Annotated in this window: 32 protein-coding genes; 14 read left to right on the forward strand and 18 right to left on the reverse strand. The window is 60.2% G+C overall.

Annotated features, from left to right (window positions below):
* Positions 1-275 precede the first annotated feature (275 nt).
* The 3 genes from rimO to Q0106_RS00425 form a co-directional block, all read right to left on the reverse strand.
* Positions 276-1,625, reverse strand: a complete 1,350-nt coding sequence (gene rimO / locus Q0106_RS00415; RefSeq protein ID WP_152159113.1) for a 30S ribosomal protein S12 methylthiotransferase RimO — start codon at positions 1,623-1,625, stop codon at positions 276-278.
* Positions 1,626-1,742: 117 nt separating this feature from the next.
* Positions 1,743-2,546, reverse strand: coding sequence for a peptidoglycan editing factor PgeF (pgeF, locus tag Q0106_RS00420; RefSeq protein ID WP_297607494.1), 804 nt, complete (start codon positions 2,544-2,546; stop codon positions 1,743-1,745).
* A gap of 1 nt (position 2,547) precedes the next feature.
* Complete coding sequence (locus Q0106_RS00425) at positions 2,548-3,642, reverse strand: RluA family pseudouridine synthase (RefSeq protein ID WP_297607496.1); 1,095 nt, start codon at positions 3,640-3,642, stop codon at positions 2,548-2,550.
* On the opposite strand from Q0106_RS00425, the gene Q0106_RS00430 reads away from it, so the two are divergent.
* Positions 3,641-4,429, forward strand: coding sequence for an outer membrane protein assembly factor BamD (locus Q0106_RS00430; RefSeq protein WP_152159116.1), 789 nt, complete (start codon positions 3,641-3,643; stop codon positions 4,427-4,429). The genes Q0106_RS00425 and Q0106_RS00430 overlap by 2 nt on opposite strands.
* A gap of 398 nt (positions 4,430-4,827) precedes the next feature.
* Here Q0106_RS00430 and Q0106_RS00435 read toward each other — a convergent pair whose 3' ends face one another.
* The 6 genes from Q0106_RS00435 to Q0106_RS00460 form a co-directional block, all read right to left on the reverse strand.
* Positions 4,828-6,177: a gluconate:H+ symporter gene (locus Q0106_RS00435; RefSeq protein ID WP_297607498.1), complete on the reverse strand. Its 1,350-nt coding sequence runs from the start codon at positions 6,175-6,177 to the stop codon at positions 4,828-4,830.
* Positions 6,178-6,297: 120 nt separating this feature from the next.
* Complete coding sequence (locus Q0106_RS00440; protein WP_297607500.1) at positions 6,298-8,253, reverse strand: YjhG/YagF family D-xylonate dehydratase; 1,956 nt, start codon at positions 8,251-8,253, stop codon at positions 6,298-6,300.
* A 71-nt stretch (positions 8,254-8,324) separates the two neighbouring features.
* Entirely contained in the window at positions 8,325-9,227 is a 903-nt protein-coding gene (locus Q0106_RS00445; protein WP_297607502.1) for a dihydrodipicolinate synthase family protein, read from the reverse strand.
* Positions 9,228-9,277: 50 nt separating this feature from the next.
* Positions 9,278-10,069: an IclR family transcriptional regulator gene (locus tag Q0106_RS00450; protein ID WP_297607504.1), complete on the reverse strand. Its 792-nt coding sequence runs from the start codon at positions 10,067-10,069 to the stop codon at positions 9,278-9,280.
* A gap of 169 nt (positions 10,070-10,238) precedes the next feature.
* Positions 10,239-11,531, reverse strand: a complete 1,293-nt coding sequence (locus Q0106_RS00455) for an MFS transporter (protein WP_366139453.1) — start codon at positions 11,529-11,531, stop codon at positions 10,239-10,241.
* A gap of 20 nt (positions 11,532-11,551) precedes the next feature.
* Complete coding sequence (locus Q0106_RS00460; RefSeq protein ID WP_297607506.1) at positions 11,552-12,514, reverse strand: histone deacetylase family protein; 963 nt, start codon at positions 12,512-12,514, stop codon at positions 11,552-11,554.
* Between the two features lie 193 nt (positions 12,515-12,707).
* On the opposite strand from Q0106_RS00460, the gene Q0106_RS00465 reads away from it, so the two are divergent.
* Both Q0106_RS00465 and Q0106_RS00470 read left to right on the forward strand, forming a co-directional pair.
* The gene (locus tag Q0106_RS00465) at positions 12,708-13,976 is read left to right on the forward strand and encodes a lytic murein transglycosylase (protein ID WP_297607508.1); all 1,269 of its coding nucleotides are present in this window, start codon (positions 12,708-12,710) and stop codon (positions 13,974-13,976) included.
* A gap of 539 nt (positions 13,977-14,515) precedes the next feature.
* Positions 14,516-15,565, forward strand: a complete 1,050-nt coding sequence (locus tag Q0106_RS00470; protein WP_297607510.1) for a DMT family transporter — start codon at positions 14,516-14,518, stop codon at positions 15,563-15,565.
* 108 nt (positions 15,566-15,673) lie between these two features.
* Here Q0106_RS00470 and Q0106_RS00475 read toward each other — a convergent pair whose 3' ends face one another.
* Positions 15,674-16,378 (reverse strand): fumarylacetoacetate hydrolase family protein, encoded by a 705-nt coding sequence (locus Q0106_RS00475; protein WP_297607512.1) that lies wholly within the window; start codon positions 16,376-16,378, stop codon positions 15,674-15,676.
* A gap of 334 nt (positions 16,379-16,712) precedes the next feature.
* On the opposite strand from Q0106_RS00475, the gene pssA reads away from it, so the two are divergent.
* Positions 16,713-17,570 carry a CDP-diacylglycerol--serine O-phosphatidyltransferase gene (gene pssA, locus Q0106_RS00480; protein ID WP_297607514.1) on the forward strand — a complete coding sequence of 286 codons (858 nt, stop codon included), beginning with the start codon at positions 16,713-16,715 and terminating at the stop codon, positions 17,568-17,570.
* 158 nt (positions 17,571-17,728) lie between these two features.
* A complete protein-coding gene (locus Q0106_RS00485) occupies positions 17,729-18,835 on the forward strand; it encodes a WYL domain-containing protein (protein ID WP_297607516.1) in 1,107 nt (368 codons plus the stop codon).
* A 105-nt stretch (positions 18,836-18,940) separates the two neighbouring features.
* Here the strand turns inward: Q0106_RS00485 and Q0106_RS00490 are convergent, their stop codons facing one another.
* Complete coding sequence (locus Q0106_RS00490) at positions 18,941-19,588, reverse strand: phosphatidylserine decarboxylase (RefSeq protein ID WP_297607518.1); 648 nt, start codon at positions 19,586-19,588, stop codon at positions 18,941-18,943.
* A 407-nt stretch (positions 19,589-19,995) separates the two neighbouring features.
* Here Q0106_RS00490 and Q0106_RS00495 point away from each other — a divergent pair, with 407 nt between their 5' ends.
* From Q0106_RS00495 to Q0106_RS00505, 3 genes are all read left to right on the forward strand, one after another.
* Positions 19,996-22,251 carry a TonB-dependent siderophore receptor gene (locus Q0106_RS00495; protein ID WP_297607520.1) on the forward strand — a complete coding sequence of 752 codons (2,256 nt, stop codon included), beginning with the start codon at positions 19,996-19,998 and terminating at the stop codon, positions 22,249-22,251.
* A gap of 95 nt (positions 22,252-22,346) precedes the next feature.
* Positions 22,347-24,020, forward strand: a complete 1,674-nt coding sequence (locus tag Q0106_RS00500; RefSeq protein WP_297607522.1) for an ABC transporter ATP-binding protein/permease — start codon at positions 22,347-22,349, stop codon at positions 24,018-24,020.
* Positions 24,021-24,215: 195 nt separating this feature from the next.
* Positions 24,216-25,070: a hypothetical protein gene (locus Q0106_RS00505; protein ID WP_297607524.1), complete on the forward strand. Its 855-nt coding sequence runs from the start codon at positions 24,216-24,218 to the stop codon at positions 25,068-25,070.
* A gap of 99 nt (positions 25,071-25,169) precedes the next feature.
* On the opposite strand, the gene Q0106_RS00510 is transcribed toward Q0106_RS00505, so the two are convergent.
* The 3 genes from Q0106_RS00510 to Q0106_RS00520 form a co-directional block, all read right to left on the reverse strand.
* Positions 25,170-26,111 carry a sugar phosphate isomerase/epimerase gene (locus Q0106_RS00510; RefSeq protein ID WP_297607526.1) on the reverse strand — a complete coding sequence of 314 codons (942 nt, stop codon included), beginning with the start codon at positions 26,109-26,111 and terminating at the stop codon, positions 25,170-25,172.
* 172 nt (positions 26,112-26,283) lie between these two features.
* Complete coding sequence (locus Q0106_RS00515; protein WP_297607528.1) at positions 26,284-27,003, reverse strand: TIGR00266 family protein; 720 nt, start codon at positions 27,001-27,003, stop codon at positions 26,284-26,286.
* Between the two features lie 16 nt (positions 27,004-27,019).
* On the reverse strand, positions 27,020-27,778 hold the full coding sequence (locus Q0106_RS00520) for an SIMPL domain-containing protein (RefSeq protein WP_297607529.1): 759 nt from the start codon (positions 27,776-27,778) through the stop codon (positions 27,020-27,022).
* A gap of 371 nt (positions 27,779-28,149) precedes the next feature.
* Between Q0106_RS00520 and Q0106_RS00525 the strand changes: the two genes are divergently transcribed.
* From Q0106_RS00525 to rlmD, 6 genes are all read left to right on the forward strand, one after another.
* Positions 28,150-29,499 carry a sodium-dependent transporter gene (locus tag Q0106_RS00525; RefSeq protein WP_297607531.1) on the forward strand — a complete coding sequence of 450 codons (1,350 nt, stop codon included), beginning with the start codon at positions 28,150-28,152 and terminating at the stop codon, positions 29,497-29,499.
* Between the two features lie 185 nt (positions 29,500-29,684).
* Entirely contained in the window at positions 29,685-31,019 is a 1,335-nt protein-coding gene (locus Q0106_RS00530) for a sodium-dependent transporter (protein WP_297607533.1), read from the forward strand.
* A 155-nt stretch (positions 31,020-31,174) separates the two neighbouring features.
* On the forward strand, positions 31,175-32,521 hold the full coding sequence (locus Q0106_RS00535) for a sodium-dependent transporter (protein ID WP_297607535.1): 1,347 nt from the start codon (positions 31,175-31,177) through the stop codon (positions 32,519-32,521).
* A 144-nt stretch (positions 32,522-32,665) separates the two neighbouring features.
* The gene (locus Q0106_RS00540) at positions 32,666-34,003 is read left to right on the forward strand and encodes a sodium-dependent transporter (RefSeq protein WP_297607537.1); all 1,338 of its coding nucleotides are present in this window, start codon (positions 32,666-32,668) and stop codon (positions 34,001-34,003) included.
* Between the two features lie 99 nt (positions 34,004-34,102).
* Positions 34,103-34,534 carry a hypothetical protein gene (locus Q0106_RS00545; protein WP_297607539.1) on the forward strand — a complete coding sequence of 144 codons (432 nt, stop codon included), beginning with the start codon at positions 34,103-34,105 and terminating at the stop codon, positions 34,532-34,534.
* Positions 34,531-35,973 carry a 23S rRNA (uracil(1939)-C(5))-methyltransferase RlmD gene (gene rlmD, locus Q0106_RS00550; protein ID WP_297607541.1) on the forward strand — a complete coding sequence of 481 codons (1,443 nt, stop codon included), beginning with the start codon at positions 34,531-34,533 and terminating at the stop codon, positions 35,971-35,973. The genes Q0106_RS00545 and rlmD overlap by 4 nt, the downstream gene beginning before the upstream one ends.
* A 4-nt stretch (positions 35,974-35,977) precedes the next feature.
* On the opposite strand, the gene Q0106_RS00555 is transcribed toward rlmD, so the two are convergent.
* From Q0106_RS00555 to Q0106_RS00570, 4 genes are all read right to left on the reverse strand, one after another.
* On the reverse strand, positions 35,978-38,113 hold the full coding sequence (locus Q0106_RS00555; protein ID WP_297607543.1) for an ATP-dependent DNA helicase: 2,136 nt from the start codon (positions 38,111-38,113) through the stop codon (positions 35,978-35,980).
* Positions 38,114-38,126: 13 nt separating this feature from the next.
* Positions 38,127-39,059 (reverse strand): hypothetical protein, encoded by a 933-nt coding sequence (locus Q0106_RS00560; RefSeq protein ID WP_297607544.1) that lies wholly within the window; start codon positions 39,057-39,059, stop codon positions 38,127-38,129.
* Between the two features lie 91 nt (positions 39,060-39,150).
* Complete coding sequence (locus Q0106_RS00565) at positions 39,151-39,807, reverse strand: nitroreductase family protein (protein ID WP_297607546.1); 657 nt, start codon at positions 39,805-39,807, stop codon at positions 39,151-39,153.
* Between the two features lie 20 nt (positions 39,808-39,827).
* Positions 39,828-40,412, reverse strand: coding sequence for a nitroreductase family protein (locus tag Q0106_RS00570; protein WP_297607550.1), 585 nt, complete (start codon positions 40,410-40,412; stop codon positions 39,828-39,830).
* Between the last annotated feature and the right edge of the window lie 47 nt (positions 40,413-40,459).

A 40,459-nucleotide genomic window follows, 5' to 3' on the forward strand; every position in this document is an offset into this window, starting at 1 on the left:
GACGTTTCTGCAGGCATCTTAGGAGCGAGTGTAACTTTTGATGGGAAGTTCAGGTTTTCTGACATGCGGCAAGACCGCCCGCGAGAAGTGCAATGCTCGCCGTGAAAATCAAAATCTTCTTCATTTTTCCTCTCCTTCTATGGGCGTCGTCCCGGGCTTTCTGATCACCCGATCGAATTGTCCTGATGCAGTCTAGAAAAATGGCGAGAAAAAGGCTGTTGCCGGAATTTAGACCTGCAACAGCCTGCAAAAAAGGTTTCATTCTCTGGTGAGCATTACGGCTCGTCCGTCACCTCGCGTCCGATCAGATCATGCTCCTCGTTCGCGGTGATCTTCACGCGCACGATGTCGCCGGGCTTGAGGCTCCGCTCAGTCGTCACGTAGCAGACGCCGTCGATGTCGGGGGCGTCCGACTTCGTGCGGCCGACGGCGACGCCGTCCTCATCGGGCTCTTCGTCGATGATGACGTCCTCGACCTTCCCGATGCGGCGGGCAAGCTTCTTTAAGGAAATCTCGGCCTGAAGCTCCATCAGACGACGGCGGCGCTCCTCGCGGACTTCGTCGGGGAGCGCCCCGGGAAGGTCATTGGCCTTCGCGCCCTCAACCGGCGAATACGCAAAGCACCCGACGCGGTCGAGCTCCGCTTCCTTAAGAAAATCGAGAAGATACTGGAACTCTTCCTCCGTCTCGCCGGGGAAGCCCGCAATGAAGGTCGAGCGGATCGTGATGTCCGGGCAGGCCTTTCGCCAGGCGGCGATGCGCTCGAGATTCTTTTCGCCGCAGGCGGGACGCTTCATGAGCTTCAGAATCCGCGGATGCGCGTGCTGGAAGGGCACGTCGAGATACGGCAGAACGAGGCCCTCGGCCATGAGCGGCACCACGTCGTCGACGCTCGGATACGGATAAACGTAATGGAGGCGCGTCCAGAGATTCAGGCGCCCGAGTTCGCGGCAGAGGTCGAGAAGGCGCGTGTGAACGGGCCTTCCGCCCGCAAAGTCGAGCTTGTAGCGCTTGTCGACGCCGTAGGCTGCCGTGTCCTGGCTGATGACGAGAAGCTCCTTCACGCCCGCAGCCTTGAGGTTTTCCGCCTCGCGCACGATGTCGCCGATCGGGCGCGAAAGGAGCGTGCCGCGCAGATTCGGGATGATGCAGAAGGTGCAGTGATGGTTGCAGCCCTCGGAAATCTTGAGGTAGGCATAGTGCTTGGGCGTGAGCCTTACGCCCGCCGCCGGAACCAGATCGTCCCAGGGGTCGTGCGGGCGCGGCAGCACCCCTTCGACCATGCGGAGCACTTCGTCGACGCTGTCGGGGCCGGTGACGCCGATCACCTTCGGCATCCGGGCGAGGACGTAGTTGGAGCCGTCGGCTTCCTTGCGGCCGCCGAGGCACCCGCAGACGATCACGTGCCCGTTTTCCTTCAGCGCCTCGGAAATCGCGCCGAGGCTCTCTTCCACGGCTTCATTCACAAAGCCGCAGGTATTGACGATGACGAGATCGGCGTCCTTGTAGGTCGAACCGATGCGATAGCCGCGGGCGCGCAGCTCCGTCACGATGCGCTCCGTGTCGACGAGCGCCTTGGGGCAGCCGAGGGAAACGAAGCCGACAACGGGAATATGCCGAGTCATGGTCTATGGGGCCTTTCATTATTTTTGGAAGTTTGGGAGTCTCTTGTCCCGGGAGCGCGCGATATTACCCGCATCGGACCTCTCTTTGCAGAAAGGTCCGGAGAGGAATTTGTGTCTTTATTTCTGATTCTGCGGCTCAATCCAGATGAGTGCGGCGTGGCGGCCGGACTTTTCGCCGTCGCGGCGGAAGCTGTAGAAGCGATCCTTGTCGCCGAAGGTGGAAAGGCCGCAGTCGGCAATGCTTTCCGCGGGAATTCCGGAAGCTTCGAGCGCCTGGCACGCAAGGAGAGCGAGGTCCGCGAAATACTTGCCCGGCTCACCCGCCGCCCGGAAGGCCTTTTCCGCCTGCGGGAGATGGGCCTTCATGGCGTCAAGCACATCCCCGCCCACTTCGAATTCGTCCTTTCCGATCCGGGGCCCGAGCCAGACGGCGAAGTCGCCTTCGCCCTTGAGTTCCTCGCGAAGCTTTGCGACCGTCTTCTGGATGATGCCGTCGGCGAGGCTCCGCCAGCCGGCATGCACGGCCGCGACGATCCGGCCCTCGCGGTCCGCGATCAGCACCGGAAGGCAGTCGGCCGTCATCACGACGGCAACGACGCCCGGCGTCTTCGTCCACGAGGCATCCGCCTGAGGAGCGTCGGCAACGTCGTCGGCATGAAGAATTTCCGTGCCGTGCACCTGCGCGAGCCACTTCGGTTCCGAAGGGAGGCACTCCGTGAGAATCCGTCGGTTCATCTCGACGCAGGACTTGAAGTCGCCCGTATGAAAGGCAAGGTTGAGGCCCATGATCCCTTCCGGACCGCCCCAGGGACCGCTTGACACGCCCCCCGTGCGGCAGGTAAAGAAGGCCTTCACGTGCTTCGGAGCACGGCCCTTCCATTCGGGCTTCACGCTTTCGAGTTCAGATTTGAATTGAGACATTTCAGACGCGCTCAAAAACAGTCACCGGGCGGTCCCAGGGGCCGAAGCCCAGATCGTCCATCAGTTGAATCATGTCCTCGGGAGGTTCACGGAACCACTGCATTTCTTCTCCCGTTACCGGATGCACCAGCCCGAGTCGGGAGGCATGAAGGGCCTGGCGGTGGAAGTCGAGGAGGTTTTCCATCTTGACGGCAATGCCGGGGGCGCGGCCGCGATAGAGCTGGTCGCCGATCAGGGGAAGGTCCTCGCCCGTCAGATGGACGCGGATCTGATGCGTGCGGCCCGTGTCGAGGCGGCAGGCCACCCAGGAAACCGGGATCCCGTCGGCGCTCGACCAGTCGACCGTGCGCACGCGCGTGCGGGCGGGCTTCGCCCTCACGCCCGTAGAGCCCGGGAAGCCCTTGAAGCGGATGCGGCTTCTCGGATCGCGCCCGATCGGCACGTCGACCACGAAGTCGGGCGCGGCCGATCCCATGGTGATCGCCCAGTATTCGCGCTTCACGCTTCTTTCCTGAAGCTGGCGCACCAGATTCGTCTGCGCTGCGAGCGTTCTCGCCACCACCATGAGGCCCGTCGTATCGCGGTCAAGACGGTGAACGATGCCGGCGCGCGGGACTTCCTTCAGTTCCGGATAGCGCCAGAGAAGTCCGTTCATGAGCGTGCCGTCGGGGTTTCCGGCACCCGGGTGCACGACGAGGCCGGCGGGCTTATTGACGATGATGATGGCATCATCCTCATAGACCACCTCGAATTCGACGTCTTCCTGGGGCTCGAAGGCGAGCGCCTCCTCCATGCGGGGCGCCTCGAGGAGCTCGATTTCGTCGCCTTCGGTCGTCTTCGCGCGGATCTTCTCCACCACGACGCCGTTCACCTTTACGGAGCCCGACTCAATCATCTTCTGCAGACGCGCGCGGGAGACGTCCGGCATGAGCGAAGCGAGAACCTTGTCGAGACGCTCGCCCCAGAATCCCTCCACGACGAATTTAGGCAGCGCATTCTCGTCGGCAGAAGCATTTTCAAACGCTTCCATCTCGTCGTCTTCAAAATCCTCGCCGCTATAATCTTCGCTGTCCAAATTGACCTTTTCCTGTGTCATGAAATCTGCTACTTCCTTCAAAAGGCTTCTGATGCGCGGCGCCGCGCTTGTTGCGGTTACGTTTGCCACCGCCTCCTGCTCCTGGCTGCAAAGTCTTGACAAAGACCAGACGCTCGACTGGAGCGCCGACAAGCTTTACTCCGAAGCCAGATTAGCCTTGGATGATAGCAACTGGACGCAGGCTAAGGATTATTACCAGAAGCTCGAAGCGCGTTATCCGTTCGGTCAGTACGCCCAGCAGGCCCAGATCGAGCTCATTTACGCGACCTGGAAGGACGGCGATGCGCCGGGCGCCGTGCAGGCTGCCGACCGGTTCCTGCGCACCTACCCCAATCACGCCAACAGCGACTACGTGATGTATCTGAAGGCGCTCGCCACGCTCAACGAAACCGACAGCTGGTTCAATAAGCTCGCCGCTGAAGACCTCGCCGAACGCGACGCCAACGCCTCGCGCGAAGCCTTCGACACCTTCAAGGAACTCGCGCTTCGCTATCCCGACAGCCGCTTCGCTCCCGAAGCCCGCCGCCGCATGCACGGCCTCGTTCTTGCTCAGGCCGAGCATGAGCTGAAGACCGCGCAGTACTACTTCGTGCGCCACGCCTACGTCGCCGCCATCGACCGCGCGCAGCGCGTCGTTCGCGAATTCCAGAACACCCCGATGCGCGACGATGCGTTGGAGCTCATTGCGAAGAGCTACGACGCCCTCAAGATTACGGATCTTGCCGCCGACACGCGCCGCATCATCGAACTCAACAAGAACGGCGAGCGCTCCCAACCCTCGCGTTGATAAGAAAATGGAAAGACCGGAACTTCTTTTCCGAAATTCCTGATTCCGTCCTTCTCTCAGAAGCCTTCCGCGATGCAGGTCCGGAAGGCTTTTTTGTTGCGCCTGCTCGTTCCTGCGACGCCAGTGAACGCAGAATGCCTCTGACTGCTGCTTTCTATTAAATGGAAAGTCCGCTTTCTATTTAATAGAAAGTACTCGTCTTAAACTGTGCCGCAGAGATTTCCAGCCGGAAGCAGTTCTCGTGAAAGCGCCGCCGAACGCGGCAAACGGGCAAAAAAAGAGCCTCCAGAAGGCTTGCTGCCGGATCTGAAGGCTGCGGGCGGAATATGGATTCCGCCATGGCGTTCTGAGATTCAGGAAGTGCCGCCTGGAGTTGGAGCGGCACTTCCGATGCTGAATCAGAGCACCATATCGACGAGAAGGAGGAAGACGAGGCCGAGGATCGAGACGACGGTCGACATCAGCGTCCACGTGCAGAGCGTTTCCTTTGTCGTAAGGCCGAAGAACTCCTTGATCATCCAGAAGGACGCGTCGTTCACGTGCGAGCAGATGGAGCTGCCGGCGCCCGTGGCGAGCGTGATGAGCGCGAGGTTCACTTCCGGGTTTCCGGAAATCATCGGGATCACGAGACCCGCGGTCGAGATCGCGGCAACCGTCGCGGAACCGAGGCAGATGCGCAGGAGCGAGGCAATCGCCCAGGCGAGGATGATCGGATTGATGCGTTCGCCCGAAACCAGGTCGGCAATGTAGGCGCCGGCGCCCGAGTCAATCAGCACCTGCTTGAAGGCGCCGCCGCCACCGATGATGAGCAGGAGGCCGGCAATGCCCGCGATGCCTGCGCCGCAGGTCTTCATGAGCTCATCCATCTTCTTGCCGCGGGCATAGCCCATCGTGTAGAGCGCAAAGAGCATGGAGACGAGCATGGCGGTGGTCGAATTCCCGAGGAAGAAGACGGTCTCGAGGAACATCGACTGATCGCGCATTTCAGGCGTGATGAAGAATTCGAGGATCGTGACGAGCGCCATCAGGATGACGGGGAGCATCGCCGTGATGAAGGAGATCCCGAAGGACGGCATTTCGGCGTCCGTGAAGGTCTTGGTCGACCCGAGCGCGCTGATGTCGCCCGCCTTCTGGAAGGCGGCAGGAACAAGCTTGCGGCAGAAGCGGTTGAGGACCGGGCCCGAAAGGAGGAAGGTCGGGATGCCGACGATCATGCCGTAGAGGAGCACCATGCCGACGTCGGCGCCGTATTCCTTGGCGATCACCGTGGGACCGGGATGCGGCGGGAGGAAGCAGTGCGCGACGAGAAGGCCCGAGAGCATCGGCACGCAGAGCATCATCGGGCTCACCTTGGCTTCGCGGGCGATGGCGAAGATGATCGGGATGAGGAGAATGAGGCCGACTTCAAAGAAGAGCGCGATGCCGACGATGAAGGCCGAGCAGACGACCGCCCATTCCATGTGCTTCTTGCCGAAGACGTGAAGCATCGTGAGGGCGATTCTCTGCGCGCCGCCCGCTTCCGCGAGGAGGCGCCCGAGCATCACGCCGAAGCCGAAGATGAGGCCGATGTGGCCGAGCGTGCCGCCGAAGCCCCCTTCAATCGCGCCGATGATCTTGTGAAGCGGCATGCCGCTCGCAATGGCGACGCCGATCGAAACGATGATGAGGGAGACGAAGGTGTTGAGCTTGAATCGGATCGTGAGGAGCAGAAGCGCCGCAACGCCGATGGCAATGATGAGCAGTGGCATGTTGACTCCTTATGGATTGGCCGGAGAGCGGATTCCGAGGGTGAGCCGCCCCCGGCGCGGCCCTCTCTGGAGAAGAGAAGGCTGCGCTGTGAGGAGAGATCTGAGGGTGGTTGGAAGCGGTTATTCCTTCGGGATCCGGCGGATCTGTTCGAGAATCCGCGGGACGTCGTAGACGCAGCCGCGCCAGGTGCCGCCCGAAAGGGACTGGAGCGCCGCCCAGAGCTTCGTGTCGTCGGGGAGATCCGGATCAGGCGCGAGGTCGGGGTGGCTCGTGCGCGTGGCGAGGAGCTTCGTTGCTTCGCCGAGCGGGAGTTCGCCCGTTTCAGCAGTGCCGAGGAAGTTGACGGTGCCGTGGAGGTTTCTGCAGTCGATGCGGATTTCCACGATGTCGCCCGTGCGGAGCTTCCCGATCGGGCCGCCCGCGAGCGCTTCGGGACCGACGTGGCCCACGCAGGCGCCCGTCGAAACGCCCGAGAAGCGAGCGTCGGTAATGAGGGAAACGTATTTGCCGTAGGAGAGGTGTTTGAGCGAGCTCGTCACCTGATAGGTTTCCTCCATGCCCGTGCCCGAGGGGCCCGTGCCGATGATGACGAGAATGTCGCCCTTCTTCACCTTCTCATGCTTGATGTCGTAGACCGCGGACTTCTCGGAGAGATAGACCTTGCAGGGCCCCTTGTGGTAGTAGATGCCGTTTTCGTCGATCACCTTCGGATCGATGGCGGTCGACTTGATGACGGAGCCTTCGGGGGCAATGTTGCCGACGGGGAAGGTAATGGTCGAGGTGAGGCCGCGCTCCTTTGCAACCTCGGGCGACATGATGACGTCGTCGGGACGGACGCCTTCCTGCTTCTCGAGGATTTCCTTGAAGCGCTCGCGGCGCTCGGACTTTGCCCACCATTCGAGGTTTTCGCCCACCGTGCGGCCGGTGACCGTCATCGCATCGAGGTGGAGGATGCCGAGTTCGCGGAGATACAGCATCACTTCCGGAACGCCGCCCGCCATGAAGGCGCGCACCGTGGGATGGTACTTCGGCCCGTTGGGGAGCACGTCGACGAGACGCGGCACCGCCTGATTGATGCGGATCCAGTCTTCAACCGTCGGGAGCCTCAGGCCCGCCTGATGGGCGATCGCCGGAATGTGAAGAAGGAGGTTGGTCGAACCGCCGAAGGCCGCATGAACCATCATGGCGTTCTCGATCGCCTTGTCGGTCAGGATGTCCTTCGCGTGGATGCCGGCCTTCATGAGTTTGAGCGCTGCGCGGGCGGAGGCGCGGGCAATGTCGACCCAGACGGGTTCGCCCGAGGGAGCAAGCGCCGAGTGCGGAAGCGAAAGGCCGAGGCCTTCGGCCACCACCTGCGAGGTGCCCGCGGTGCCGAGGAACTGGCAGCCGCCGCCCGCGGAGGCGCAGGCCGAGCAGCCGAAGCGCCGGGCGTCATGGAGCGAAAGTTCGCCGTTCGCAAAGCGCGCGCCGATCGTCTGCACGCGGCCGTTGTCTTCGCCCCCCACCGCGGGGAGGGTCGAGCCGCCCGGAACAAGCACCACCGCACGGTCGTGCTGGCTCGCGAGCGCCATCATCGTTGCCGGAAGCCCCTTGTCGCAGGTGGCGACGCCGATCACGGCCTTCGTGTTCGGGAGCGACCGGATCAGGCGGCGCATCACCATGCTCGCGTCGTTGCGGTACGGCAAAGAATCGAACATGCCGAGCGTGCCCTGGGTGCGGCCGTCGCAGGGATCGGAGACGTAGACCGCGTAGGGCAAAGCTTTGCCGGCATGGATTTCCTCAGCCGCAGCACGCAGCTGCACGTCGAGCTCATAGTGGCCCTGGTGAAGGGCGAGCGCGATGGGCTTCCCGTCAGCGCCGCGGATGCCGCCCAGCGTGCTCACGAGGAGCACTTCGTCGCGGTCGAGTTCGTCCGGGTTCCAGCCGATGCCCGCATTCATCGTCATGCCGAAAAGGTCGCCGCTCGGGCGGTTGATGAGCATGGCGGGCGTGAGCGGGAGCTCCCCACGGGGGCCGGCTGCATGCGTGCGGATGTGATAGATGTCCTGATTCTCTTCGTCGTAGAAGTCAGACATTGCGGATCTCCTTTGATTCTTTGGCGTACGGGTCTTTTGGTCTTAAGGCGTAGCGCTGGGTCTCAACAGCGTCAGATGACGCCCTTCGCGGCGAGGAAGGCCTTCACGGCTTCCTTTGTTTCTTCCGTGAGCGGACGCACGGGCGGGAGCGAATAGGTATTCATTTCAACGCCCGTTGCGAGAACCGTCGCGTACTTGATGACCGACATGAAGGGCACCTCGAGGCCGTAGAGGGCCGGGAGCTGCACGAGCTTCTTATCGAGCTCAACGGCCTTCTGGTAGTCGCCCTTCTTAAAGGCCTCGTAGATTCCGACGGAGAGTTCGGGCGCAAAATTCATGCTCGCCGTGATGGAGCCGTCGCCGCCGAGTTCGAGCGTATTGAGGAGATGGTCGTCGTAGCCCGCGAGGACCGAAAATTCCGGGCGTATAGGCTTGATCGTGTTGATCATCGAGCGGATGTGGCCCACGTTGTCGATCGTTTCCTTGATGCCGACGATGTTGGGATTGGCGAGCACGAGGCGCTTCACAACCTCGGCATTCATGTCCTGGCCCGTGAGATCGGGGAAGTTGTAGATGAGGACCGGAAGCTTCACGGCTGAGCAGATGGCGTGGTAGTAGGCGTCGAGGTTTACGGCCGAGACCTTCCAGTAATAGGGATTGATGACGACGATGCCGTCGGCGCCGATTTTTTCTGCATGCTTCGCGAGCTCAACGGCTTCGCGCGTATTGGGGGAACCCACGCCGATCAGAACCGGAACGCGGCCCGCGGCGGCGGCAACGCCGGCTTCAGCCATTTCCATGCGCTCCTCCTTCGACATCTGGGAGAATTCGCCGCCCGTGCCGAGATAGAAGAGCCCGTGCACGCCGTGCTCGATCAGATAGTCGGCGAGGCGCTTCGCAGCCTCGCGGTCGACCTTGCCGTCCTGAGTAAAGGTGCTCGAAACCGGCGGAATGCAGCCGCAGAATTTCTTCATGATGTGTTTCTCCTGAGGGTTTGCGTTTCTGGTGTATCGGGAGGGAGCGGTCAGGATTCCGAGGTAAGGAGAACCGGAGCCGGTCCCCCGTATCCGAGGCCGCGGGAAATCTGGAACGAACAGTCCGAGAGCATTCTGAGATAGCCCTCAATGCGTTCGGACGTGAAGGTTGTCGGGTCCGCCGAAAGCGACACCGCATAGTTGACGCGGCCTGCGAGATCGAAGACCGGCGAGCTGATGCATACCGCAAGAGGAGCGGATTCCTCCGCGTCGAGGCCCCATCCGCGACGACGCGTGAGCTTGAGCTCCTCGATGAACTTGCTGCGGTCGGTAATCGTTTTCGGCGTGTACTGTGCAAGCTCGAGCTGATCAAGGTAGAGCCGCAGCTCCCCGTCTGTCTTCCAGGCGAGAAGGGCTTTGCCGAGCGCCGTCGAATGGAAGTCGAGCTTTTTGCCGACCCAGCTTCTTTCGGTCGGCTTTGAAAGCGGGCTCTCCACCTTGTCGAGGTAGAGCGCATGAAAGTCTTCAATGGTTCCCAGGTGGCAGATAAGCCCCGACTTCATCGCAAGCTCCTGCATGGGGCGCTTCGTGATTTCAAAGAGGCTCCGCCTGTGGAGCGACTGGCAGCCGAGCTCGTAGACCTTGATGCCGAGCTGGTACTGGCGGGCATCGTTCTTGATGAGAAGCCCGCACCCGACCATGGTGTCGAGAATGTTGAGAAGGCTGCTTTTCGGGAGGTCGAAATCCTTCTGAAGCTGAGTAAAGCTCGCCGCGCCCACATGCGCGATGTGGGTGAGGATCTTGTCAGCTCGCAGTAGAGAGATGCAGCCTTTGCCGGCCATGACCTGCTCCTATCGGAAAACCAGTAAAACCTATTCTGAAGGAGTAGTCATTCAGAGAGAAGAAGTGGTTCAACATGCTGAACCAAATTTATACTCTCCGGGAAGCAGTAAATTTTTTCTTGTTTACAGTTGATTTGGTAATGCGGAAATTTTGCTCCTGCAAGCCGCATCACCTTCCTGCCGCACGCCTGCCGCGCTCAAGGTTGATGGGCATGAGGGCTGCAATCGATAGAAGGAAGAAGACGCCCGTCACGAGGATCGCGAGTCGATGGTCGTTCCCGGTGATCCAGGTAACGCTTCCGTAGGCAAGCGGGCCCACGATGGCGGCCACCCAGAGCGACATGTTCCAGAAGCTGAAGAATTCTGCCGACCGGCTTTCGGGCGAAAGAAGCGCCACCATGGCGCGGCCCGCGGACTGCGACGACCCCATGGCCAGACCCGCGAGGTTCGCGGCAAGCCAGAAGAGCGGACGGGTCGTTGCAAAGGCCGCGCAGGCAATCATCAGCACCCAGACGACGAGGGTCGTTCCGAGCGCGCGCTTGTGGCCGATCCGGTCCTGCAGATACCCGAAGCCGAAGGCGCCGAGGGCTGCGGTGATGTTGACGAGAAAGACGAGAAGGAGCGTATCGGTCGTCGTGAATCCCATGACTTCCGCGGCATAGACGGCCGAAAGCGTGATCACGACGGAGATGCCCGACTGGTAGAGGAAACCGCAGAGCGCAAGCCACCCGAAGTCCCGGTACCGGCTGAGGCACTTCGCCGTCCGGACGACCTCGCGAAAGCTTTCAAGGCAGAGGCTCCCCAAAGAACTCGCTCCCTTCTGCCGCGGCACGGCGCGTTCCTTCAGCACGGCAAAAATCGGAACGGCGGCGAGCGCGAAGACCGTGGCGGTAATCACCATCGTGCCCGCGATGGCCGAGTCGGTCGAGAGCCCGAGACGGTCTGCCTGCGTCACAAGAAGGAGCGAGGCGCCCAGAGTCACGAGGCCGCCGCAGTAGCCGAAGGACCAGCCCCAGCCCGACACCTTGCCCACGGCCTCAGGGCGTGCGATTTCGGGCAGAAATGCGGAATTGAGCGTTTCGCCCACGTTGTAGCCGATGTTGGAAAGAATCACCATGACCGCGGCGAGGAGAATCGTTCCCCGTCCGCAGAAGGCAAGTCCGAAGGTGCCGGCGACGGCGCAGAGCGTTGCCGCAAAGAGCCAGACCTTTTTCCGGGCGGTCGCGTCGGCAATGGCGCCGATGACGGGCATGAGAACGAGGCTCGCCGCATTGCTCGCGGCAATGATGAGGGTCCACGCAAAGGTCGCCCAGGGCGCATTCCCGGCAACGACCGCAACGAAATAAGCGTTGAAGACCGCGGTGAGCACCACCGTGGTGTACCCGGAATTCGCGAAGTCAAAGGCCGACCAGGCCCAGACTTCCTTCGGGCGAACGCCCGGCATCAGCGTTTTGGAGTCCATGATTCTTTTCTTTTGTTCCGTCAGAGGGGCGTGCGGAGAAGTCCCTGAAGGTGCGTGAAGACGCTCCGTCCGAGGCTTCTCAGTTCATAGCCGCCTTCGAGAATGCTTACGAGCCTCCCTTCGCAATATTTCCAGGACGCTTCCACGAGGAGCCTCGTTATGCAGGCATAGTCGATCTCCGCGGCCTTCAGCTGTGCAATCCGCTCTTCTGCGTGCGCGTCGAACCCGGCCGAGAGAATCATGAGCTGAGGACGGAAGCGTTCGATTTCAGAGAGCCACACCTTCTCAACCACCTCGCGCAGCTCCGCGCCGCCCGCGCCCGCCGGCAGAGGCGACAAAATTGCATTAGGGGGCTGCGGATCCATGCGTCGGTGCGGGAAAAGCGGCCACTGAAAAACCGAGAGGAAGCGCATGTTCGGGTGGCCGGCGAGTATTTCCTCCGTCCCGTCGCCGTGGTGGGCGTCGAAGTCGAGCACCATGACGCGCTCGAGCTTGTAGCGCTTCGCGGCCCAAAGGGCGCCGATCGCGGCATTGTTGAGGTAGCAGAAGCCGCTCGCGCGGTTTCGTGAGGCATGGTGTCCGGGAGGCCTCACCGCGCAGAAGGCGTTCTTCACCGTTCGCGCAAAAACGGCATCCACAGCTCTCACCACCGCTCCGGCGCTTGCCATGGCGCAGTCGAAGGTGTCGCTCCCCACCTGCGTATCGGGTTCCTGAAAGCGCCTGAGGGCCGCTTCATCCCCGAGAGAGGCCTTCTCCAGAGCATCCACATAGTCTGCATCGTGCGCGAGGAGCACGGCTTCCATCGGCGCCGGCCCGCATTCGACGCGCCGCAGCCTGTCGCCGAAACCGCCGAGCATCAGGCGGTTTTCAATGGCCTCGATGCGCTCGGGCGACTCCGGCGCCTCCTCGAGCATGTTGGGAAGGCTGACGAGCTGATGCGTGAAGTATCCGGTAGGAAGGCTTTTCCAGTCTGAAGACGGCATGTTGAGAAAGCGTTCGGGGAGGCGCTCTGGGATGAATATCCCGAAAAGCCTAGCACAGAAGAAAAGAGGCGCTCGCGTCTCTCTAAGCCCGGGCTTAGGTTCTGAAACAATTGGGCGCAGAGTTGCCCACGGGCACTCCGGAGCTCCCCGTTAGAATCAAGCGGACAATAGGCTTTCACGACCAATACACTTCATGGCACAGTCGATCCGCTTTTCCCTCGCTCCGCTCGCGCTCGCCCTTTGCGCGCTCTCCGCCTGCGCCGCGCCTGATCGGGATGCCCGGGGACTCGAAACCCCGGCGCTCGCGGAATCGGCTGCTCCCTCCGAAACGCCGAAGTCTCAGGCGGCTCCCGAAGCGAAGACGGATAAGCCTTCTGAAACGGCTCAGCCGAAATCCTCACTCCCCGAAGCAGAGAAGATTCAGGAACCCCGGGCCATCAGTCCCGTGAGCGGAAGTCCGGCAGCCTCGGACTATGCCGAGCGCCCGGACGTGCAGGCCTTCATTAAGAAGCTTTCCGCCGAGCGCGGGATCCCCCTCGACTGGCTCGAGGCGGGGGTCGCCGTCGCGCGCTATTCGCCGCTCTCAGAGAAGTACACCACGCCGCGGCCCAACGCCAACAAAAAGACGACGGCAGAAAAGAACTTTCTCCTTTACGAAAGGAACCTCGTCAACAGCGAACGCATTCGCCGCGGAACGGAGTTCCTCGAAGACAACCGGGCCGTCTTCGACCGGGTGGAAGCCGAAACCGGCGTCTCGCGCTATGCCGTTGCGGCAATCATCGGCGTCGAATCAATCTTCGGGCGCAACATGGGGCGCTTTCGCGTGCTCGACGCCCTGATGACGCTTTCCTTCGACTACACGCGGCGCTCGAAGTACTACCTCGCTGAACTCTCGGACTTTCTCGAATTCTGCTGGCAGCAGCAGATCGAACCTGTTGCCGTCTCGGGCTCCTTTGCGGGCGCGATGGGGCTCGGCCAGTTCATGCCCTCGTCGCTCAAGGCTTACGGCAAGGACGGCGACGGGGACGGCCATATCGATATTGTCGGAAACGAAGCCGACGGCATCGCTTCGGTTGCGAACTTCCTTCTCGTTCACGGCTGGGCGCGGGGCGAGCGTCCCCTCTACCGCGTTTCCGCAACGCCTGAAATCTTCAGAGCCACCGGTTCCGGCGGCATCAAAACGCACACCACTGCCGGAGCGCTCATGAAGGCCGGCGTGAAGCCCCTCGAGGCGCTTCCGCTCGCCGAAAATGAACCCGCACTCCTCGTTGACCTCCCCTGGATCAAGGCCTCGAACGAAAAGGGCGTCGACTACTACATCGGCACATCGTCCTTCGCCGCCATTCTCCGCTACAACCGAAGCTACTTCTATGCGGCCGCCGTGTCGCTTCTTGCCGATGAGCTCGAACGCGAATACGGAAAGAATGCGCCCGAACCGCAGGCGAAGCCTCAGAACCCGTGAGGCGCTCCTCCATCTGCATCCCTGTAGACAGCACTTCTTTCTGAAGCCGCTGCAGCTGCATTGATTCCGTTGACTTTGATGTATACGCATTTATACGTATAAAACGACGTGCTGCAGACTGGTTTTGAAGCCTTTCCACTGTTCAATCTCCTCACATCTCTCGTTCCTCTTCGATTCTATCGATAACCCCTAGAGGGCTTTGCTTAAGTTCGATGCAGTGTTAGGATTGAAATATCTGAAAGATCAGAGCACTGCGGAGCATCTTCTGAGGAGTTGAAGATGCTTCCGGGAAGCATGAAATTCCCTTTTTTCACTCCCCGCCCGTAGCTGCTTCCGATCCGACGGATCGCTTTTCCACGGATTGGAAAGCGGCTGACGCGAGCGCTTCACGACCAGCCTCTCCGAGGCGAAGCTCCGGGTCAGCTTGACCTTCGGCGGAATCTATCGAAACTCCCTCTTTCAAAGAGCTTCCGGCCGACCAAGAAATCCAGATCATTCGGGTGAAAGACGAATGGTCGCGAATTAGGGAAAGACCGCCCATGCTGATCGGCGTCCTCCTCGGCATTGCCGCCGGGGCCCTCTGGGGTCTCATTTACATTGCCCCGCTCGTTGTTCCTGAATACAACCCCGTGCTCGTCGCGCTCTCGCGCTTTATTGCGTTCGGCGTGATTTCGCTTCCCTTCCTCTACGTCTTCCGCAAGGAACTCAAGGCTTTTTCGCGTGCCGACATCTGGCAGGCCTTCAAGCTTCCGCTCTTCGGAAACGTCCTTTTCTACTGTCTCCTCACGATCTGCATCCGTTTGGCGGGCGCACCGCTCGCGGGCATGTTCATGGCCGTGATTCCGGTCCTCGTCGCGATTGCCTCCAACATCCGCTACGCCGGTTCCGATTCGGCCGTGCCCTGGAGCAAAATTCTCCCGCCCCTTGCCGTCATCTTCCTCGGCCTCATCGTCGCCAACCTGACGGAATTTGAAAATGCCGCGAAGGCTTCCGCCACGGGCGGCGAGGAATACTGGATCGGCGTCGGCTTCGGCCTCGCAGCCGTCGTCTCGTGGACCTGGTTCTCGATCATGAATGCCGAGTGGCTCCTCAAGCACCCGCAGCACAGCACCGGCGCCTGGACGGCGCTTCAGGGCGTGACGGTGCTTCCCCTCGCGCTCGGGCTCTTTGCCGTTCTCGCCTGGCCTGCAGGCTTCATGGATACGAACGTCACGCTCATGGGCGCCGCTCCCTGGAAGTTCCTCGGCGTCGCCCTCACGATCGGCCTTCTCTGCTCGTGGGTGGCCATGGTCTGCTGGAACCGCATGAGTCAGCTCCTTCCGGCCGCGCTCGGCGGACAGCTCATCGTCTTTGAATCCGTCTTTGCGGTCGTCTACGCGCTCATCTGGCGCGGCGAAATGCCGACCCTCTCGATGACGATCGGCTTCCTCGTCCTCATGGGCGGCGTTCTGGGGTCGCTGCGCGTCTTCCAGGCTCAGAGCCACTCCGCTGTGGCCGATCAGGCCCGCGAAGCGGTGGCCGGACTCGAAACCGGGAAGGCTGCCGCCAACCGCGAGGTTATCGAATCCGAAGGCACGAGCGGCGAATAAGCCTCTCCATTGCTCCGAATGTGCGAAAGGGCCGGTCTGAATGGATCGGCCCTTTCGCTTTTTCCCATTGGATCCCGCGCCTCACGCGGTGCGGAAAGCTTTCAGAGCTTATTCGCCCGCAGCGATCTTCACGCGGAGCTTTCCGACGCCGTTGACGCCGCCCTCGAAGACGTCGCCGACATGCGCTTCAGGCACGTTCACGGGAGCCCCCGTGAAGATGAGGTCGCCCGGACGCACTTCCCAGTAGCGGGAAATGAGGGCGATCAGCTCCGCGGGCGACGCGATCATGAAGCTCGTGCTGGCCGACTGGACCTTTTTGTTGTTCTGGTAGAGATAGATTTCAGAGGGCGCAGGGAGCGGCGTGCGGTAGGCGGGACGCACGGCTGAAACGGGAGCGCCGCCGTCGAGCGTCTTCATGAGATCCCAGGGACCTCCCGCAGGGAGATCCTCGGGCGAAAGACGACGCGTGAAGTCGAATCCGACGCACCAGCCCCAGATGCACTTTTCGGCTTCCTCGACCGAAAGGTTGCGACCGCCCTTGCTGAGGCAGGCAACCAGCTCAAGCTCCGGCACCATTTTGGCAGTGCGGGGAGGCATCACCCATTCATAGGTCTCTCCATCCCGCACAGGCGTCACCGTATCGGCAGCCTTCAGGAAGAGCGGCGGAACGGAACCCGCTTTTTCAGCCCGGGCCGCTTCCGAAGCCGCATAGTTTCTCGCGGCGCCGTAAACACGGTTGACGGGGAAGAATTCATAGCGTTCATCCTGAACCGGAATCACCGCCTGAGCGGGCGGAGCAAAAAGAAAGGACATGAGTCACCTCGGGAGCATAAATTCCTGACGGCGCAGATTTTAGAAGAAAACTTTTCGTGCGGCCGCAGCCATAATCAAAATGCCATAGATTCCATTGAGTTGAATTGACATTGCTTTTGGGAATGCATGGTTACTCCGCAACCCGAAAGGAGACTCTGTTTACTCACGATACGAGTAACGGTCTGAAACCAGATGTCAGGCTTGCCGACATGCAAGATTGAAGCGCCGAGCCGCTAAAATGTGCCCCGTACCGCGACCGCCCGGCATGCGTCCGGACGGTGCCATTACTTTATTTTCCTGCCGCATCCTTTTTCGGAGCCGGCAGCAGAGATTTATGACAGAACCCAATACGCCTCGCCGCGAGAGTCTTGCTTCCATCGGTCAGCGCCGCTTTCAGGCGGTGAAGTCGAAGAGCATCTACGTGCTCCCGAACGCCTTTACTGCGGCTGCGCTCTTTGCAGCCTTCTACGGCATCATCCAGGCGATGAACGGCAACTTCTCCGTTGCCGCCATTGCGGTTTTCTTCTCCATGCTCTTTGACGGCATGGACGGGCGCGTCGCGCGCCTCACGCACACGCAGTCGGAATTCGGCGTCCAGATGGACAGCCTTGCCGATGCGGTGAGCTTCGGCATTGCGCCGGCGCTCATCGTCTACGAATTCTCGCTCGTTGAGCTCGGCAAGCTCGGCTGGGCCACGGCCTTCATCTACGCGCTCTGCGCGCTCCTGAGACTTGCGCGCTTCAACTGCAACGTCGGCGTTGTGAGCAAGAACTACTTCCAGGGGCTTCCCTCGCCTGCCGCCGCCGCGCTTGTCTGCGGCTTCGTCTGGCTCGCGGTCGAAAACCGGCTGCCCGACTGGCTCCTGCCGCACCAGAGCACCATTGCGCTCGTGGTGACGCTCTACGCCGGCCTCACGATGGTGAGCAACGCTCCCTTCTTCTCGGGAAAGAGCTACGCCGTCGTTCGCACGATTCCCTTCTGGGTGATCGTCGTCGCCTCGCTCGCCTTCATCGTCATTTCGAGCAACGTTTCGCTTTCGATCTTCGTCCTCTTCTGCATCTACGCGCTCTCGGGCTACATCTACGAGTTCTGGTGCTGGTGGAGAGGCCGCCCGAATCCGATTCAGGCCGACCTTGCCGCCCAGCAGGCACAGCTCGAAAAAGAGGAAGCCGCCAAAAAGACTGCTGCGTGATCCGCAATCTGTCGATTCCGGAGATGATTCTTCAAAACTCCCGCCCTTCACGACCGAAGGCCGGGAGTTTTTTGTTTTCGTGATCCAACAGGAAGGCGAAGCGCTGAGCTATCCTCCGCTAAGTAAAAACAATTTATTGATACCCGACTCCCGTAACCATGTCCGCAGAAGTAAACGCCAGAAGCTCGCTCAATGAAGCCTTCGTGATGATCCGCATCCTTGAGCTCATCCCGCAGCACCGCTGGATCACGATGACGCAGATCCGCAATCAGCTCGCCGCCAACGGCATTCCGCTCCAGCGCCGCACGCTCGAGCGCTACATGAAGACGATCCGCGAGAATCCGCAGCTCTTTCCTATCAAGGCCAACATGGATTCGCGTCCCTACGGCTTCCAGTGGGATACGGCCGGCCGGGGGCTTCATTTTCCGGTGCTCGGTCCCCAGGAAACACTCCTTCTGCGGCTTGCCGATGAGTACCTGCACTATCTCCTTCCCTCAAGCGTTCTTTCCGGACTGAGGCCCCTCTTTCGCGATGCGCGAAAGAGCACCGAAGCACAGGCCTCGAGCCGTGCATCCTCGTGGCTGAGGAAAGTGAAGGTGGTGAGTCCGGCGCTTTCCTTCCTTCCGCCGCAGATTTCCCGGCAGGTTTTCGATGCCGTGACGGAAGCGCTCCTCGAGGACCGGATGATCTCCATCCGCTACCGCAACGCCCGCGACCGGGTGCTCGAAGCGAACGTCAAGCCCCTCGGACTCGTGCAGCAGGATGTCAGAACGTACCTCGTCTGCCAGTTTGAGAAGTTCAGCGACTACCGTCACCTCGCCATGCACCGCATCGAAGCGGCGACCGTGAGCTGCGTCGAATTCGAGCGCCCCGAGAATTTCGATCTTGAGGACTACACGGCCAATGCCCCCTTCAATTACTCGCAGGGACGCACGGTGAAGCTCGAGCTCCTCACGGACGATCCGACCCTCATCAAGAATCTTTCCGAAACGCCCTTCAATACCACGCAGACCATTGCGGAGAAGCCGCTTGAGGACGGCACGCTCGCCTGGACCGTCACCGTCATGCTTGAGGACTCGATCCTCCTTGACGGCTGGCTTGCCATGCGGCGCAATTCCATTCTTTCGACCACGAAGACGCTCGTGCGCGACAACCGGGAGAAGGCAAAGGCTGCCGATGGCGAATCCGACGCACCCGCGCGGGAATATGCGGGCGTTCCGCACACGGAACTCCTCGTGGAAAACCACCGCATCGTCGAGAAGTAATCCAAACACGCAGACATTAAAAAAGCCGCATTCCGGATTCCTCCGATGCGGCTTTTTTCGGCCTCTGCTCCCTCAGATGGAGAGAGCACATGCAGCCGTTGATTCTTAAATGCGGGCGATGGTCGACATCACGCCCGTCACCTTGTCGCCGATGCCGACCGTGATCTCGGCATCCGTCGGGAGATACACGTCGACGCGGGAGCCGAAGCGGATGAAGCCGTAGCGCTCGCCGCGGGCAAGTTCCTGACCGACCGTGGCGTAGCAGATGATGCGGCGGGCAACGAGGCCGGCAACCTGAATAAAGGTAATGCGGCGGCCGTCAGCCATGCGGACCGTCACGGCATTGCGCTCGTTTTCGGTCGATGCCTTGTCGAGATCGGCATTGACGAAGAGGCCCGGCGTGTAGGTGACCTTCTCAACCACGCCGGCAACCGGCGCTTTCTGGCTGTGCACGTTGAAGACGTTCATGAAGATCGAAACCTTCACGCACGCTTCGCCCGTCTCGGGGTTTTCAGTCTTTTCAACCTTGCAGACCTGACCGTCCACCGGACTCACGACGGCGCGGGGGTCTTCAGGCGCTTCGCGCGCGGGATCGCGGAAGAACTGCAGCGCAAAAAGGAAGAAGACGAAGATCAGGAAGGTGATGATGCCGAGATCCAGCCACCAGCTCACGAGAAAGAGAATAAAGGCGCCGCCCAGGATGGGCCAGCCTTCGCGGGCAATGATCGGATGCGGATAGACGCGGGCGTTCAAGTTCGTTCACCTCGGGAGAATTTAGGGGATTCGTTATTTTAGCGGCGACGGAATCGAAGTCCTCAATTTCTTCTTCGAAAAACTGCTGGATTCGGGGATTTTCGGCATGCATGCGGAGAGAGGCACGCTCCTGCGTGGCGCTGGTTCTGTGCTTGTCTTCCCTTGCCGTCGAAGGAAGCTGCCTTCGTTTCCAGGAGTGGTCTCCGCTCATATTCAGAAGCGCCTCAGATCGAAACCGCTGTGAATCGAAGCATTTGCAATGCTTTTTCAAGAACAACCCGATGCGTAAATCTATGGAAAATAAGTAAGGGTTTACGCTTGAGCAATTTGTAAAAATTAGTACAATAGCGCCCCCGATAACGGGAATGATTCTCATGTGCTTCTCAATCATTTTGATCCAAACTATCATGGCTACCCTCCCCGCCCTCTCTTTTTCCCTCCGTCCACAGTCTGTTTTCCGACTTTCTCTTCTCTCCACTGCCATTCTGATTTCCCATAGCGCCCTCAGTGCGGAAAACGTCGACTTTGATGCCGTAACCGTCACGGCAACGAGCATCAGCACCACGACGGAAAACAGCAATACCTACAAGTCTTCGGCCATGAGCACGACGACCGGTCTGGAACTCACGCCGCGCGAAACGCCGCAGTCGGTAAGCAACGTTACGATGCAGCAGATCCAGGATCAGGGACTCACGACTCTTGACGAAACCATGAGACGCACCACGGGCATCACCGTGATTGAGAATGCCGGCTCCGTGCGTTATCTCTCCCGAGGGTTCTTCGTCGACAAGATCCAGGAGGACGGCATCTCCTCAACGATTCCCGGCGCTACCGGAAACGCCTTCCGTGAATCGTCCGCCATGAGCGACATGGCGATTTATGACCATATTGAAGTCGTCCGCGGACCGACCGGCTTGACGCAGTCGAACGGCGAACCCGGCGGCACCATCAATGCCGTTAGAAAGAGACCGACCGCTGAATTTCAGGCCAATGTATCTGCCGAAGCCGGCAGCTGGGACCATTACCGCTCCACGGCTGACATTTCGTCTGGTCTGAACGAGGCAAAGACCCTGCGCGGACGTCTGGTTGGTCTCGTGAGCCGCAGCAACTCCTTCAAGGATTCCGTCGGCGACGACGTGAATATGCTTTACGGCATTCTCGAAGCGGACCTTACGCCGGACACGACGTTCACCTTCGGCGGGCTCTATCAGGACAGTGAGGCAACACCCGATTTCTACGGTCTTCCTGCCGGTCCCAACGGCGAAGATCTCGACTTTGACCGGGATACCACCTTCATCGCCGACTGGCAGAAACGCATCGTCCGCAAACGGAATCTTTTTGCCGAGCTTGAGCACTACTTCAATGAAGACTGGCGCATCACCAGCAAAATCTCCTATACGCGCATTGGCATGGACACGAAGATCGGCCAGCTGGTCGGGATTAAGAACCAGCAAATCGAAAATCCGATCGTACAAGGAAACAACTTCCAGTTTTACGACAATTCTCAGGAACAGCTCTCCGCTTCCGTGACGCTGAATGGTGTCTATCGCCTGTTCGGTCAGGAACATGATTTCTTCGGCACGCTGGATTATTCCCGGGAAGAATCGGACAGCAACTGGAAACGCTCGCCCTTTAGCTCCCAAATAAGTGCGCACGACTTTTCCGGCAGCTCACTGATTGAACCGGACTGGAATGACTACGACCAGCTCAATATTGACTACATATACCGTACGACTTACCGGGATATGGGCATTCGCCTGGGCACGCGCTACAACTTTACGAACAAATGGCACCTGATTGCTGGTGCGCGATGGGCAAACTTCAAGCAGGAATCTAATAACGAAGGCATTGACTACACCTTCCATGAGAATGTTGGTCAGTCTTTCTGGAATCCTCGTGACTATTGGGGGTCTGAACTGACTACGACAAAGCTCATTCCGTACTTCGGCCTTACCTGGGACGTCACGCCAAACAGCAGCATCTACCTCAGCTACACCTCTATTTTCAAGCCGCAGAGCGGAAAGTACACGTCTGGGGAAGTTGTTGATCCGGTAGAAGGCAAAAACTATGAATTCGGCATTAAGTCGGACTTCTTCAACAATAAGCTGAATACATCTGCCGCGCTCTTTTACATTGAGCAGGAAAACCGGCCTGTCTGGGACGCTAAAGGCAATTGGGTGCTGTCAACCGGTACGGTCGTCAGCCAGGGTCTGGAACTCGAGGTTTCGGGCGAAGTTGTTGACGGCTGGAATCTCTTCGCCGGTTATACCTACAACGAATCCGAGTTCCGGAACAATGAAAGCACGCTGTTCAAGAAGGGGATGACCTACAGCGCTTTGACGCCGAAGCATTTGCTGCGTTTCTACACCAGCTACCGCCTGCCCGGCGCAGCGCATCGCTGGACAGTTGGCGCCGGTGCACAGATTCAAAGCAAGTCCGATCTTGGTCAGCAGAGTCAGTCCTATCACATGCTCCAGGGCGGCTATGCAGTCTGGAACGCCAACGTGCAGTACCGCTTCAACGATCATCTGGACGTGAACTTCATCGTCAACAATCTCTTCGACAAGACCTACTGGCGAGAAGTCAACAACCGTACGTACACCATGAACGGGTATTACGGCGATCCGCGCAGCTTCCTCCTGCGCGCCAACTACCGCTTCTGATATAGCACGCCCACTAACCGCTCTCGTTCGCAACCTGCCGGGAACGAACGTGGGCGGCTTATTGCTTAATTTTCCCCGAAGACCATAAGAAACAAATGCGTACGATCAGGCATTTTTTAAGCTTGGCCGCTCCATACTGGTACTCACGGCAAAGATGGTATGCCTGGGTCATGCTTGCCGTTGTCATCGGCTGCGCCATGGGCATCATCGAAGTAGGCGTCTACCTGAGTCACTGGAACAAACGCTTTTACGATGCGCTCGCCCGCTATGAGAGCGCCGTCATGCCGGAGCTCATCCTCGAATGGATGGGATACATAGCCGTAACGGTCGTCCTCATCATTATCGGAAGCTGGGTCCAGAAACGTCTTTTTCTCGATTGGCGGGAACACCTCACCAAAATGATGCAGGAACGGTGGCTTGCCAATCATGCCCTCTACCGCATCAAGCTTGTGCACGAACCGGATAATCCCGACCAGCGAATTCAGGAAGACTGCGCCCTGCTGTCGGAAAAGACAATCGTGCTGGTGAAGTACTTCATCATGAATTTGTTCAAGCTGATCGCCTTCGTTGCCATCCTCTGGGGACTTTCGGGCGTTCAGAATCTTGAGATTTTCGGCATCCGTATCGAAATGCACGGTTATCTCGTGTGGGTAGCCTTAATCTGGTCGATCGTCTGCACGCTCATAACCCACCTGATCGGACGAAAACTGAGGCCGCTGAATATCGAAAGGCAGCATCGCGAGGCGGACTTCCGCGCGACCTTGCTGCGCGTCAGGGATTCCGCAGAACAAGTGGCATCCCTTCGCGGTGAAACGACCGAGATGAAAAGGTTTTCTGAGCGGTTTTCGCGAATCAAGGAAAACTGGCTCTCCCTCATCAAAAGGGAATTTCAGCTTGAAGCATTCACAGCAAGCTACATGCGCGTCAACAACGTTATTGCCATCATGTCGGCCCTACCGCTTTTTCTGACCAAAGCCATGACATTCGGCGACCTGATGCAGGCGCGAAGCGCATTCTCGAGCGTTCAGGACGGCTTCGGCTGGTTCCTCGACTACTACAAGCGGATCATGGAGTGGGCAGCCGTCGTTGATCGTCTTCACCGCTTCGACGAGAGCCTCAACGCAGTACAGAACAATCCTTCGCGCATTGCGGCTTCCGAAGGGGCGCTGGAAGTCAGTTCAATGTCGCTCTTCACGCCTTCCGGCCGTTGTCTTGCCAGGGATCTGAAGCTCGACCCGCAAGCTCACCGCTGGATTCTGATTGACGGACGAAGCGGCGCCGGGAAGTCCACGTTCCTGCGCGCGCTCGCGGGTCTCTGGCCGTTTTCAGAAGGGAAACTCACCATCCCGCATCAGGATGTTCTCTTCGTGCCCCAGAAGAGCTATCTGCCTTTCGACACGCTGAAAAACATTCTGACCTATCCCCGCAGAGGCGGCTATTCCGATGAAGCGGTTGAGGATGCACTCAGAACCGTAGGCCTCGAACGCCTTGCCGGACATCTGGACGAGAAGAAAGACTGGGCGCAGGAGCTTTCCGGCGGAGAGCAGCAGCGCCTCGGATTCGCCCGCGTACTTCTCAATCGCCCGAAACTCCTCTTTCTCGACGAATCGACCAACCAGCTTGACGATGCTTCAGCCATGAAGCTGATCAGCATCCTGAAGGCCAAGCTTCCTCAAACCGTCGTTCTGATGGTTTCGCATCAGCCGGCAGTGAAGAATCTCGCCGAAGCCAGAATAGAGATCGGCGGCCCGGCGCCGGCTGCCTCTTAGCGCGTTTAAACCCTATGCCTCCGCGCTTTCTGTGAAGACGCGGAGGCAGGCACCAGAGGCTCGATGCGCAGCGTTCTTCATCTTGGATGAAAATTAGTTGCACATCGAACCTCTTTGCCTTATGGTTCGATATCAAATTAATTTACTTAATTAGTTCGTTATCGAACTTATGACATCCAAATGAAAAAAGCTGCTTTGACTCTCGCTCTTCTCTCTGCTCTCGCTTCCTCCGGCTCGGTCTTCGGCACGGAAGTCTCAACCACGCCTCTCGGGGCGGGCGAAGTTTCCGTCTTCACCTTTGACGACGGCGTCAAAATCCACAACTTCAATACGAAGGACGTCATGGAGGACAACGCCTTCGTCGTTGAATCGAAGACCGGTCTTGTCGCAGTGGAGTCTCTCGCCTTCAAGAAGGACTTTCCCTTCTGGGGCGACTATCTGAAGAAGCTCGGAAAACCGCTTCAGGCAGTTCTCATCTCCAACCATCCTAACAATGCAGCCGCCTGGGCTGGCGACGCCCCGGTCTACGTGTCCGAGGAAGCCTGGAAGGCCATGCATTCCGGTTCAACCAAAGGCATCATGACCGGCCTTTCGAAAGCCTACGGCCCCGACTTCGACACGGCGCTCCCCGCGGCGCCCAAAATGCTGAGTCTGGGCGAACATGTCTTTGAAGGCGTCAGAATCGATGTCCGCGCAGACGGGGACGGAAACGAATTCCTTTTCCCCGACCTCAGGGCGGCCTACATCCACATGATGGGCTCTGAATGCCATTCGATCGTGGGCGGCGCGGCGCATGCCGACGCGCTCATCGGTCAGCTCGAAGCCCTTAAGAAGGAAGGCGTCACGCTTCTCTTCACGAGCCACTGGCAGCCAGAAGGCGTAAAGGCCATGGATGAAAAGATCGCCTACCTCAGGGCGCTGAAGGACACTGCGGCAAACGCTAAATCAAAGGATGAATTCATTGCCGCCATGAAGAAGGCGTACCCCAAGTATCAGGGCGAACACTATCTCGACATGACCGCCGGCTTCTTCTTCCCGATGAAGAAGTAAGCGCAATGTCCCCGGGAAGGCTATGGAGCCTCACCGGGGACATTCATTTTGAGGAGAACAAAATCTCTCAGGGAATCAGAGCAGACGCTCTTCGATCCATCAATATTCGCCCGCCTTGTTGAGCACGGCGACCATATCCTCGAGGTACATGCGGGCGCGGTCGAGCGGCGACATCGTGAGCGCGAGGTCGGCATTGCAGGCTTCGATCGAAATGGGAAGGCCCTTGAGATGTCCGAGGAGCTGCGGGAGATCCGCCGCGCCGGTGCCGGGCGAGAGACGGTAGTTCCTGGCCTGATAGAGGATGCCCGCCATATCCTTGGGCGTCGCGGCCGTCAGATCGCACATCTGGCAGTACTTGAGGCTTCCCTTCGGGAGGTTGTCGATGTCGGCGTAGTCGTTCTTAGCGCGATAGAAGTGGATCGGATCGACCAGAACGCCCGCGTTGGGGCGATTGATTTTGGAAAGAAGCCCGCCCGCCTGGCTGACGGTCGAGACGTCGCACCACGGCATGGGTTCGACCGAGAGGTTGAGGCCGTACGGGAAGGCAATTTCGCAGAGCTCGGCAAAATTGTCCGAGAAGCGATTGAGATCCGGGTCGTTCCCGGCCACAAGAACGTGCTGAGCGCCCAGGCGCGCGCCGGTTTCAAAGAAAGGCTTCCAGTTGATCGCGCGGGTGTCGGGCTTCACGCGCAGAATTTCAATGTCTAGCACCTTCACGCCCGTGGCCTTGAGATTTGCTTCGACCTCTCGGATCATGGGCGTATCGCCGATCATGTCCCATTGGGTTTCCGTGGGCGTTGCCGGAACAAGGCGGATGCCGACATGGCTGTAGCCGGCCTGGGCGGCGCAGAGAACCTGATTGGCAGGCGACACGTCAAGAACGGTCAGCGCCGCAAGACTGATCGGACGCGGGAGCTTGATAGGATCAAACTTACGGTCCTTGAGGGAAACGGGCTGCACCTTGGCGTGCGCAGCGCCCACGGCGGCAAAAGCGGCCGCTGCGGCAGCGGACTTGAAGAGCAGACGACGATTGGCGTTCATGACGAGTCTCCTAGGCGTTTCGGGGAAAGTTTTCGGAAGAAGCTTTAGGTTCTTCCTCTTAATCCCGAATGCTAGGAATCCTCATCATTTGGAGGTACCTCTCGCGGGAGGTATCCATGAGGCGTGCAGGATTATTGGCCCGCCCGCTTAGAATCCAAGGTTTGCCTGCCGGCTATTCGTTTTCCTTCTCCGCCTTGTCTCTCGGCCGCCGCGAGAAGACCCAGTCGAGGAAGCTTCCCTGATTGCGGGAGCTCACAAGAATCCTGCCTGAACCCGAAAAGCGGAGCACGAAGCCTTCGCCCGAGAGCTGACTTTCAACGAGGCGCCCGAAAATTCCCGATCGGTTCGTCTTCAGCGTGATTTCATAGTCGAGCGACGCGTCCCAGGCAACCAGGTGGCCGTTGTCGATGAGCACGGGCTTCTCGGGGCGAACTTCCATCTCGCGCACGGACCCGAAGCCCGAAACGACGAGCTGGCCGCTGCCGGAAGCCTTCATGATGAAGAATCCGCCGGAGTCGGCGAGAAGCGCCCGACCGATGCCCTGCATTTTCGCCGTAACGTCGACGCCTTCCGTTGAAGCGAGGAAGCACCCGTCGGCGAGCATCCACTCGGCGGGACCCACATCCAGAATCCGGATGTCTCCGGGGAAAGCCGGCGCAAGGAGCGCGGTGCCCGGGGCATCCTCGGCCTCAATCCACTGCTGAAAGAACGTTTCGTCATTCAGAAACTTTCTCGCAATGGAATTGAGGAATCCGCCCCGGGTCTTCCCTCGAAGCGAAAGCGCCGCATCCATCGCCACCATGGCGCCCGATTCCGTTGCAACCGAGTCGCCCTTGTCGAGCGTTACGCGCAGAAGCGGATCAACGCCGCCTTCAGCTTCAAAGCGAACCATTTCTATCCTTCATCCATTAGGGAGTGATGCGGACCGTAAGCGTCACCGTGAGCGCGACGTCCGCCGTGCCAGAGCTTACTACCGGCGCTGCGTCATTCATAGCTGCGCGCGCCATGAGCACCTGGGGCTGCGCATAGTAGCGGGGGGACGGCCCCGAAGCGCCCGAAACCTGAATGCCTTCGATGCGAACGTTCTTTTCACCCAGTCCGAGAGACTTTGCCGCGATCACGGCGCGGTCAGAAGCATTTTTGATGGCTTCCGAGAGAAGCGCATCGGTGGCCGCCTGGCGCACGGGGCGCGAAACGGAGAAGGAGACGCCGTCAAACTTCATTGTTTTCCCGGCCGCTTCCATGACCTTGGAAGAGAGCGCAATGTCGCGCACCGTCACGCGGATCGACTGTTTGGCGCTCCAGGCGCCGATCTGGGAGACCTCGCCTTCTTTCGCCTTCGTCATCACGGGCCAGGTGGAAAAATCCGTCGTCCTCACGTCGACCTTGTCGCCAAAGACCTTGAGCGCTTCAATCGCGGCGTTGCCCGCCTTCACGACCTCTTCCGTCGCTGCAGCCGAATCCTTTGTCTGGGTTTCAATCGAGAACGTAAGGGACGCTTCGTCATTGGGAAGCGTCTTTGACGCTTCACCCGCGACATTCATGACGAGGCCGGCTTCGGCAACGCGCGGCATGGCGAATGCGGCGTCGGAAAACCCAAGCGCCAGAGCGCCGGTGCAGAGCGCAGCTGCAAGGATCGTACGGGTTGCGGCGGATTTCGGCGACATTTTGATCTCCTTTTGAATGTTGAGGATTCACCGGGGAGAAGCAGAACCTCGATGCTCCCGCGTCTCCCGGCAGAATTTCCCTTTTCTTTGGTTCCTTCAACTATGAGGCATCAGGAACGTCTGAGCTTCAAGCATCTGCAACGTTTCTTTTCGAGGTGTTGACGCGCAGAAACGCTCTGCATTTCTGCCGGAGCAGGTGCGTTCGATGCAAATTTCAGATTTAACAAAGAACTGCGGAATAAAATCCTTTTTCCATCAGAAAAAATAGATATTTCCCCGTAGCGCATCGTTACAATCGACGGCCGGCGCAGCCGTCTGCGCGATTTCCCTCAAGTTTTCCCGAAGGACATTGCTTCCTTACTCATCCTTTCATGTCCACTGCAAACGCTGCGGCTTCCGTGCAATGGAGCTCGCGCCTCGGCTTTATTCTCGCTTCGGCCGGTTCTGCGATCGGCCTCGGCGCCATCTGGAAATTTCCTTTCTGGGCCGGCGCCAACGGCGGAGGAGCCTTCATTCTTCCCTACGTCGTCTTCACGCTCACGACGGGCCTCGTGCTCCTCATGGCGGAGTTTGCGATCGGCCGGCGCGGCCGCGGCTCAGCCGTGAGCGCCATGCGCCGCATCGGGGGAAGACCCTTTGCGCTCCTCGGCGCCTTCGCAGTGCTCACCTCCTTTCTGATCCTTGCCTACTACTGCGTCGTCGGCGGCTGGTGCGTGGCCTATCTGGCTCAGTCCCTGACGACGGGCGTCGTCACCGAAAATGCGCTGACATTGAGAAGCGACTTCAGGGAAATCGTTTCCACCGGCTGGATCAACATTGCCTGGCTTTTTGCTTTTCTCTCCCTCACGGCGATCACAGTCGGCTTCGGCATTGAAAAGGGAATCGAGCGCGCTTCGAAACTCCTCATGCCGATGTTCTTCGTGATGATGCTCGCCGTCATCATCCGGGGACTCACGCTCGAGGGCGCCATGGAGGGCGTGAAGTACCTCCTGAGCTTCAGGCCGGAAGACCTCTCGTCCGGGGCGATTCTGAGCGCGATGGGCTACACCTTCTTTTCGCTCTCGTTGGGCGCCGGCATTCTCATCACCTACGGCACTTATCTGCCGAAGCGCGCCGACATTCCTCTCTCATCGCTCTGGGTGGCGCTTCTCTCGATTCAGGCGTCGCTCCTTGCCGGTCTCATGGTGATGCCCGCCGTCTTCGCCTTCGGAGTGGCTCCGGATGCAGGTCCCGGACTCGTTTTCATCACGCTCCCGATGATCTTCGCGCACATTCCGGGAGGGAGCATCTTCGCCGCAATCTTCTACGTCTGCCTGCTCGTTGCGGCGCTCACTTCCTCGGTGTCGCTTCTCGAGGTCGTCGTCGCCTTTCTTCACAATGAGTGGCGGCTCTCGAGAAGCACGGCAACCATCGCGAGCTTCGTGCTCCTTTTCTTTCTCGGGTCCCTGAGCGCCCTCTCCTTTGGGGAACTGAGCGAATTCACGCTTTTCGGGCGGAATTTCTTCGACTTCTTCGACTTTGTCTGCACGAACTTCATGATGCCGGTGGGCGGCCTCGCCGTTGCCGCGCTCATGGCCTGGAAGGCGTGGCCAGCGATGAAGGAGGAGCTCACGTCGGCCAGGCCCCTTTCATCCGGGACCCTATCCGCCATCCGCGTCGTTCTCGGCGTTCTCGCGCCGATCCTCGTCCTGACGACGATGTATCAGGGTCTTTTCCTTTAAAAAACCTTGAAGGATGCCCGGAAAGTCTGCGCTTGATCAAAGCCGCTCCACAGGCTCCTGAAGCTCTGCGCAAACTTTTTGTCTTCGATCCTCCGTATGATTTCCGGAAAGCGGGCCCGCTCCTTCTGCGCGGCCGTCAGGCTTTCCACTATTTTTCAAGCAGAACAAAAAGGCTCAGGCAAAAAATGGCGAATGAACGCATCACCTGGACAAGCCGCATCGGCTTCGTGCTCGCCAGCGCGGGCGCAGCCGTCGGCCTCGGCGCCATCTGGAAGTTCCCGTACATGGCGGGAACGAACGGCGGAAGCGTCTTCCTCTTTCCCTACATTCTTCTCACCTTCACTGTGGGCCTCGCGCTTCTCATCGCAGAAATCGCGCTGGGACGCCTCGGCAAAGGCGGCATCGTCACGACCTACCGGCGCCTTGCCGGCAAAGCCTTTCTCCCTGCCGGCTACCTCGGCGTCGTCACGGGCTTTCTCGTCCTGTCGTTTTATTCGGCGATCGGCGGCTGGACCCTTTCCTACTTCTGCGAAGCGCTCGTGGGCCAGGGGCTGATTGCGGACCAGTCGCAGCTCGGCGCCCACTTTGCCGAATTCACCGCAAACCCGGTAACGGCGCTTGGATTCCAGTGGCTCTTCCTGGTGCTGAACGGCCTCATCGTGGCTTTCGACGTGACGAAAGGCATTGAACGCGTGAGCAAAATCCTCATGCCGCTTCTCTTCATCCTGATGCTCGTCGTGATCGTGAGAGGCCTCATGCTTCCCGGCGCCTGGGCGGGGGTGGAATTCCTCTTCAAATTCGATCCCGATGCCTTCACGCTCTCGGGCCTTCTGCAGGCAATGGGCTTCACCTTCTTCTCGCTCTGCGTGGGCTGCGGCTGCATGATGACCTACGGCTCCTACCTCAATGAGAAGACGAACCTCGTGCGCTCCTGCGTCTGGATTGCTTTTCTCGCAGTCATCGCGTCCCTCATGGGCGGCCTCATGATCATGCCGTCCGTCTTTGCCTTCGGTCTTGATCCGACGGCGGGCCCCGGCCTCACCTTCATCACGATGCCGGCGGTCTTCGCGCAGCTCCCGGGCGGCCAGATCTTCGCCGTGATCTTCTATCTCTGCCTCGCGGTGGCGGCCATCACGTCGTCGGTCTCGATGATTGAAATCATCGTCGCCTTCCTTGTGGACGAAAAGAACTGCACGCGACCGAAGGCGGCCGTCCTCTCCACGATTGCGCTCGCCGTCGTGGGAGCGCTTCCCTGCCTTTCCTTCGGCGTCCTTTCCGACGTCAAATTCTTCGGCACGAAGACCTTCTTCGACATCTTCGACTTCTTTACGAGCAACCTTTCGCTCCCCATCGGCGGTCTCGTCATTCTCTTCCTTGCAGGATTCCGCTGCTGGAGCCGGGTTGAATCGGATATTTCGGGCGGGGCTCCCGCGCCCTCCTGGATGCCGGCGCTTCGCTTCACCATGCGCTATCTCGCACCGCTCCTCGTCCTTGCGGTGCTGATCACCGGCCTCATGTAAACCACAGCTTTTCCCTTCAAAACGGGCGGCTCAAACAACGAGAGCCGCCCGTTTTCTTTGTGCGGCAGAGGAATCCGGGTTTTCCTTCAATCGCCCTTAGACGCGCGGAAATACCGCTACAATCGAAAAATTCTTTGTTTTTCGGGAATTTTTCAATGTCTCAGGAAGTGAGTCGCTCCGCCTGGTCCTCCAGGATCGGATTCATCCTCGCGTCGGCAGGTTCGGCGGTCGGTCTCGGAGCCATCTGGAAGTTCCCGTACATGGCGGGCACGAACGGGGGCTCCATCTTCATGCTCCCCACCATTGCCTTCTCGCTCACGATCGGTCTCGCGCTCCTCATGGCTGAAATGTGCATGGGGCGGCACGCGAGGGGCGGCGCAGGCACGGCCTTCAGAAAGCTTGGCGGCCGCCGCTGGGGCATCATCGGGCTCATTTCGGTCGCGACCGGCGCTCTGGTGCTTGGGTTTTATTCCGTGGTGGGCGGCTGGTGCGTCCACTATCTGATCGAGGCGCTCCTAGGGCGAGCAGCCGTCACTGACCCCACGGTCATGCGCGGGGCCTTTGAAGCTTTTGCCTCCGACCCGATCCAGTCGGTCGGAAGCCACGTGCTCTTTCTCTCCGCCACGGCTGCCGTCGTTCTCGCCGGCGTCGAAAAAGGGATCGAGCGCGTGGGGAAGATCCTCATGCCGCTCCTCTTCATCCTGATGCTCGTCCTCATCGTCCGCGGGCTCATGCTCCCGGGCGCGATGGAGGGCGTGAAATTCCTCTTCAAGCCCGATCCGGAAGCCTTCACGGGCGAGGCGCTTCTGAACGCCATGGGCTTTGCCTTCTTTTCGCTCTCCGTGGGCTCGGGCTCGATGATGAACTACGGAAGCTACCTCTCCGACAAGGTAAGCATCGGGCCCTCGACCGCCTGGATTGTCTGCCTCGCGGTAATGGCCTCCATCCTGGGCGGCCTCATGATCATGCCGGCCGTCTTTGCCTTCGGGCTCTCGCCTGATGCAGGCCCCGGCCTAACCTTTGCAACGATGCCCGCCGTCTTCGGCAGAATGCCCTTCGGCGACATTTTCGCCGTCGCGTTCTTCCTCTGCCTCTTTGTCGCGGCGCTCACCTCGGCCATTTCGATTCTGGAGATGACCTCGCAGCACTTCGTCGACCGCCATGGCTTGAAGCGCCGCACTTCCGTGCTCCTCGTCTCCACGGTTCTCGGCCTCATCGGCATCGTCTGCGCGCTCTCCTTCGGGCCGCTCTCGGACGTGAAGCTCTTCGGGAAAACCGCGTTCGATCTCCTCGACTACGTCACTTCCAACATCGGCATGCCGATCGGCTGCATGGGAATTGCCTTCGTTGCGTGCTTCGTGTCCTGGAAGACGACGGAAGCCGAACTCTCCATGAACGCCTCCTGGCGGCCCTGGGCGCTTCGCGCCTTCAGGCTCTTTGCCGGCATTCTGGCGCCGCTTCTCATTCTCGTGGTCGCGGCCAAGGGCATTGGTCTTTTCTGATCCCCGAGCGGGAGGGATGTCCTAAGTCTTATTCCTAAAGGCGCTCTTCAGGAGCGGCTTGCTAAGATCTCAGGCTTACACGCTTTAACCCGGCAGCAACCCGTACTGCCCCTCAATTTTTTCAACTATCAAGAAGAACACATCATGTCGCAGAACATGACAAGCGGCGGCTGGGGCTCGCGCCTCGGCTTCATCCTCGCCTCCGCCGGATCCGCGGTGGGTCTCGGCGCCATCTGGAAATTCCCCTACATGGCAGGAACGAACGGCGGCGCCGTCTTCATGCTGCCCTTCATTTTCTTTACGCTCACGATCGGCGTGTCGCTTCTCATTGCTGAGTTTGCAATGGGGCGCGCCGGCCGTCAGGGCGCCGTGGGGAGCCTGAACCGCGTGGCCGGGAAGCCCTGGGGCATCTTCGGCGGCATCGGCGTATTCACCGTCTTCCTGATTCTTTCCTTCTATTCCGCGGTCGGCGGCTGGTGCCTCAAGTACCTCTGGGACGCCGTGCTCGGAAACGGCCTCATCACGGATACCGCGAAGCTCGGCGAATATTTCGGCGGCTTCGTCTCAAACGCCTTCGACTCCTACGGGTACCTGCTTCTCTTCCTTGCCGTCACGGCCTACGTCGTGATGAACGGCATTGAGAAGGGCATTGAAAAGGTCGCGAAGATCCTGATGCCCGCGCTCTTCATCCTGATGCTCATCCTGATCGTGCGCGGCGTCACGCTCCCGGGCGGCTGGAAGGGCGTGGAATTCCTCTTCACGCCCCGCTGGGAAGACTTCAACGGAAGCGCGCTCTTCAACGCCATGGGCTTCTGCTTCTTCTCGCTCTCCTTGGGCGCCGGGACGATGATCACCTACGGCTCCTACCTCAACCCCAAGGCGGATCTTCCCTCGTCCGTGGGCTGGGTCGCGTTCCTCGCCATCATGGCGGCCATTCTCGGCGGCCTCATGGTGATGCCTGCCGTCTTCGCCTTCAATCTTGACCCGGCTGCCGGCCCCGGCCTCACCTTCGTCACGATGCCTGCGGTCTTCGCCCAGATGCCCTTCGGCCACGGCTTTGCGATCGCCTTCTACGCCTGCCTCACGGTGGCTGCGCTCACCTCGTCGGTCTCGATGCTCGAAGCCTGCGCGACGCTCCTCGTTCAGGAATGCCGCCTCGCGCGCCGCACGGCGATTCTCGCAACGCTTGCGGGCTGCGCCCTCGTGGGCTTTGCCGCCAACATGTCCTTCGGACCCTGGGCTGACGTGAAGTTCTTCGGCAAGAACATTTTTGATCTTCTCGACTACGTCACCTCGAACGTCGGCATGCCGCTCTCCTCCTTCGGCATCGCCATTGCCGCAGCCTGGATCGCCTGGCCCGCCATGCAGCGCGAGCTTCAGACGACGCGCATGCTGCCGCCTTCGGTTCTGACGACGGTCCGCATCCTCACGGGCTTCTGCGCGCCGCTCTTCGTGGCGGTTGTTGCCCTCGGCTCCCTCTGATATTTTTTGGTCCTTGAAGACTTCCAGTGCTTCCGGCGCTCAACAGCCGTCGGAAGCACTATTCTTATGGGAACCTCAATCAACGGAGATCCTTTCCCGATGACCGACTCCAATCCCGCTACCAGAGAACCTCTTCTTTCGCTCTCCGACCTCGGCGGCGGCCGTGCATGCCTTGACAATGCCATTGCAAAGGAATGGAACGACCACAGGAATGTCTGGCTCGGCGGCAGCGGCATTGCGCTCGTCCTTGCCGTTATCCTCACCTTCATTCAGGGGGCGCACCCCTGGTGGGCGGGAATGATCTACAACATCGCCTGCGTTGCGCTCCTCATTGCCTTCTTTGCGCTCATCGGCATCATGCTCGTCTGGCGCCACATCCGCGGTCTCGCCTCTAAGCTCCATTTCGAGGAGCGACGAGTCTTCCTTGAGGACGCGGGGAAGGGCCTGATGAAGTATCTGGGCGGCGTCGTTGCCGCCGTCATCATCGCCGAAGCCGTCATCTACTGCCTCCCGCTCATGGTTCTCCCGTGAAGAAAGGCGCCGACAACCATTCGCGCGCTCCCGCACCCCAGCATTGCGCCGGTCCGCTCAGAGTGACCGGAATGGATGCCGGGGGCGCAGGCCTCGTCCGGCTTCCCGACGGGCTCGAGGTCATCGTCCCGGGAGCGCTTCCGGGCGAAGAAATCACCCTCGTCTACCGGCCGCCGCAGCCAGGCGGACGCAGGGGGCTCGCCGAATCCTTTGAAACGGTTTCGCAGTCTCCCTATAGAGTCCACGACCGCTGTCCCCTCGCAGGCGACTGCGGCGGCTGCCCCGTGGCGCGGCTCAACTACGCAAAGGAGCTTGAGCTCAAGCGCGATCTTCTCGTCATCGATCCGCTTCGCGCTTCAGGACTTTCAGAGGGCAAGGACGCTCCCGTCGTCGAAGCCGCGGTCGGCCTCCCGGAGGAAAAGCTCAGAGGCTTTCGCAACAAAGCCGTGCTCTATCCCGGGATTCTCAACGGAACCCCGCACTTCGGCTACTACCGCGCGCGCTCGCAGGATCTTGTGCCTGCGGAAGGGTGCCCCCAGACGCCCCGATGGATGGAAGCTGCCGCACGGGCGCTCGCGCCATTCCTCTCGGATCCGTCCCTCGCCCCCTGGAGCGAGCGCACGGACGAAGGCGTCTTAAGAACCCTGATTCTGCGTGAAGCCCCGGGAACGGGCGAACGGATGGCCGTGCTCGTCGTGAGAAGGCTTCCCGCTGATTTTGATGCGATGAGGGAGAAGCTCATCGCCGCACTTCTGCCGATCGGACTCACTTCGCTTCTTCTCAACCTTCATGAAGCACCGGGGAGCGCCGTCCTCTCCTTTGCGCCCGGCGCGACCCGCGTGATTGCCGGAAAGTCAGGCATTGAAGCGAAGCTCCTTGACCTCAGCTTTTCGCTCGGCGCCGAAACCTTCCTGCAGGTGAATACCCCGCAGACGCCGGTGCTCTACGGCCTTGCGCTCGACCGGCTCGGCATTTGCGACACCGACCGGGTGCTCGACCTCTACTGCGGCGTCGGCACCCTGACGCTCCTTGCGGCACGCAGGGCCCGTAAAGCCCTCGGCATTGAGCGCGTCGCGCATTCCATTGAATGCGCCCGCGGGAATGCCCGCGCCAATCAGCTCGGAAATGCGGAGTTTCTTGCGCTTTCCGTCGAAAAGGCTCTCGAGCGCGAGGACGTGAAGGCCTTCTCTCCGACCCTCGTCATTGCCGACCCGGCCTATCAGGGCCTTGCAGGCGGCGCCGCGGAAGCGCTCGGGAAACTCATGAAGACGTCGGGCGCAAGGCGCCTTGCCTACATTTCCTGCAATCCGAAGAGCTTCGCGCGCGATGCCGCGGTTCTTTCTTCTTCAGGCCTCAGACTTTTATCCGTCACGCCCGTCGACATGTTCCCGGGCGCCATGCACCTGGAAGTGGTCGGGATCTTCGAAGCGAAGGCGTAACCCATCACTGATAGAGCGATTCGTGCCAGCTCTTCGGGTCCCTGAAGAATTGAATGGCCTTCTCGAGACTTCTCGTTCTAAAGAAGTCCGGAAGGCTCTTCATCACCGATTTCCCGTAGCTCTTCTCAGCGATTCTCGCGTCGCAGAGCATGAAGACGCCGCGGTCCGTCTCTGAACGAATGAGACGGCCTGCGCCCTGCTTGAGGGAAATGATGGCCTCGGGGAGCGCATAAACCCCGAAGGGACTCCCGCCCCTGCGGCGGATCGCGTCCGAGCGCGCGGAAACGATGGGATCGTCGGGAGGCGCAAAGGGGAGCTTGTCGATGACGACGAGCGACAGCGCGTCGCCCCGGACGTCAACGCCTTCCCAGAAGCTCATCGAGCCCACGAGAATCGCGTTCCCGTGCCGTCGGAATTCTGCGATGAGCGCGGCCTTGGGCATTTCGCCCTGAACGAGAAGCGGATAGGGGTTCCCTGCCGTCTCGAGCTTCTCGCGCAGCTCCTCGGCCATCCGGTTGACGGCAGCGAGCGACGTGCAGAGAAAGAAGGTTTTCCCTCCGGCCGCGAGAACGAGCGGCCACGCGGCCTCAACGACCCGTGAGGCGTGCTCGACCGTGTTGACGGGAGCCGGAAGCTTCGGGAGATAAAAGCACCCCTGCTCCCAGTAGTTGAAGGGGCTCTCCCACGTGAGGGCCCTGGGCGAATCAATGCCCGTTTCCGCACAAAAATGCGAAAAGTCTCCTGCGGCCGAAAGCGTCGCCGACGTGAAGACCCAGGCGCCGCCCTCAGCTTCGCGCATTTGGCGGAATTCCCCGGCAAAGGAAAGCGGCGTGTTGTTGAATCTCAAGCCCGTCGCCGAAACCGAAATCCACTGCACCGAGGATTCCTGCTTCTTCAATGCGAATTCGTCCGTCTTTTCGACGCCCGGAGCTGCTGCATCAGGAGCGGACTCTTCGCCCTCCGCCTCGTCTTCGGGCGCGTCATCGCCGTGAGCGAGCTTGCGGATGATCGATTCCCAGCCGGCCATTTCAAGGTCGACCTCACTCGCATAGCTTAAAAGCGCGTCCAATTCGTCATGCCGCCCCTTATTGGCTTCGAGCGCGCGCACAAGCGCGCCGAAAGTGCGGAGCACCTGGGCGAACGGTTCCTCGAGTTCTCCGAACCGTTCGATGGTCTTCACGGCCTTTCTGTCGCCTTCCTTGAGGCCGATGGCATTGGCTTCAATCTTGAGGTCGTAGACGGCCTTTCTCGCATCGTGCGAGAGCTTGTCCCAGTCCGCACCGTCGCGCGCATGGTTGATGCCGAGGTAGCGCGACTCGTCTGAGATCTGCTCAATCTGCCAGGTGCTGAAGAAGGTGCCGAAAAAGTCCGTGGCAATCCCCGGGAGCTGATGCGCTTCGTCAAAGACCGTGAGGTTCGCTGACGGGAGCATTCCGTCGATCTGGCCGCCCGCGCTCGACTTGAGCGCAAGGGAGGAGAGATAGAGATGGTGGTTCACGACCACGATCTGGCTCTGGAGCGCCTTTTCGCGCGCGGCGCGCACGAAGCAGTCTTCCCAGTGCGTGCATTTTTCCTTCCCGAGGCAGTTTTCGCGCGTGCTCGTCACAAGGGGCCACAAGGGATCGTCCTCGGGCACCGTCGGAAGCTCCGCCCGGTCGCCCGTCGGCGACACGGCGGCAAAGCGCTTGATTTCGCGCAGCTTCCGATAGCTGTCGCGCTGCGGGAGAAGTCCTTCCTCTTCCGTGCGCTCGAGGCGGTAGGGACAGATGTAGTTGGCGCGGCCCTTCAGCACTGCCGTCGGGATGTTGACGCCGAAGGCGGCCGAGAGCGCCGGAATATCCTTCTGAAAGAGCTGGTCCTGCAGAGGCTTTCCGGCCGTGGAAATCACGACCACGGACCCCGAGAGAATCGCCGGAATCAGATAGGCGAAGCTTTTGCCCGTGCCGGTGCCGGCCTCAGCGAGAAGCGTTTCCTTGCCTTCGAGCGCTTCAGCCACGGCGAGCGCAAATTCAATCTGGCTCTGCCGGGGACGGAACCCGGGCGTCGCGCGCGCAAGGGGGCCGTCCTCGGCAAAGGCGAGCGCCACGCGCTCGGAAAGAGGCTTCCCCGAATCAAAAAGCGAAGGGAAATTTCTGCGCATGCTTCAGGCCTTCTCAGAAGTATTTGGCAAGACCGCTCGACTTTTCCTTCTGCCGGTCTTCATAGCGCTTCTGCGCTTCGGAACGTTCCTCGAGGCTCTTTTCGAACTGCTGCTGCTTGGCTTCGCGGTCCTTTCTGCGCTTTTGGGCGCGCTCTTCGGCTTCGCGCTGGCGCTCTGCCGCCTGAGCCTGCTTTTCGGCGTACCAGGCTTCGTTCGCGTCCTCAAGATCCTTTCTCGTGGCATCCGGGGACACTTCGACCCTGGAGCCCGGAATGAGGGCCGGGGCCGACGCGTCCTTCACCTCCTTCGGATGAATGCCCGCAGGCTCCGACGGCGCCTTCACCTCCTTCGGCTTCAGGTCGACGGGTTCCGACGCCTTTCTTCCATCCGCGCCGTCAAGCTTCATGGGGGAGGACGGCTCGTTCGGTTTTTTAGGCGCAATGCGGATGGGTTCGGGCCGGTCGGTCTTCACTTCCTTCGGGGCAATCTTCATCGGCGGCTCGCGCTTCGCGGCGGCATTCTTTGCGCGGTTCTCCTCCATCTTCCTCACGCGCTCGGCGCGGATCACTTCATCGGCCGCAACAATCACGCGGCGGATTTCACGCTCGCGCGAGAAGGAGAGGCGTCTTGCGTCGTCGATGCACTTATTGACGAGGAATTTTTCCGTGCAGGCCGCCTGCACGTCCTTCATGGCGCGATCGACGCGGCTCAGTTCCTTGTCTGCCGCGTCCTTCACCTTGGCGGCGGTCGCGGGCGAATCAATGGCGCCCTTCCGGCTCCAGCGGTCGTAGAAGGCCGTGTCGGTGAGCACCGTCTGAGCCTTCTCCGCGCGCGCCTCGAGTTCCTCTTCCGTAAGTTCCGCGGCGTTCGCGGCCCCCGCGGCGATGAGGCCGCAGGAAATGAGCGCAAGGGCAGAAAGCGTGGGAGATCGAAGAGTACGGAGCATGATGAATTTCTTTGGGAACAAAAAGGCTGCCGGGCAGAGAGTTTAGCAATCCACCGCGGCAGCCCCGCTTAATTAAGCATCGGAAGATTCGTTAGAGAATCGTTACGACCTCGTCAAAAGGAAAGCGCGACTTCGGGCGCGTCGCATTCGCGTCGTCCGCTGAATGGTGTCCGAGGGCAATGCCGATAACGGCGTGCCGCCCGGCCTTCTCAAGCCCCAGGATTTCATCGACCTTGTCGAACCAGAGGCCGCCGAGCGTCGTGGCATCGACGCCCATGCCGCCCGCGGCAAAGAGGAGAAACCCGAGCGCTATGCCGATCTGCTCGCGCGCCCAGACTTCACCCTTGTCGGGTCCGGCGCAGTAGGCCTTCACGGCTTCGCCGCGGACGCGTTTCACCACCTTGTCGAAGCCGCTCGCGATCGTCGCCTCATCAAAGCGCCCGTCGAGCGTTTCCTGGCGGTTGAGCTTCTCGACCCGCCCGACGAGATCGCGCTCGAGGGCGATGATGATGATCGCGCTCGCATTGCGGATGCGCTCGACATTAAAGTCCTTCACGGCGGGCGCAAGCGCCTTGATCGCCGGTTCCGAGCGGAGCACGTAAAAGTGCCAGGGCTGGATGTTGACCGACGAGGGCGCCAAGCGCATGATCTCGAGGAGGTCATGGAGATCCTCGTCCGAGAGGGGCTTCGCGGGATCGTAGTGCTTCGCCGTATAGCGGCGGCGCGCAATCTCGAGCATCGGGTTCATCGGACCTTTCCTCCCGGGAATCACTTGATCTCAGTGAAGAGCTCTTCGGTCGTGAGGCGCGACTTCGGACGCATGGCGTTCCCGTCGTTGGGATTGCGGTAGCCGAGCGAGAGAAGCACGACGGCGGTGAGGCCCTTTTCGCGGAGGCCTAGAATCTCGTCGACCTTCTTGAAGTCGACGCCTTCGAGGCAGGTCGAGTCAATCCCCATGCCGGCAGCGGCGTAGAGCATGATGCCCATGCCGATGTAGGCCTGACGGGCTTCCCACTCAACCAAGTCCTTTTCAGAGCCCATGTGAAGGCCCGCGAAATAGCGGCGTCCCTGATCCTGCTGCTTCCTGATCTCGTCGTTCGGGAAGCGGCCGTCGGCGGCTTCCTTTTCAAGAACGCGCTCGAAATGGGCGTCAGTGAGCTTCGTCGGCACCGTGAAGACGACGACGTCGCTCGCGCCCGTCACGCGGTCGTGGTTGAAGTCGGGAAGTGCCGGGAGGAGCTTCGCGCGGGCTTCGGCCGTATGGGCCGTAAAGAAGTGCCAGGCCTGCGCATTCACCGACGTGGGCGCGAGGCGGAGGATTTCGCAGAGGGTCGCAAACTGCTCGCGCGGCAGGGCTGACGATTACAAATATTTATTGAAGCTCAGCCCTGTATAGTTTT

The sequence above is a fragment of the uncultured Sutterella sp. genome, assembly GCF_937923675.1.
Lineage (GTDB): Bacteria > Pseudomonadota > Gammaproteobacteria > Burkholderiales > Burkholderiaceae_F > Sutterella.

What these genes read in the sequence shown, in the direction of transcription:
- rimO (WP_152159113.1), bottom strand. Translation starts at nt 1,625, where the DNA reads ATGACTCGGCATATTCCCGTTGTCGGCTTCGTTTCCCTCGGCTGCCCC.
- pgeF (WP_297607494.1), bottom strand. Translation starts at nt 2,546, where the DNA reads ATGTCTCAATTCAAATCTGAACTCGAAAGCGTGAAGCCCGAATGGAAG.
- Q0106_RS00430 (WP_152159116.1), top strand. Translation starts at nt 3,641, where the DNA reads ATGAAATCTGCTACTTCCTTCAAAAGGCTTCTGATGCGCGGCGCCGCG.
- Q0106_RS00425 (WP_297607496.1), bottom strand. Translation starts at nt 3,642, where the DNA reads ATGACACAGGAAAAGGTCAATTTGGACAGCGAAGATTATAGCGGCGAG.
- Q0106_RS00435 (WP_297607498.1), bottom strand. Translation starts at nt 6,177, where the DNA reads ATGCCACTGCTCATCATTGCCATCGGCGTTGCGGCGCTTCTGCTCCTC.
- Q0106_RS00440 (WP_297607500.1), bottom strand. Translation starts at nt 8,253, where the DNA reads ATGTCTGACTTCTACGACGAAGAGAATCAGGACATCTATCACATCCGC.
- Q0106_RS00445 (WP_297607502.1), bottom strand. Translation starts at nt 9,227, where the DNA reads ATGAAGAAATTCTGCGGCTGCATTCCGCCGGTTTCGAGCACCTTTACT.
- Q0106_RS00450 (WP_297607504.1), bottom strand. Translation starts at nt 10,069, where the DNA reads ATGGCCGGCAAAGGCTGCATCTCTCTACTGCGAGCTGACAAGATCCTC.
- Q0106_RS00455 (WP_366139453.1), bottom strand. Translation starts at nt 11,531, where the DNA reads ATGGACTCCAAAACGCTGATGCCGGGCGTTCGCCCGAAGGAAGTCTGG.
- Q0106_RS00460 (WP_297607506.1), bottom strand. Translation starts at nt 12,514, where the DNA reads ATGCCGTCTTCAGACTGGAAAAGCCTTCCTACCGGATACTTCACGCAT.
- Q0106_RS00465 (WP_297607508.1), top strand. Translation starts at nt 12,708, where the DNA reads ATGGCACAGTCGATCCGCTTTTCCCTCGCTCCGCTCGCGCTCGCCCTT.
- Q0106_RS00470 (WP_297607510.1), top strand. Translation starts at nt 14,516, where the DNA reads ATGCTGATCGGCGTCCTCCTCGGCATTGCCGCCGGGGCCCTCTGGGGT.
- Q0106_RS00475 (WP_297607512.1), bottom strand. Translation starts at nt 16,378, where the DNA reads ATGTCCTTTCTTTTTGCTCCGCCCGCTCAGGCGGTGATTCCGGTTCAG.
- pssA (WP_297607514.1), top strand. Translation starts at nt 16,713, where the DNA reads ATGACAGAACCCAATACGCCTCGCCGCGAGAGTCTTGCTTCCATCGGT.
- Q0106_RS00485 (WP_297607516.1), top strand. Translation starts at nt 17,729, where the DNA reads ATGTCCGCAGAAGTAAACGCCAGAAGCTCGCTCAATGAAGCCTTCGTG.
- Q0106_RS00495 (WP_297607520.1), top strand. Translation starts at nt 19,996, where the DNA reads ATGGCTACCCTCCCCGCCCTCTCTTTTTCCCTCCGTCCACAGTCTGTT.
- Q0106_RS00500 (WP_297607522.1), top strand. Translation starts at nt 22,347, where the DNA reads ATGCGTACGATCAGGCATTTTTTAAGCTTGGCCGCTCCATACTGGTAC.
- Q0106_RS00510 (WP_297607526.1), bottom strand. Translation starts at nt 26,111, where the DNA reads ATGAACGCCAATCGTCGTCTGCTCTTCAAGTCCGCTGCCGCAGCGGCC.
- Q0106_RS00515 (WP_297607528.1), bottom strand. Translation starts at nt 27,003, where the DNA reads ATGGTTCGCTTTGAAGCTGAAGGCGGCGTTGATCCGCTTCTGCGCGTA.
- Q0106_RS00520 (WP_297607529.1), bottom strand. Translation starts at nt 27,778, where the DNA reads ATGTCGCCGAAATCCGCCGCAACCCGTACGATCCTTGCAGCTGCGCTC.
- Q0106_RS00525 (WP_297607531.1), top strand. Translation starts at nt 28,150, where the DNA reads ATGTCCACTGCAAACGCTGCGGCTTCCGTGCAATGGAGCTCGCGCCTC.
- Q0106_RS00530 (WP_297607533.1), top strand. Translation starts at nt 29,685, where the DNA reads ATGGCGAATGAACGCATCACCTGGACAAGCCGCATCGGCTTCGTGCTC.
- Q0106_RS00535 (WP_297607535.1), top strand. Translation starts at nt 31,175, where the DNA reads ATGTCTCAGGAAGTGAGTCGCTCCGCCTGGTCCTCCAGGATCGGATTC.
- Q0106_RS00540 (WP_297607537.1), top strand. Translation starts at nt 32,666, where the DNA reads ATGTCGCAGAACATGACAAGCGGCGGCTGGGGCTCGCGCCTCGGCTTC.
- Q0106_RS00545 (WP_297607539.1), top strand. Translation starts at nt 34,103, where the DNA reads ATGACCGACTCCAATCCCGCTACCAGAGAACCTCTTCTTTCGCTCTCC.
- Q0106_RS00555 (WP_297607543.1), bottom strand. Translation starts at nt 38,113, where the DNA reads ATGCGCAGAAATTTCCCTTCGCTTTTTGATTCGGGGAAGCCTCTTTCC.
- Q0106_RS00560 (WP_297607544.1), bottom strand. Translation starts at nt 39,059, where the DNA reads ATGCTCCGTACTCTTCGATCTCCCACGCTTTCTGCCCTTGCGCTCATT.
- Q0106_RS00565 (WP_297607546.1), bottom strand. Translation starts at nt 39,807, where the DNA reads ATGAACCCGATGCTCGAGATTGCGCGCCGCCGCTATACGGCGAAGCAC.